The organism is Mycolicibacillus trivialis (genome assembly GCF_002102395.1).
Taxonomy (GTDB): Bacteria; Actinomycetota; Actinomycetes; order Mycobacteriales; family Mycobacteriaceae; genus Mycobacterium; species Mycobacterium triviale.
In genome coordinates this window covers 1-56,783 of record NZ_LQPZ01000030.1, presented here as the reverse complement: position 1 = coordinate 56,783, position 56,783 = coordinate 1, and the positions used below count along the sequence as shown (strand labels likewise).

The following is a 56,783-nucleotide window of genomic DNA, read 5'->3' as shown; positions in this document are numbered from 1 at the left end:
GGTGGTGGCGCGCGGGCTGGGGTCGGTGGCAGCACGGGCGTCGCTGGGCGCCGATGTCAGCGCCGGGCTGCTGGAGGCCGGCGGTTCGGCCCTGCTCGCCAGGTCCTGGGAACGGCTGGCGGTCTGCTGGCGACTGGCCGGGCGGCACGGCCTGCCGGTGGCGGCGTTGATGCGTGCCGCGCAACGCGATATCGGCGAGCGCCGCCAGTTCGCGGGGCGGGTGTCGGCGGCGCTGGCCGGAACGCGCGCCACCGCGGTCATCCTCGCCGGGTTGCCCCTTCTGGGCCTGGGGTTGGGCCAGTCGATGGGCGCCGAACCGCTGCGGGTGCTGACCCACAGCCCGGCCGGGGCGACGCTGCTGCTCATCGGGGTCTCGCTGGGATGTCTCGGTCTGTTGTGGACGGACCGCATCGTCGCCGGGGTCATCGGATGACCGCGGCGTTGCTGCTCGCGGCCGCTATGCTGGTCGTGCCCCGCCGGGCGGCCGTCCGGGCCAGGTGGCCCGCCGCGGTGGGTCCGCGGCGCGACGGGCCGGGCCGGACCGGCCCGGATCCGCTCGCGGTCGCGGCCGGACTCGACGTGCTGGGCGCCTGCCTGACCGCCGGAATGACGGTCGCCGACGCCGCCGCCGCGACGGCGCCGACCGCCCCGGCCGTGCTCGCGGGAGTGCTGCAGCGGGCGGCGGGCCTACTCGCCCTGGGCGCGGCGCCCGAGATCGCCTGGTCGGCGCCGCCGTCGGCGAACACCCAGATCGAGGCGCTGGTTCGCTGCGCGCGCCGGTCCGCGACCTCCGGCACGGCGATGGCCGACGCGGTCGTCGACCTCGCGGCGCAGTTCCGCCGGGAGGCCGCCGACGCGGCCACCGCCGCCGCCGAACGCGCCGGGGTGCTCATCGCGGGTCCGCTCGGGCTCTGCTTCCTACCCGCCTTCGTCTGTCTGGGTGTCATACCGATGGTGATCGGCCTGGCCGGCGATGTCCTGTCACCGGGGCTGCTGTGAACGCCCCGGGGCCCACCCGCCGAGAAGGGAACAACCATGACCGCACTGCGCACCGTGAAAACCCGCCTGATCCTGCTGATGGCAGACGAATCCGGCATGTCCACCGTCGAATACGCGATCGGCACGATCGCGGCGGCGGCCTTCGGCGCCATCCTCTACACGGTGGTCACCGGCGACTCGGTGGTCTCCGCGCTGACCCGCGTCATCGCCAGGGCCCTCAACACCAAGGTCTGACCGATGCGACCGGGTCGAGCACTGTGGAAGCCGCCCTGGCGCTGGTCACCCTGGTGGCCGTCTTGGTGGTCTGCCTGGCCGCGCTCGCGGCGATGGCGGCGCAGGTCCGCTGCGTCGACGCCGCACGCGAAGCCGCACGCCTGGCCGCACGCGGTGACGAGCGTGCCGCAGTGGCGGCCGCGCACCGACTCGCGCCCGCCGGCGCGGTGGTCCGGTTGCGTCGAGAGGGGCGCACCGTCGCGGCCACTGTCACCGCGAGGGCCGACCATCTTCCGGGCCTGGCGATTTCGGCAACCGGGATCGCGGTCGCCGAACCCGGCGTCTGAACGCGGCTCGGCTACCGTCGCCGCTGCGGCGATGGTGGCGGTGCTGCTGACCGTGACCGGCGGCGTGGGCTGTCTCGGCTCGGTGATCGCCGCGCGCCATCGTGCCCAGGCCGCCGCCGACCTGGCTGCGCTTGCCGGTGCCGCCGCACTACCGGCTGGCCCGGCGGCGGCATGCCGGACCGCCGCAGTGCTGATCGACCGGATGCGTGCGACGCCTACCGGGTGCGTGGTCGAGAACCTCGATGTCGTTGTCACGGCGCGTATCCCGGTTGTCTTCGGTGTCGGGAGCCTCGACACCGAGGCCACGGCGCGAGCCGGGCCGGTCCAGCGGCAGCCTGCGACAGCCGGAGGCTAGCGCAGCCCCGCCTCGGCGAGTTCCTCCTCGGTGGGCAGTCGCATCGCGACCAGTCCGGCGAAGACCTCGTCATCCATCTCTACCCGATTGACGGTGATGTGCACCGGAACCCAACCGTCGTCTACGTCCTGCATGCGCAGCACCCGGGCGCTCGGACCGGTGGCGAACTCCGCGCGCATCCCGTCGAAGAGCGCCGTGTCGTCCGGGTGCACCCGTCCGGCACCGATCTCGGGTGAGCGCCAGTTGTAGAAGGGGCACGGCTCGTCCAGCCAGCGCAGCAGCGCCCAGGTATCGAGGTCGATCAGGGCGCGATATACGCCCGGCTGCGCCAGGGCGTCGAGAACCTGCTCGGCCAATCGCTTTGGTGGCAGCGACGCCTCGGTGTTCTCCACGCGCCAGTTCATCCCGCGGGAGATCACATGGTCACGACCGTCCGGGCCGGACTCCAGGGCCGTGCGCGCGACGAAACCGACCCGAATCGGCTCGCCATCGGCATCGGTGAGATCCCAACTGCTGCAAAGAAGTTGACCGGGCTCCGCCTTGATCGCCAGCGCCACGACCTGGGCTTCCGCGGGACGCAACTCGCGGGTCGGCTGTTCGTCGCCGAACGCACGGCTATAGCCCGCTTCGTGGCCGTCGCCCTGGCCGAGGTTGGCGAACGACTCAGGTGTGTCGGTCACGGAATTCGATGTCAGATCCCACATCACCGCCCCGGGCATCATCCGCTCGGGTGGGTCGGTGTCGATCGGTCCGCTCCAGACCTGCACCCCGTGAATTCGTCCGTCGGACATCCGGACCGGTTCGGTGCGGATCACCCGGGCCCGCTTCGGGGTGATGCTCGCCAGCGGCTCACCGGTCCGGACCGATTCGGCGATCGCGGTCGTGATCGCCGCCCGTCGCGGGTTGCGCCGCAGGAAGGCGTCCAACGGCACCAGGTTCTGTGGCTGGGATCCCTCGGCGACCACCAATGGTTCGGCGCCCAGTGTCTCCACGAGCAGCCAGGACTGGGGCATGGCGCAAATTTTACCGGCTCGGCCCGGCTGTCGTCGGTCTGCGGCGGCCGGTCGCCCGGGCCGGCAGCTCAGCCGGCAAGCGCGTCGAGCACCAGCCGCAACACCCGTATCGCGCCGGCCTTGTCCAGCGGATCGTTACCGTTCCCGCATTTGGGGGACTGCACACACGACGGGCAACCGTGCGGGCACTCGCAGGCGCCGATCGCCGCCGCGGTCGCCCCGAGCCAGGTCGCGGCCTGCCGAAAGCCGCGTTCGGCGAAGCCCGCACCGCCGGGATGGCCGTCGTAGACGAACACGGTGGGCAGGCCCGTCTCGGAGTCCAGCGCGGTGGACAGGCCGCCGATGTCACCGCGGTCACAACTGGCCACCAGCGGCAGCAGCCCGATGGCCGCATGTTCGGCGGCGTGCAGCGCGCCGGGGACCGCGAGGTCGTCGACCCCGGCGGCGGCCAACGCTGCCTCGGTCACGGTGTACATCACCGCCACGGTGTCCAGCGTCTGGGCCGGCATGTCCAACTCGACGAAGTCGATCACCTCGCCGGTCAGCCGGCGCCGCAGGTATCCGGTCACCTGGTTGGTCACCCGCACCGGGACCAAGCCCAGGGTCACCGGCCCGTAGTGGGCGCGCTCACCGGCCCCGGTCAGCGTGATGTCGGTGAGGGTCCGCGGGTGCGTCGAATAGCCCGGATCCGCGGCGTGAACGAAGGCGATCGTCTGCTCGTCGCCGCGGTCCAACGTGTCGACCAGATAGCTCTCGCCCTGGTGCAGGTACACCGCGCCCGGGTGCACCGCCAAGGCGGCCTGGCCGGCGCCCACATTGCCCAGCAGTCGCCCGGTGTCGGCCTCGACGATCACCGTCTGGCGGCCGCTGCCGCCGCGGATGCTCACCTGCGGATGCGGGTCGATACCCGGCGCCGGGTAGTAGCGCCCGCCGCGGTGCCGCAGCGCCCCCTCGGCGACCAGGTCGTCGACCACCGGTTGGGCGCCGAGGGCGGTCACCTCGGCCGGTGTCAGCGGGTGCTCGGTGGCCGCGCAGAGCAACTGCGGTCCGAGCACATAGGGGTTGGTGTGGTCGATGACGACCCGCTCGATCGGCTTGTCCAGCAGCGCCGCGGGGTGGTGCACCAGGTAGGTGTCCAGCGGGTCGTCGCGGGCCACCAGCACGATCAGCGCGCCCTGCCCGCGCCGGCCGGAGCGGCCGGCCTGCTGCCAGAACGAGGCGATGGTGCCGGGAAAGCCGGCCAGCACCACCGCGTCCAACCCGGCGATGTCGACCCCGAGTTCCAGCGCGTTGGTCGCCGCCAATCCGCGCAGTTCGCCGTCGGCCAGCGCCCGCTCGAGGGCGCGGCGGTCCTCAGCCAGATAGCCCGCCCGATAGGAGGCCACCCGCGACGCCAACTCCGGCGCGACGTCGGAAAGCCGGGCCCGGGCGCCGAGTGCGGTCAGCTCGGCGCCGCGACGCGACCGTACGAACGTCAACACCGAGGCGCCCTCGGCGACCAGGTCGGCCATCACCCGGGCGGCCTCCGCGCCCGCCGAGCGGCGCACCGGGGCGCCGTTCTCCCCGGCCGGCGTCTGTCCCAGCGCCGGCTCCCACAGGGCGACGGTGCGCGCGCCGTGCGGGGAGCCGTCCTCGGTGACCTCGACCACCGGAGCGCCGATCAGGTCGGTGGCGGTCACCCCGGGTCGGTCGGTGGTGGCGCTGGCCAGCACGACCGTCGGGGCCGGCCGGTTCGGTCCGGCGTAGCGAGCGCAGAGCCGCAACAGCCGCCGCAGCACCATCGCCACGTTCGAGCCGAAAATTCCGCGGTAGTAGTGACATTCGTCGACGACGATGAATCGCAGCCGGCGCAGGAACACCGCCCAGCGGGCGTGGTTGAGCAGCAGCGATACATGCAGCATGTCGGGGTTGGTGAACAGCCACCGGCTGTGCTCGCGGGCGAAGCGGCGCACCTCGGTGGGACTGTCACCGTCGTAGGCCAGCGGGGCGATCTCGGCGAACCCGGGCACCCCCCGCACCGGTGAGTCGGTCGCGGTCAGCGCCCGCGCGGTCTGCAACTGGTCGTGACCGAGCGCTTTGGTCGGGGACAGATACAGCGCCCGGGCCTGCGGCTCGGCGGCCAGCAGGTCGAGGATCGGCAGCTGATAGGCCAGCGACTTGCCCGACGCGGTGCCGGTGCTCACGACGACGTGCCGGCCGTCGTGGGCCAGGTCCGCGGCGCGCCGCTGATGCGACCACGGGGCCCGGATGCCGCGCTCGGTGAAGGTGCGTACCACCGCCGGATGCGCCCAATCCGGCCAGTCGACCGGCTCACCGCGCTGGGCCGGCAGTTCGGCGACGTGGCGCACCGGGTCCTCGTCGGGTGCGGTGCCGGCGACCGCGGCGGCCAGCAGTGCGCTGCCGAAGTTCGCCATCGCAGGCCTTTCCGGAGTCCGCAGGGAGGGTGGGCAGTCCCATTGTCGCCAACTGATCCGACCAACTCTGTCGCTGCGGGCCGGAACGTGGTTGACTTATGGACGGTCGTAGCTTCTGTGTTCGTGTCAAAACTTCGCAGGACTTTCGCTGCGGCTGCGTTCCTGCGAGGTCGGAGGCCGGGTGAAGGTTCCGGCGACACCCCCAGGCAACGTGGTCGTGGCGGACCCAGCGCCCCGAAAAACGGTGCGCTGAGCAACGGTGCACCGCACCGGGGAAATAAGTAGAGAAGGAAAGATCGAGAAATGCCACAGGGAACTGTGAAGTGGTTCAACGCGGAGAAGGGGTTCGGCTTCATCGCCCCCGAGGATGGCTCCGCTGATGTGTTCGTCCACTACACGGAGATCCAGGGATCAGGCTTCCGTACCCTCGAGGAGAACCAGCGGGTCGAGTTCGAGGTCGGTCAGAGCCCCAAAGGGCCGCAGGCCACCGGCGTGCGCTCCATCTGAGCAACCGGCTGACGACGACCCCCCGGGCCCGGCCCGGGGGGTTTCGTTTTGCGACGGACCGCCGCCGCGACAGTGCCCTACTGTCGGTGACGTGAGCCAGCTGTCGTTCTTCTCGGCGGAGTCGGTGCCGCCCGCGGTGACCGACTTCGCCGGGCTGCTGGCGGCCAACGGCCAGATCGTCGTCGTCGGCGACGGCGCCCGCATCTCGGTGGTGGTCGACCGGCCGTGGCGCGCCGCCGCGCTGGCGGAGATGGCGGCAGCGGCCGGCCTGCAGGCCGAGATCGGCCGCACCGAGGAGGACACCCCGCTGCTGCGGACCGCCGTGGACCCCCGATTGCGCGCCACCGCGGCGGCCTGGACCCGCGGCGCGGTCAAGACCGTGCCTGCGGACTGGCAGCCCACCGCCCGCGAACTGCGGGTCTGGACGCTGGCCGCAGGCAGCCCGGACGGCGACCGCTACCTGCTGGGGCTGGATCCGCACGCACCGGACACCCACGCGCCGCTGGCTTCGGCGCTGATGCGGGTGGGCATCGCACCCACCCTGATCGGCACCCGCGGGTGGCGGCCGGCACTGCGGATCAGCGGCCGCAGACGGCTATCGCGGCTGGTAGAGAACGTGGGGGAACACCCTGACGGCGAGGAGGCGTTGTCGCAGTGGCCCAGGGTTTAGCCCGCCGGCGTCGATCGGTGCACGGATCGGCGCGGCGGGGCCGGTTTGCGTCGGCATACTCGGGGGTGCGAAATTGTCACTGGTTTGCAGGCGGTGTTCGACCTGCACTGACCTGGACGGAAGTGGAGTGTAGGGGCGTTGGCTGACGCAGGCGGCGGTGGAAAGACGGGGGTGCGGCGACTAGTCATCGTCGAATCCCCCACCAAGGCGCGCAAGATTGCCGGCTACCTCGGTAGCGACTATGTCGTCGAGTCCTCGCGCGGCCATATCCGGGATCTGCCCCGTACCGCCGCCGACATCCCGGCGAAGTACAAAACCGAGTCGTGGGCGCGGCTGGGCGTCAACGTCGACCACGGGTTCGAGCCGCTCTACATCGTCAGCCCGGACAAGAAGAGCACGGTCCGCGAGCTGAAGGACCTGCTGAAAGGCGTCGACGAGCTCTACCTGGCCACGGATGGTGACCGGGAGGGTGAGGCGATCGCCTGGCACCTCCTGGAGACCCTCAAGCCGCGGATCCCGGTCAAGCGGATGGTGTTCCACGAGATCACCGAGCCGGCGATCCGGGCCGCCGCGGAAAACCCCCGCGACCTCGACAGCGACCTGGTCGACGCGCAGGAGACCCGCCGCATCCTGGACCGGCTCTACGGCTACGAGGTCAGCCCGGTGCTGTGGAAGAAGGTCGCGCCGAAGCTGTCGGCGGGCCGGGTGCAGTCGGTGGCGACCCGCATCATCGTGGCCCGCGAACGCGACCGGATGGCGTTCCGCAGCGCCGCCTACTGGGACGTCGTCGCCGACCTCGACGCCAGCGTCTCCGACCCCGGCGCCACCCCGCCCACGTTCACCGCGCGGCTGGTCAACGTCGACGGGCAGCGGGTGGCCACCGGCCGCGACTTCGACTCGCTGGGTGAGGTGCGCAAGCCCGCCGAGGTGGTCGTGCTCGATGAGGCGGCCGCCGCGTCGCTCGCCGACGGCCTGCGTAACGCGTCGCTGTCGGTGGCCTCGGTGGAGGAGAAGCCCTACACCCGCAGGCCCTACGCGCCGTTCATGACCTCGACGCTGCAGCAGGAGGCCGGCCGCAAGCTGCGGTTCTCCTCGGAGCGGACCATGGGCATCGCCCAGCGGCTCTACGAGAACGGCTACATCACCTATATGCGTACCGACTCGACGACGCTGTCGGCGTCGGCGATCGAGGCGGCCCGCACCCAGGCCCGTCAGCTCTACGGTGACGACTACGTCTCGCCGTCCCCGCGCCAGTACACCCGCAAGGTGAAGAACGCTCAGGAAGCGCACGAGGCCATCCGGCCGGCCGGCGACACCTTCGCGACCCCCGACGCCGTGCGCAATGAGCTCGACGGCGATGAGTTCCGGCTCTACGAGCTGATCTGGCAGCGCACCGTCGCCTCGCAGATGGCCGACGCCCGCGGCACCACGCTCAGCCTGCGCATCGGCGGGACCTCCGGTGACCGTGACGTGGTGTTCGCCGCGAGCGGTCGGACCATCACCTTCGCCGGCTTCCTGAAGGCCTACGTGGAGACGGTCGACGAGCTGGCCGGTGGTGAGGCCGACGACGCCGAGCGGCGGCTGCCCAACCTGACCCAGGGGCAGCAGGTCGCCGCGGTGGAGGCGACCCCGGACGGTCACGCCACCAACCCGCCGGCCCGCTACACCGAGGCCTCGCTGGTCAAGGCGCTCGAGGAGCTGGGGATCGGCCGGCCCTCCACCTACTCCTCGATCATCAAGACCATCCAGGACCGCGGTTACGTGCATAAGAAGGGCAGTGCGCTGGTGCCGTCCTGGGTGGCGTTCGCGGTGATCGGTCTGCTTGAGCAGCACTTCGCTCGGCTGGTCGACTACGACTTCACCGCCGCGATGGAGGACGACCTCGACGAGATCGCCGCCGGGCACGAGCGGCGCACCGACTGGCTGACCAACTTCTACTTCGGCGGGGACCGCGGCGGCGACGGATCGGTCTCCCGAGCCGGCGGCCTCAAGACGCTGGTGGGGGTGAACCTGGAGGAGATCGACGCCCGCCGGATCAACTCCATCGCGCTCTTCGACGACGAGCAGGGCCGCACGATCTACGTCCGGGTCGGCAAGAACGGGCCCTACCTGGAACGCATGGTCACCGGTGACGACGGCGAACCGACCCCGCAGCGGGCCAACCTGCACGTCGCGCTGACCCCCGACGAACTGACCCTGGCACTCGCGGAGAAGCTGTTCGCCACCCCGCAGGAGGGCCGCGTGCTGGGCACCGACCCGGCCACCGGCCACGAGATCGTCGCCAAGGACGGCCGGTACGGCCCGTATGTCTCCGAGGTGCTGCCCAAACCCGACGACGAGGACGGCGCTCCGGCCAAGAAGGGCAAGAAACCGACCGGGCCCAAGCCGCGCACCGGCTCACTGCTGCGCAGCATGTCGCTGGAGACCGTGACGCTCGAGGACGCGCTGAAACTGCTGTCGCTGCCGCGGGTGGTCGGCGTGGACCCCGAATCGGGCGAGGAGATCACCGCGCAGAACGGACGCTACGGTCCCTACCTCAAGCGCGGCACCGACTCGCGGTCGCTGGCGACCGAGGAGCAGCTGTTCACCGTCACCCTCGAGGAGGCGTTGAAGCTGTACGCCGAACCCAAGCGGCGCGGCAGGCAGGCCGCGGCGGCCCCGCCGCTGCGGGAACTGGGCGCTGACCCGGCGTCGGGCAAGCCGATGGTGGTCAAAGACGGCCGGTTCGGGCCCTACGTCACCGACGGGGAGACCAACGCCAGCCTGCGCAAGGGCGACGACGTCGCGACCCTGACCGACGAGCGTGCCGCCGAACTGCTGGCCGACCGTCGTGCCCGGGGGCCGGTCAAGAAGACCCGGAAGGCGCCGGCGAAGAAGACGGCCGCGAAGAAGACGGCCGCGAAGAAGACGGCCGCCAAGAAGGCTCCGGCGAAGAAAACGGCCCGCAAGACCGCCGCGAAGAAGAGCGCCGACTAGCCGCGGCTCAGGCCGATCTCAGTACCGTCTCGAGCGTTATCGCAGCGTGACGCGGTGGTGAGCCACTATAAGTGTTGTTATTCAGTTGGCTCTCAGGTATGCTGAGCGGAACGTTGTGGAACCGTTCCCGACGCTGGCCGAAGGAGGCGCCATGCGACGTGGTGTGTACTTCGGTGTCTCGGCGGCCGTGGCGGTCGCGGGAGCCGGCCTGGTTCTGGCCGCCCCGGTGACCCGCCCACTGCCCAACGTGCAGGCCCCGGCGATCGAACTGTCCTCCGATTCCAGCCCGAAGATCGATCAGCAGTACCTGCAGTGGTGGCAGATCGTCACCGGTGAGACCGGCCCGGCGCCCAGCCTGAGCGAACTGAACGAGCTCGACCTGTCCCACACCTTCTTGCAGCCGAGCGCCCACGACTCGGCCCCGGTGACCCTCGACATCGACGGGTTCGCCGCGTTCCTCACCGACGAGCCGCAGGCCTAGCGCCGGTTCAGGTTTCGGCGCCGTCCGCGACTCCCGCGTCGGCGGCCTCGGCACGCGTCGCGATCGTCATCGGGCGCGCCAGCTGCGTCGAGGTGGTCCGCCCGCGCAACTGCACCACCTCGCCGACATCCCAGCTCAGCGCCTCGGCGTCGGGTGCGTCGCGCACCGCGGTGGCCGCCGCCAGCACATGGCCCTCCTCGAGCTTGGCCAGTTCGGTGAGCCGCGCCGCCTCATTGACCGGGTCGCCGATCACGGTGTATTCGAAGCGGGCCTGCGCGCCGATGTGCCCGGCCAGCGCCACCCCGGCCGACACCCCGATGCCGAACTCGGTGTCACCGAGCACCGTCAGCAGCCGGTCGTGCAGTTCGCGGGCGGCCGCCAGCGCCGCCCCGGCGGCGTCGGGATGCTCGATCGGCGCGCCGAAGACCGCCAGGGCCGCGTCGCCCTGGAACTTGTTGACGAACCCGCCGTGCCGGTCGACGGTGTGCACCACCACCCGGAAGAACTCGTTGAGCAGGCCGACCACCTCGGCCGGCGGGCGGGTGGCCGCCAGGTGCGTCGAGCCGACCATGTCGACGAACAGCACCGCCACCTCGCGCTCCTGCCCGCCCAGTTCGGTGCCGCGCTCCAGCGCCCGGCGCGCCACATCCTCGCCGACGTAGCGGCCGAACAGGTCGCGCAGCCGCTGCCGCTCGGCCAGGTCGCGCACCATGTCGTTGAATCCGGCCTGCAGCAGGCCCAGTTCGCTGGCGTCGTAGATCTGCATGTGCGCGTTGTAGTTACCGCGCTGCACCTCCCCGAGCGCCCACCGCAGCTGACGCAGCGGGTCGGCGATCGACATCGCGACCAGCACCGTCCCGACGAACCCGATCACCAGCGCCGAGACCGCCATCAGCAGGATCGGTGCGGTCATCTGCTCGGGTGGGGCATGCAACAGCGAGAACTGGCTGGCCACCACCGACAGCACGATCGCCAGCAGCGGCACCCCGGTGGACAGCGTCCAGGTCAGGATCTGGCGCAGCAGCACCCCGGGCGCCCCCAGGTTCTCCGGGACCCCGGCGCGCAACGCGGCGACGGCCACCGGACGCAGCACCCGCTCGGACTGCAGATAGCCGATGATCGAGGTGGCGGCCGCGCCCAACCCGATGGCGATCGCCACCACCGGCGCGGCACGGCTGGCCACCGGCCAGCTGGTGACGATGAACACTACTCCGCCGACCGCCCAGTTGGCCCAACTGAGCAGCGAGCGGTAGAACGGCATCCGCAGGGCGCGGGTCCGGGCCAGCTCGGTGATGGCCGGGTCGACGTCGGTGAGCAGGGCGTCGCGGCGCTGCCACCGGAACACCGGCAGCAACATCCGCATGCTCGCCGCCAACTCGAGGACGAACAGCGTGGCCAGCACCACCGCGAGCAGCACCAGGTTGGACCGCGGCATGTCCTGCAGCTGCACCCGGTCCTCGGCGGGTAGCCCGAACCGCAGGAACCCCAGCACGAACAGACCGCCGATGATGTCGGCCTGCAGCATGCTCAACGCGAACAGCGGCCACGGCGTGCGCACCAGCCAACGCAGGAAGGCATCGGCCCGCCCGATCAGCGTCGGTGTGCTGTTCACCAACCCACCGTATCGGCAGGGCAGCGGCGGTAGAACACGCGTGCGTCCCGGCCGCGGTGTCGTGTCGGGTCCGGCCAGTACTGTGGCCAGGATGTCCGGGGTGTTTTCGCGGCTGGTCGGCCAGGACGCGGTGGAAGCCGAGTTGGTGGCCGCGGCGAAGGCCGCCCGCGGCGAGGTGGCGCAGTCCGGGTCGGCGATGACCCACGCCTGGCTGATCACCGGCCCGCCCGGCTCGGGACGATCGGTGGCCGCGCTGTGCTTCGCCGCGGCGCTGCAATGCACCGACCCCGACGCCCCCGGCTGCGGCGGCTGCCGCGCCTGCACCACCACGCTGGCCGGCACCCACGCGGACGTGCGCCGCATCGTCCCGGAGGGACTGTCCATCGGGGTCGACGAGATGCGCTCGATCGTGCAGGTGGCGTCCCGGCGGCCCAGCACCGGGCGCTGGCAGGTGGTGCTGGTCGAGGACGCCGACCGGCTCACCGAGGGCGCAGCCAACGTGCTGCTGAAGGTGGTCGAGGAACCACCGCCGTCAACGGTGTTCCTGCTGTGTGCGCCCTCGACCGATCCCGAGGACATCACGATCACGCTGCGCTCCCGCTGCCGGCACGTCGCGCTGGTCACGCCGTCGACGGCGGCCATCGCCCAGGTGCTCGTCGACACCGACGGCCTGCCCGCCGACGAGGCGAACTGGGCCGCCTCGATCAGCGGTGGGCATGTGGGCCGGGCCCGCCGGCTGGCCACCGATCCCGAGGCCCGCAGCCGCCGCCGGCGTGCGCTCGGTCTGGCCCGCGACGCGGCCACCCCGGCGCGCGCCTATGCCGCGGCGGAGGATCTGGTGGCCGCCGCGGAGGCCGAGGCGGTGGCGCTGACCGCCGACCGGGCCGAAAGCGAGACCGAGGAACTGCGCACCGCGCTCGGGGCGGGCGGCACCGGACGCGGCACCGCCGGGGCGCTGCGCGGGGCTGCCGGGGCGCTCAAAGACCTGGAGCGCCGGCAGAAGTCCCGTCACACCCGCGCCTCCCGGGATGCCCTGGACCGCGCCCTGATCGACCTGGCCACCTACTTCCGGGATGCGCTGCTGGTGGCCTCCGGCGCGGGGGAGAGCCGCGCCAACCATCCCGACATGGCCGAGAAGGTCGCGGCGCTGGCCGCCCACGCCGCCCCCGACCGGCTGCTGCGGTGCATCGAGGCGGTGCTGGACTGCCGCGAGGCCCTGGCCGCCAACGTCAAGCCCAAGTTCGCCGTCGACGCCATGGTGGCCACCATCGGGCAGGCGCTGCGCTGAGGACCTGTAAACTCGACCGCGCCCAGCAGGCAGGCCGCCTTAGCTCAGTCGGCAGAGCGATTCACTCGTAATGAATAGGTCAGGAGTTCGATTCTCCTAGGCGGCTCCATACGCGAAACCCGGCGGTATCGCCCGCGAGTGGCGGTATCGCCCGCGAGTGCAGTGTCATGGCGGAAAAATCGCCGATTTTCCGCCGCTGAACTTCACTCGAGGTGACGTCGGGGCCGCGTGCCTGCTCGTTATTCCGGCGCCAGATACCCGACCGGGCCGGACGCGATACACAGTGACAGCGCCGCGGTGTCGGCGCGCACCGTGATCGCCGTGCCCGCACCGGGTAGCCGCACGTACACCCGGTTGAGGCCGGGGTGCACCGGCACCTTGACCGGCCGGCCCTCGGAAAGCGTCAGGGTCATCGTCCCGTCGGCGTTGGCCAGGTAGTTGATCTCCGCGGTCCAATCCGCGGGCAGCAGTGGGCCGTCGAGGTCGAGGCGGGCAGGCAGATCCGGCTGCACGAAGTAGCCGCAGCCGGCCACCGGGCCGGCAACGATCGTGCGCACCCAGGTGACTCGCGCGTCGATCAATCGCCCGGCGCTGTCCAGCATCCGCAGATCGGTTGTTGCCGAGGCGAACTCGGGCCGCTCCCGCACCAGCGCGAAGATGTTGCTGGCCAGGTTGCTGGGCGCCATGATCCGCTGCAGCACCAGCGGGTCGACCTCCTGGTCCAGCAGCGGCGCATCGGAATCGGCGGCCGCGTCGGCCAGCCCGCGCAGCGCGTTGTGCAGATACGGCTGCGCCGGGTTGTCGCGCCACACCGTCAGGAACGTCGCGGTCGAATACAGGCTGCTGGCCACGAACGCCGCCGCCAACGTCACGCTCACCGCGGTGCGCCGTGCCGAGGCGTCCAGCCACCGCATCCCGGCCCGGTTCGGGGCGCAGAACCCGACCGCGGCCAGCAGCGCCAGCACCACGACCAGGTCGGGCAGATACCGCAGCGCCTGGGCCAGTTCCAGCGCGGTGAACGCCGAGGACCGCATCAGATAGATCGGGATCTGGCAGGCGATCGCGTAGCCGACCGCGGTCGCCCACACCGCGCCGATGCGCCGCTTGCGCAGCAGTGACACCGCCACCGTCGCGCCCAGCGCCAGCCAGCCGAGGACCATCACCGTCGTGCCCGGGGTGGCCCACGGCGACGCCGGCGCCCAGCGCTGCCAGTCCCACGGGCCGCCCACCAAACCGGGCACGACCCCGTGGGTGATCGAGCGGCGCAGCAGATCCCACGTCATGGGCAGGTCGAGACTCCACCGCTGCTGGTTGACCACCGTCAGGTACAGCACCACCCAGCCCGCGGTCACCGCCGCCGACGCCAGCCACAGCGGCCGGCCGCGCCGCCACACGTCGCGCAGCGGCTCGCCCCGCACGTGGGCCAGCAGGCCCACCAGCACCGCCGCGACCACCGGGATCACGCCGGCCTTCTCGAAGAACAACAGCCCGCCCAGGTACGCCAGCGTGCCGGTCACCGCGTAGCGGCGCCGGCCGGTCCGCACCAGCAGGACCGCGTCCCCGCACACCCAACTCAGCGCCGCCAGCATCGGTAGCGAGTTCAGCGCCGCGGCCCACCAGGCGAACCCGGGCACCGCCAGCGGGGTGAACAACGCGAACGTCAGCGGCACCAGCAGCACCGGCCGCCACCCCAGGATGATGTGCAGGGTGCGCAGCAGCGAGAGTGCCGCCAGCGCCGCCAACACCACCAGGCTCAGCGCCGGCCCGGCCCAGTTCAGCGGCGCCAGCCGGGTGATCGTCCCGGACAGCAGGAACGCCGCGGGCATCACGTGCCCGTCGTGGTCGGTGAACAGAAACGACGGCGACAGCAGCGGCTGGGTTCCCGCCCGGCTCACCAGGATCAGGTCGTCCCAGTAGAAGTAGCCGCCGAAGGCCAGCACCGCCCGCACCGCCAGGTGCGCGACGACCAGCACCACCGCGACGACCGCGACGACGGGCGGTCGCGTGCGGCGGGTGATCATGGGTTCCTTTCTTACCGGTCGGTATGGTTGCCCGGTGCGTGCACTGGTCACCGGCGCGGCCGGGTTCATCGGGTCGACCCTGGTCGACCGGCTGCTCGACGACGGCCACCGGGTGGTCGGCCTGGACGACTTCGCCACCGGCCGGGCCACCAACCTCGAGCATCTCACCGAGGCCGCGGAGTTCTTCTTCGTGGAGGCCGACATCGTCACCGCCGACCTGACCGCGATCCTGGCCGAGCACCGCCCCGAAGTGGTGTTCCACCTGGCCGCCCAGATCGACGTGCGCCACTCGGTCGCCGACCCGCAGCACGACGCCGAGGTCAACGTGGTCGGCACCGTGCGACTGGCCGAGGCGGCCCGCCGCGCCGGAGTCCGCAAGATCGTGCACACCTCCTCGGGCGGGTCGATCTACGGCACCCCGCCGAGCTACCCGACCGGCGAGGACGTACCCACCGACCCGGCCTCGCCGTACGCGGCGGGCAAGGTCGCCGGCGAGATCTACCTGAACACCTTCCGGCACCTCTACGGCATGGAGTGCTCCCACATCGCCCCGGCCAACGTCTACGGACCCCGTCAGGACCCGCACGGCGAAGCCGGGGTGGTGGCGATCTTCGCCCAGGCGCTGCTGTCCGGGAGCCCCACCAAGGTCTTCGGCGACGGCAGCAACACCCGCGACTACGTGTTCGTCGACGACGTCGTCGACGCCTTCGTCAAGGCGGCCGGCCCGGCCGGCGGCGGGCAGCGGTTCAACATCGGCACCGGTGTGGAGACCTCCGACCGGGCGCTGCACACCGCGGTCGCGGCCGCCGTCGGCGCCCCCGACGACCCGGAGTTCCACCCGCCGCGCCTCGGCGATCTCACCCGATCCTGCCTGGACATCTCCCGGGCCGCGGCGGTGCTGGACTGGCGCCCGCAGGTCCCGCTGGAGCAGGGTTTGGCGCGCACCGTGGACTTCTTCCGGCACACCACCCGCTGACCGGCGGGACTCAGGCGCGGCGCAACGCCGCCAGGTGCACACCGATGCCCAGCAGCGGACCGCACAGCAGGGCCGCCACCGTGCGGGTCTGCAACTCCCACGGCAGCAGCAGCACGACGGCGGCGACCGCCGTCGCCGTCACCCACCCGAGCGCGTACGCGCGGTGCGCCGCCGCGGCCACCGTCGCCGCGCCGGTCAGGGTCAGCATCGCGATCACCACCGCGGCCACCGTCAGCCAGGCCAGCAGCATCCCGTCGGCGTGATAGTCGGGTCCGAACAGCGTCGTCAGCAGCCACGGCCCGACCAGGCGGGCCGCCACCACGCCGAGCCCACCCGCGGCCGCCACCACCAGGGCCGGCGCCACCAGCGCGGCCAGTCGCCGCGCCCGCTGGTCGACGAAGTGCGCCACCAGGTTGCCCTGCAGCGCGGTCAGCGGCACCAGCAGCGGCGCACGGGTGGCGGTCACCGCCAGAATGAGCACTCCGCCCGCCGCGCCGAGATCACCGGCGGTCGCCTTCAGCAGCACCGGAAAGCCCATCACCAGGACTGCGCTGGCTCCGGCCGCGGTGATCGAATGCGCCGCCCCGCGCAGGAACGATCCGGCGGTGCCCGGGGTGCGCAGCAGCGCGGCGGCCCGCGCCCCCGGCGAGACCAGCAGCACCAGCAGCCAGGCCACCGATCCGGCGACGGTGGCCCACAGGTAGCCGCCCAGCCCCCAGCCGATCACGAACCCGGCGGTGGCCACCGCGACCCGCATCGCCGCGTCGGTGACCATCAGCGCGCCGTAGGCGCTCCAGCGGTCCACCCCGGCCAGCATCCCCAACACGGTCGCGTGCATACAGAACCCCGCCACCCCCGCGGCGAGCAGCAGGATGCTCAACACCCGCTCGTCGGCGAACACCCGGCCGGACCACAGCGGCGCGGTCGCGACCGCGACCAGGGCGGCCGCCGTCCCCAGCCCGGCGGCCACCCGCAGCGGTCGGGTCCACGGCCCGGCCGACTCGGTGGTGCGGCGGGCCGTGCGCACTTCGCGGGTGGATTCCTGAAGCAGGCCGTTGGCGGCGCCGTTGACCAGCCCGAACGCCCCCCAGAACACCGCGAACACGGCGAAGCCGGCCGGATCGAGATCCCGGGCGGCCAGATACAGCACCAGGTAGCCGCAGAGCGCCGACAGCGCGGTCGCGGTCCCCACCCGGGCCACGCTGCCGCGGGCGACCGGCCCGGCACGGCCGGCGCCTCGGGCGGTGATCGGTGGTACCGGCACACCTGTAGAAGCTACTCAAGCGCCGGGTTGCTGCCGAGAACGACCGCCGTGGCGCCGCCGGTTCTGGTACCGTTTCGCGGTTAGAGGGGAGTATTCCTTCGCGGCGGTGTCGTCATCACGTTGACCGGTCTCGGTCGACCGGCACCGCGGGCCGTTTTTTCGGTGGGAGAGACCTCTGGCGGTGTGTGATGGCCGGAGGTCTCGATGCGCGTATTCGCATTCGAAGCGTCACCCGACAGCAGGGTGGCGTGCCGTCGCATGCCGGTTCCACAGCGTCGCTGTGGATGTCCGACCCGTTTCCCTACGCGCAAGGAGTCCCTATGAGTCTCATCGGCGGCGCTGTCCGCAAAGCAACTGACACGATCGGCTGGGCGGCCGGCGCAACCACCGCGGCCGCCGGGGCCGTCGGAGGCGCGGTCGTCAGCGGGGCGGCCGGCGGCGTGACCGGGACAGTCAACGGGGTGCGGCGCGGGGTCCGCTCCGGCAGCCACTCGACGCCGGCGGCCGCGCTGACGTTGGGCGCGCTGGGCGCCAGCGGACTGGTGGCCTGGCCGGTGGTCGCCGCCGTCGGCGGCGGTGCGCTGGTGGTGCAGCAGCTGAACCGCCGGTCGCCGCAGGCCGCGACCGAACCGGCCGACGAGGCCCCGAAGTTGGCCTCGGTGAAGACGGGGACGAAGACGCCGGCGAAGAAGTCATCCCGGCCCACCCCCGGACGGCCGGCCCGCTCCAGGACGACCAGGCGCTGACCGACGGCACCGCCGCTACCGCTCCCGAACCACGTTAGGTCGATTCGACATGAAGAAATTCCTACCGCTGCATGCCGTCCCGCTGGGCATCCGCGCCACCGCCACGGCGATCGAGGCGGCCGTTGGCGCCGCCGGCCAAGCGGCGACCGCCGCCGTCGACACCGCCGGCTCGGTGACCTCGGCCGCCCTCGATCTGGCAGCCCGCCCAGCCCGGGAAGTCGGCAAGGTGCTCGCGGGCCGAACCTCGGTCGCGACGGCGACCCGACGCAGCTGGCAAGGCGACAACCGGATTTGGATCGAGGTGCGCGGCCTCAATGGCCCCACCGGCTCCGAGTTGGGGGCAGCGGTGCTCGACGCCCTGCAGGGGCAGCCCGGGGTCACTGCGGTGCGGCTGAACCGGCCGCTGGCCCGCGCCGTGGTCGATGTCGACGGCACCGGGGCCGACCTGGACCGGCTGTGCACCGCGGTGGCCGACGCGGAGCAGCGTCACCCGGCCGCCGGTGGGGACACCCCGGGCCGGGCCGACGCGCTGCCCGGCGATGGGCTGCTGCTGGCGGTCCGGGGCGCAATGGTCGGCGCCAACGCCGCCGGGCTGGCGATCGCGGTTGCCGGCCGGGCGCTGCGCTGGCCGCGGGGCCCGGTGGCCGTCGACGCGGTCGCATCGCTGGCGAACTACCAGCCGTGGGTCCGTGGTCTTCTGGCCCCGCGGATCGGGTCCGGCGCGACCGACACCGTGCTGTCGCTGACTTCCACCGTCGCCCACGTCGTCACGCTGTCCCCGGCAACGCTGACGGTGGATCTGGTGGTACAGGGACTGCGAGCGGCGGAAAGCCGCGCCGGCGAGCAGGCCTGGATCCGGCATGAGCCGACCCTGGCCCGCCACTCCAGCCAGGACACCGTCTACCGGCCGACCCGGCCGGTTCCCGCGCCGGACGGCCCGCTTGAGCGGCACGGCAGGCGTGTCGCCTGGGTACAGGCCCTGGGAGCCGGTCTGGTCGGGGCCCTGAGCCGCAACGCCGTCACGACGGCGAACGCGGCGGTGGTGGCGGCGCCGAAGGCGATGCGCACCACCAACGAGGCGTTCGCCGCGACCCTGGGGCGCGGCCTGGCGGATCAGCATGAGGTGCTGGCGTTGCAGCCGGCAAGCCTGCGTCGACTGCACCAGGTCGATGCCTTGTTGATCGACCCCCGCGTGCTGTGCCAGACAAAGCTGCGGGTGGTGCAGGTCCGTGGCGCCGCGCCGGCACAGCTGCCCGCCGCGTGGGCCGAGGCGCAGCGGTTGCTCGACGACCCCGACCTGCGTCCGGGCTGGCACCCGGTCGCCGGGGTGCCCCGGACCGGACGCTCCGGCCGTATCGAGGCGCAGGTCCTTCCCGCGTTGCATCCCCTGGCCAACGCTGTGGTGTCCGACGCGCGCGCCATCGAGGAACTCATTCTGGCGTCGGTCGACATCGGCATTCTGGGCCGGCTTCGTACCGCTTTCGATGAGATTCCGATGGTGGGCCGGGCCGACGGGGGCGATGACGCCATCGACGAAGCCGTCGACGACGAAGTTATCGACGACGAAGCCATCGATGCCGCCATCGCCGAGACCCTCGTCGAACTGCAGCGCGCCGGACACACCGTCGCCGTGCTCTCCGCATCCGCCGGGCAGGCGCTGTGTTCGGCGGATCTCGGATTGGGCCTCATAGCGGCCGATTGCGAACCGCCTTGGCAGGCAGACCTTCTGCTGCCGAGCCTGGCCGCCGCCTGGCATGTGTTGCATGCCCTTCCTGCTGCTAAAGAAGCGGCACAGCAAGGCATCTCGATTTCCATCGGAGCCTCATCGATGGGCGCGCTGTTCATGGTGCCCGGCGTGCGTCGGCCCCGTGGCCGCGGCCCCGGGCCGGTCACCCTCGGCGCCGCGGCCGGCCTGATCTCCGGTCACCTGTTGGCCCGCCGCACCCTCGGTGTCCGCCCGCCGACCCCGGCGCCCAGTTACGACTGGCACGCCATGTCGGTGGAGCAGGTGCGCGATGTGCTGATGCCCGACGGCGAGGAGAACGGTGTGGCGGCCGCATTCGTCACCCCGCCCGAACCCGAACCGTCGCACCCGGTGGTGCAATTCGCCCGCGCGGTGCGCACCGAATTGGCCGATCCGCTCACCCCGGTGCTGGCGCTGTGTTCGGCGGCCACCGCGGTGTTGGGGTCGCCGATCGACGCGATGATGGTCGGCACGGTGTTGACCGGCAACGCCATGCTCGCCGCCGGCCAGCGGTTGCGCGCCGAGAGCCGACTGAATCTCCTTCTGGCCCAGCAGGCTCCGCCGGCCCGGCAGGTGGTTGCCAACGGTGATGGGCAGGCCTATCGCGACGTGCCGGCCGATCAGCTGCAGCCCGGCGATGTGATCGAAGTGCGCAGTAACGAAGTGGTGCCGGCGGACGCGCGGGTGATCACCGAGTCCGATCTCGAGGTCGACGAGTCGTCCCTGACCGGGGAATCCCTGTCGGTGAACAAGCAGGTGGCGGCCACTCCGGGCGCCGAGCTGGCCGAGCGGCGCTGCATGCTCTACGCCGGGACCACGGTGGTGACGGGAACGGCGACCGCCATGGTGACCGCCGTTGGGGCGGGTACGCAGGCCCGGCGGGCCACCGAACTGGCCTCCGGCGAGCTGCCCGAAGTGGGCCTGCAGCACCAGCTCAGCCAGCTGATGGCCCGGGCGTTCCCGGTCAGCGCCGGCGGCGGTGTGCTGGTCGGTGCGCTCGGCCTGCTGCGCGGCGGCGGGCTGCGCCAGGCGCTCGGCAACACCATCGCGGTGGCCATCGCCGCGGTTCCGGAGGGGATGCCATTGATGGCCACCCTGGCGCAGCACGCCTCGGCCCGGCGACTGAGCGGGTCCGGTGCCCTGGTGCGGGTGCCGCGCTCGGTCGAGGCGCTCGGGCGGCTCAACGTGGTCTGCTTCGACAAGACCGGAACCCTCAGCGAGAACCGGTTGCGGGTCACCGCAGTTCAGCCACTGCCCGGTCACGCCTCCGACGACGTCTTGGTAGCCGCGATGCAGGCCGCGCCCGCGCCGGAGGAGGCGCAGCATGCGCACGCCACCGATCAGGCCATCATCGAGGGCGCAGCCGGCGTCGAGGATGCACCACCGTGGCGCGAACCCGACGTGCACCTGCCGTTCCGCTCCGGACGGGCCTTCTCGGCGTCGGTCTGCGGTGCGCACCTGACCGTCAAGGGTGCTCCCGAAGTGGTCTTGGCGGCCTGTTCGGGGCTCCCGGAAGACATCGACGACACCGTGACCGGGATGGCCACTCAAGGCCTGCGGGTGATCGCCGTCGCTCAACGCGAGCTCAGCGCCCGGCAGGTGGCGACGCTGCAGGACGACCCGGACGCCATCGCCGATGTCAGCGGCGCCGGGTTGAGCCTGATCGGGTTCCTCGGGCTGGCGGACACCCCGCGGCCGCAGTCGCCGCGGCTGCTGGCCGACCTGGCCGACCGGGGCGTCAGTGTCCGGATGATCACCGGTGACCACCCGGTCACCGCGACCGCGATCGCCGGCGAGCTGGGCGTGCGGGTCAGCGCCGACCAGGTGATCACCGGATCGGAATGGAACGCGTTGTCGCGCAAGGAACAAGAGCGGGCGGCCGTCGACCGGATCGTGTTCGCCCGGATGTCGCCGGAGAACAAGGTGCAGATCGTGCAAACCTTGGAGCGGACCGGCAAGGTATGCGCCATGGTCGGCGACGGCGCCAACGACGCCGCAGCCATCCGCGCCGCCACCGTCGGGATCGGTGTGGTGGCCCGGGGCAGCGACGCCGCGCACGCCACGGCCGATCTCGTGTTGACCGACGGCCGGATCGAGGCGCTGGTGGCCGCCGTCGACGAGGGCCGACGGCTGTGGCGCGGAGTGCAGACCGCGGTCTCCGGGCTGCTCGGCGGCAACGCGGGTGAGGTGATCTTCTCCATCATCGGCACCGCACTGACCGGCAACTCGCCGCTGAACACCCGCCAGCTACTGCTGATGAACACCCTGACCGACGCACTGCCCGCCACCGCGGTCGCCGTGAGCACGCCGGCCGGGCCCGTGCAGCGCGTCGCGTTCGGTATGGACGAACGGGCACTGTGGCGCGCGGTGGCGTTCCGGGGCGCGGTCACGGCCGCCGCCGGCACCACCGCCTGGGCGATGGCCGCGCCGACCGGAACGCCGCAACGGGCATCGACGGTGGCCTTGATCAGCCTGGTCACCACCGAGCTGGGCCAAACCGTGGTGGACTCGCAGGCTCCGCTGGTCCTGCTCACCGCCGCCGGCTCATTCGCCGCGTTCGCGCTCATGGTCAGCACGCCGGGCGTCAGCCAGTTGCTCGGCTGCACGCCGGTCGGCCCGCTCGGCTGGGCGCAGGCGCTGAGTACCGCCGGGGCGGCGACCGCCGCCGTCGCGGTCGCCGGCGGGGTGTCCGCCGCACGGCAGCGCGCCGCGGCGCAGGCCACGGAGGAGCAGCCGACCGCGGAAGCCCAGCCGGATGCCGGGTCCGCGCGGCCGGGGCCGGGACGGCGTACCGGGACACCGCGCCACGGGCCGGGGCCGGCCCGGTCGTCGGCCGGCGCGGCGCGGGAGTTGGTCGGCCCGCGGAATTGACCACCGCCCGGATGGCTCGGCGGTGCGGCGGATCGCACGCGACCGGCAGGCGCCCGCGCCGTTACCTGCGGGCGAACACTGGGGAAACCGGCGCCCGGAGCGGGACCGGAACCGCGCCGACCTGCCACACTGGGCACTGAAGGGAAGGGTTCGGTCCGCCACGGTGGCGGACCACGGGGCGGACAACCTCGTACCCCTCCCGCTGACCGGAGGCCCGGCCGTTGCAGGTATCGACGCTGGAGTGGATCGTCACGTTGACGGTGGCGGCCACCATTTTGCTGTTCGACGTGGCGATCATCGCCCGCCGGCCCCACGAGCCTTCGACGCGGGAATGCGCGATCGCGCTCACCGGCTACCTGCTGCTCGCGGTGGCGTTCGGCCTGTGGGTGTGGTTCGGCCACGACAGAACGTACGGGATGCAGTTCTTCGCGGGGTGGATCACCGAGTACAGCCTGTCGGTCGACAACCTGTTCGTCTTCGTGCTCATCATCGCCAGCTTCAAGGTGCCCAAACGATACGAACAGGAGGCGCTGTTCGTCGGCATCGTGTTGGCGCTGCTGCTCCGCGGCGTGTTCATCGCGCTGGGCGCCGTCGCGATCCAGCAGTTCTCCTGGATCTTCTACATCTTCGGCGCGTTCCTGCTCTACACCGGGATCACGATGGCCCGCCGCCCGCCCTCCGACGAGGACGCCGAGAACAAGGTGGTGCGATTCGCCCGGACCCACTTCAAGGCCACCGACGACTGGAGCGGTCTGAAGTTGTACGTCAAGCAGGGCGGCAAGCGGGTCATCACACCGATGTTCCTGGTTGTTCTGGCGCTGGGCACCACCGACGTGATCTTCGCGTTGGACTCGATCCCGGCCGTCTACGGTCTCACCCGGGAGCCGTATCTGGTCTTCACGGCGAACGCCCTGGCGTTGATGGGCTTACGTCAGCTGTACTTCCTGCTCGGCAAGCTGCTGCAGCGGCTGGTGTACCTGCGCCAAGGGCTGACCTTCATCCTGTGCTTCATCGCGGTGAAGATGCTGCTGCAGGCGTTGCACTCCAACGACGTGCCGTTCCTCAACGGCGGCCGCCCGATCGCGTTGGCGATACCGGAGATCCGCACCTGGGTGAGCCTGGCGGTGATCGCGGCGACGATCATCATCACCACCGTCGCCAGCTTGTACAAGAGCCGGGTGGTCGACGGCGAGTCGGCGCGCAGCCCGGCTGTGCGCTGAGCGCGCCCCGCCGTCTCGACGCCGAGTGAAGCTGCAGGGCGATCCGGGCAACGGATTTCCGCCCTGACACTTCACGCGCGCGCCGGCTCCCCGCACGATGCGGCGGTGTGCCGCGGCGGGGTGCCGGTCAGTGCCCGGCCTTCTCGAATCGCTCGAAGGAACGCTGCACCTCGGCTTCGGCCTCAGCGCGGCCCACCCAGTCGGCGCCCTTGACGAACTTGCCCGGCTCCAGGTCCTTGTAGTGCATGAAGAAGTGCTTGATCGCGTCGAGCTCGTCGGCCGGCACATCGGCGAGGTCGTTGATGTGGTCCCAGCGGTGGTCCCCGGCCGGCACGCACAGCACCTTGTCGTCACCGCCGGCCTCGTCGGTCATCTGGAACATCGCCACCGGGCGCACCTCGATGAGCACCCCGGGGAACACCGACTGCGGCAGCAACACCAGCACGTCGAGGGGGTCGCCGTCCTCACCGAGGGTGTTGTCGATGAACCCGTAGTCGGCCGGGTAGGCCATCGGCGTGTACAGGTAGCGGTCCAGCCGCACCCGCCCGGTCTCGTGGTCGATCTCGTACTTGTTGCGCTGCCCCTTCGGGATCTCGATGGTCACGTCGAATTGCACGGTGCTGGCTCCTTGCCTGCGCTGAGTCCGGGTTGAGTCCGGCTGAGTTTAAGGCTCGCCGTCCGCGGTTGGCGACCGCACCCGGGCCGGCGCGGGCCGCTCGGGCAGAATTGCACCAGACAGTCAGGAGAGTTATGCGTCCCACGCACTGGCGCCGGTCGACCCACGTGGCGATCGGGGTGACCGTCCTGCTGGTCGTCGTCGCGCTGCTCACGTGGATGGTCGTGCTCACCGAGAGCGGCCGCGGCCCCGGCGCGCAGGCCGCACCGCCGCCGGCGGCCGTCGCGGGGCCCGGGGTGGTCCCGGTTTCCGACAGCGCGCCCGCGCCCACCGCCGCGGGGCTCGCGGCCGCCCTGACCGCCGCGCTGGCCGACCCCGACCTGGGCTTCCTGGGCGGCCGGGTCACCGACGCGGCGACCGCCACCGAACTGTGGGCCCAGCACGACGACATCCCGATGCTGCCCGCCTCCACCAACAAGGTCCTCACCGCCGCGGCGGCGCTGCTCAGCCTGGACCGCGAGGCCCGGCTGACCACCCGGGTGGTCGCCGACGACCGCGATCCCGGCGCGGTGGTGCTGATCGGCGGTGGTGACCCGGTGCTGTCGGCGGCCGGGCCCGGCCAGGACACCTGGTACGCCGGGGCCGCCCGGATCAGTGACCTCGCCGACCAGGTCCGCGTCAGCGGCGTGACCCCGACCCGGGTGCGCGTCGACGTCGGCGCCTTCAGCGGACCCACCATGGCCCCCGGCTGGGACCCGCTGGACATCGACGGCGGGGACATCGCCCCGATCGAGGCGGTGATGGTCGACGCCGGCCGCATCCAGCCCACCACGGTGGAATCCAAACGCTCCACCACCCCGGCGCTCGACGCCGGCCGGGCACTGGCCGCCGCGCTCGGCCTGGACCCCGCCGCGGTCACCGTCGGCGCCGCACCCGCCGGGGCCCGCCAGCTCGGCGCGGTCGAATCCGCGCCACTGATTCTGCGGCTGCGGCAGATGATGGCCGCCTCCGACAACGTGATGGCCGAGTGCATCGCCCGCGAGGTCGCCGCCGCCGCCAACCACCCGCAGTCCTTCACCGGCGGTGTCGAGGCGGTGCTGGCCGTGCTGCACACCGCGGGCATCGACACCGCCGGGTCGGTCCTGGTCGACTCCAGCGGGCTGTCCCTGGACGACCGGTTGACCGTCCGCACCCTCGACGGGGTGGTGCAGCGCGCCGCCGGACCCGGCGAGCCACGGCTGCGGCCGCTGCTGGACCTGCTCCCGGTCGCCGGCGGCAGCGGCACCCTCTCCGACCGGTTCCTCGACCCCGACGCCGACCGCAACGCGGCAGGGTGGCTGCGCGCCAAGACCGGGTCGCTGACCGCGACCAACGCCCTGGCCGGGGTGGTCACCGACCGCCGCGGCCGGGTGCTGACCTTCGCCCTGATCTCCAACGACGCCGGGCCCACCGGACGCACGGCGATCGACGCGGTCGCGGCGACGCTGCGGTCCTGCGGGTGCGGGTCGTGACCGGCACCCCCGAGCTCACCGTCGGCCGCGCCGTCGACTGGCGCTTCGCCACCACGGTCGGCGCCCGGCTGGCCCGCCCGGCGCCGCCGTCGACCGACTACACCCGCCGCCAGGCCGTTGAGGAACTGCACACCGCCGCCCAGACGGCGCTGCCGCTGGTGGCGGAGGTGACCGGGCTGTCGGTGCGCAGTGCGGTGACCCCGGCGACCCGGGTCGTGGACCGGCCCGGCTGGATCGCCGCGGCCGCCGAGTCGATGCGGGTGATGACCGGCGGCACCGACAAGCCGCGCGGCTTCATCAGCAGCCGCCTCGCCGGCGCGCAGACCGGCGCGGTGCTGGCGTTCATCTCCTCGAGCATCCTCGGCCAGTACGACCCGTTCGCCGACGACGGCGCAGGCGCGCTGCTGCTGGTCTCACCGAACGTCATCGCCGTCGAACGCCAGCTGCGGGTGGAACCCGCCGACTTCCGGCTCTGGGTCTGCCTGCACGAGGTCACCCACCGGGTGCAGTTCACCGCCAACCCGTGGCTGCCCGACCACATGGCCGGCGCACTGGCGGTGTTGACCAGCGACGCCGGCGACGACTTCACCGACGTGGTGGGCCGGCTCGCCGAGTTCGCCCGCAGCCGCCGCGACCCGGACCCCGCCACCACCGGCATCCTGGGCATGGTCCGCGCGCTGCAGTCCGCCCCGCAGCGCGAGGCCCTCGACCAGCTGCTGGTGCTGGGCACCCTGCTCGAAGGCCACGCCGACCACGTGATGGACGGGGTCGGCCCGGACGCGGTGCCGTCGGTGGCCACCATCCGCCGCCGCTTCGACGACCGGCGCAAACGCAAGCAGCCGCCGCTGCAACGGCTGCTGCGCGCCCTGCTGGGCATCGACGCCAAACTCAGCCAGTACACCCGCGGCAAAGCGTTCGTCGACCACGTCGTGCAGCGGGTGGGCATGGACCGGTTCAACACGGTGTGGTCGGGTCCGCAGACCCTGCCGCTGCCCGCCGAGATCGAGAACCCCGAGCAGTGGATCGCCCGGGTGCTCTAGACCGGCTGCGCGCCGCGGTCACCGGCTTCCGCGCCGCCCACCTGCCCGACGCCGACCGGTGGTGTGTGGCGCTGTCCGGCGGACCGGACTCGCTGGCGCTGACCGCCGCGGCGGCCGGGCTGGCGGACACGGTGGCGCTGATCGTCGACCACGGACTGCAGGACGGCTCGGCGGCGGTGGCCGAGGCGGCTCGCGCCCACGCGGTCGACCTGGGCTGCGTCGACGCCCGCATCCTGCGGGTGACGGTGGCCGGGGCGGGCGGACCGGAGGCCGCGGCCCGCACGGCGCGCTACGCCGCGCTGCGCGACGCGCACGCCGGGCGGCCGGTGCTGCTCGGCCACACCCTCGACGACCAGGCCGAGACCGTGCTGCTCGGGCTGGGCCGCGGTTCGGGGCCGCGCTCGATCGCCGGCATGCGCCCCTACGTCGCGCCGTGGGGCCGCCCGCTGCTGGGGGTGCGCCGCCGGCTCACCGCGGCGGCCTGCACCGAACTGGGCCTGACCCCCTGGCACGACCCGCACAACAGCGACCACCGCTTCACCCGGGTGCGGCTGCGCCGCGAGGTGCTGCCCCTGCTCGAGGAGGTGCTCGGCGGCGGGGTCGCCGAGGCACTGGCCCGCACCGCCGCGGCCGTCGGCGAGGACACCGACTACCTCGACGGCCTGGCCGAGGCCCGGCTTCGCGACACCGCCGATCCGCGGGCCCTCGATTCGGCGGGCCTGGGCGCGCTGCCCGCGCCGATCCGGCGGCGGGTGCTGCGGGCCTGGCTGCTGGCCGGCGGCGCCACCGGCCTCACCGACGAGCAGATCCGCCGGGTCGACGCGCTGGTCACCGCCTGGCGCGGCCAGGGCGCGGTGGCCGTCCCGTCCGCACTGCCGCGGCAGCGGCTGGTCGCCGCGCGCACCGGTGGGCGGCTGGTGTTGCGCACCGAGCCGGTCGCCGCGCGACCCGACCTTGGTCGTTGACCCGGCGGCATGGCACGCTGTGGGCGTGACAGGGCCGCTGTACCCGGGCGACATCAAATCGGTGCTGCTGAGCGAGGACCAGATCCAGGAGCGCACCGCCGAGTTGGGGGCCCAGATCGGTCGCGACTACGCCGAGCTCGCCGCGGCCGACGGCCGCGACCTGCTGCTGGTGACGGTGCTCAAGGGCGCGGTCATGTTCGTCACCGACCTGGCCCGGGCGATCCCGCTGCCCACCCAGTTCGAGTTCATGGCGGTCTCCTCCTACGGCTCGTCCACCTCCTCGTCGGGGGTGGTGCGCATCCTCAAAGACCTCGACCGCGACATCAGCGACCGCGACGTGCTGATCGTGGAGGACGTCGTGGACTCCGGGCTGACGCTGTCGTGGCTGCTGCGCAACCTGGCGGCGCGCCAGCCCCGATCGCTGCGGGTGTGCACCCTGCTGCGCAAGCTCGACGCGATGCGCACCGGGGTGCAGATCGGCTACGTCGGCTTCGACATCCCCAACGAATTCGTCGTCGGGTACGGCCTGGACTACCTGGAGCGCTACCGCGACCTGCCCTACATCGGCACCCTGGACCCGCGGATCTACCAGGGCCAGTAGCCGAGGCCGGCTACTTCAGCTCCCAGACCGCGGTCACCGAGAAGCTCACGGTCTGCTCGCCGGGCTCCAGCGGCACATCGGCCATCGCGCGCTGCGCCGGCATCGGGCGCTGCGCGTCGTCGCCGCCGGACTCCGAGATCGACAGCACCTTGCCCAGCCGCAGCCCGGCCAGCTCGGCGTACTGGTCGGCGCGGTCCTTCGCGTCGTTGAAGGCCCGCTCCCGGGCGTCGCGCACCAGGTCGGAGTCGTTGTCGATGGAGTAGCTGACCGAGTCGATGCGGGTGGCGTCGCCGCCGGTGCTGACGATCAGCGACAGCGCCTCGGAGGCGGAGTCGAGTTCGCGGATCGTGACCCGGATCGAGTTGGTGGCGCGGTAGCCGGTGATCACCGACGCCCCGGCCGGGTCGTTGGCGTACTGCGGCTGCAGGCTGACCCGGGCCGTGGCGATGTCGCGCTCGTCGACCCCGGCGTCGGTGAGCGCGGTGATCAGCTCGTGTTGGCGCTCGCTGGTCTGGTTCATCACCGTCGAGGCGTCCGCGGCGGTGAACTCGATGCCCACCTCGGCGGTCAGGGTGTCCGGGCTGCCCTGCACCTCCCCGCTGCCGACGACGGTGACCTCGCGCGGGGAGCCGTCGGCGGGGCTGTCGGCGTCGCATCCGGCGAGCCCGCCGATGGTCACCGCGGCCACCGCCGGGGCGATCATCCAGCGGAGCGATCTGCGGGGGTGTGCTGCGATCGGCATGCCTGGCACCTTACGTGCCCGCCGGGTGGACCGCCCGCCGCGCCACCCCGGCAGCGGCGGCGTTCAGCGCAGCTCGGCGAGGAACTCCAGCAGCGCGGCGTTGACCTGGTCGGGACGCTCCTGCTGCAGCCAGTGCCCGGCGTCCTCGATGAGCAGTTCCCGGTACGGCCCGGCCGCGACCTCCCGGGCCCGGTCCCGGCGGGTGAAGCCGAGCACCGGGTCGGCCGCGCCGGCCAGGAACAGCGCGGGGACATCGGTGCTCGCGTCGGCCAGCTGCGGGGTGGTCGACCAGTTACGGTCGAAGTTGCGGTACCAGTTCAGCCCGCCGGTGAACCCGGTGCGGCCGAATTCGGCGACGTAGTAGGCGAATTCGTCAGCGGTGATCCAGTCCGGCAGGGCATCCGGCTCGGGTATCCGGTCCAGGAAACCGGCCGGGCCGGGATCGAGCATGACGGCCGCGGCGGCCGCGTCGCCGGGGGCGGTCAGCCCGCCGAACATCGACCGCATGGTGCGCTCGGGGTCGGCGTCGAGTTCGGCGTCGGCCACCCCGGGCTGCTGGAAGTACAGGATGTAGAAGAAGCGGTCCCCGAAGAGCCGCCGCCACGCCGCGGTCGGCGCCTCCTGCGGGCGCGGGGTGGGCGGCACACTCAGCCCGGCCACCGCGGCCACCCGGTGGGGGTGCAGCAGCGCGGCGTTCCACACCACCGGCGCGCCCCAGTCGTGGCCGATCCAGACCGCGCGCTCGGCGCCGACCGCGTCGAGCACGCCGACCAGGTCGGCGGTGAGGGCGTGGATGTCGTAGGCCTCGATCTCGGCGGGCGCCGACGAGCCGCCGTAGCCGCGCTGGTCGGGGGCGAGCACGTGGTAACCGGCGGCGGCCAGCGCCGGGATCTGATGCCGCCAGGAGTAGGCCAACTCGGGGAAACCGTGCGCGAGCAGCACCACCGGCGCACCGGGTTCGCCGGCCTCCAGCACCCGCAGTCGCACCCCGTTGGTGTCGATGAAGCGTTCGGTCGCCGTGTCCACGCTGCCAGCCATGTCCCCACCCAAGCACAGCCGGCCGTCCGGCTTCGCGACGATCGGTGCAGACCGTCGCGGTAGCCTTGAGGACTGCAGCTGCCTGTACTGGAAGGATCGGGCCGACCACGGTCGGAATTTGATGAACCGCAAAAACGTGATCCGTACCGTCACCGTGATCGCCGTGGTGGTGCTGGTGGGTTGGTCGTTGTTCTACCTCAGCGACGACACCCGCAAGTTCAAGCCGGTGGACACCTCGGTGGCCGTCGCCCAGATCGCCGACGACAACGTCGAAAGCGCCCAGATCGACGACCGTGAACAACAGCTACGGCTGACCCTCAAGGCGGGCAACGACGCCACCGAGGGCGCCGACCAGGTCATCACCAAATACCCGTCCGGCTACGCGGTCACCCTCTATGACTCCCTGATCGCCAAGAAGGCGGACGTCAACACCACCGTCAACCAGGGCAGCATCCTGGGCACGCTGCTGATCTACATGCTGCCGCTGCTGCTGCTGGTGGCGTTGTTCGTGATGTTCTCCCGCATGCAGGGCGGGGCCCGGATGGGCTTCGGGTTCGGCAAGTCCCGCGCCAAACAGCTCTCCAAGGACATGCCGAAGACCACCTTCGCCGACGTCGCCGGGGTCGACGAAGCGGTCGAGGAGCTCTACGAGATCAAGGACTTCCTGCAGAACCCGAGCCGGTACCAGGCCCTGGGCGCCAAGATCCCCAAGGGCGTGCTGCTGTTCGGCCCGCCGGGGACCGGTAAGACGCTGCTGGCCCGGGCGGTGGCCGGCGAAGCCGAGGTGCCGTTCTTCACCATCTCCGGCTCGGACTTCGTCGAGATGTTCGTCGGGGTGGGCGCCTCGCGGGTGCGCGACCTGTTCGAGCAGGCCAAGCAGAACAGCCCGTGCATCATCTTCGTCGACGAGATCGACGCGGTCGGCAGGCAGCGCGGCGCCGGCCTCGGTGGCGGCCACGACGAACGCGAACAGACCCTCAACCAGCTGCTGGTGGAGATGGACGGGTTCGGCGACCGGGCCGGGGTCATCCTGATCGCGGCGACCAACCGCCCCGACATCCTCGACCCGGCGCTGCTGCGTCCGGGCCGCTTCGACCGGCAGATCCCGGTCTCCAACCCCGACATCGCCGGGCGGCGCGCGGTGCTGCGGGTGCACTCCCAGGGCAAGCCGATGGCCCCCGACGTCGACCTGGAGAGCCTGGCCAAACGCACCGTCGGGATGTCCGGCGCCGACCTGGAGAACGTCATCAACGAGGCGGCGCTGTTGACCGCCCGGGAGAACGGCACCGTGATCACCGGCCCGGCGCTGGAGGAGGCGGTGGACCGGGTGATCGGCGGGCCGCGCCGCAAGAGCCGCATCATCAGCGAGCACGAGAAGAAGATCACCGCCTACCACGAGGGCGGACACACCCTGGCCGCGTGGGCGATGCCCGACATCGACCCCATCTACAAGGTCACGATCCTGGCGCGCGGGCGCACCGGCGGGCATGCGGTCGCGGTGCCGGAGGAGGACAAGAGCCTCCGCACCCGGTCGGAGATGATCTCGCAGCTGGTGTTCGCGATGGGCGGCCGCGCCGCCGAGGAGCTGGTCTTCCACGAGCCGACCACCGGCGCGGTCTCCGACATCGAGCAGGCCACCAAGATCGCCCGGGCGATGGTCACCGAGTACGGCATGAGCGCCAAGCTGGGCGCGGTGCGCTACGGCACCGACCACGGCGACCCGTTCCTGGGCCGCACCATGGGCAGCGCCCCGGACTACTCCCACGAGGTGGCCCGGGAGATCGACGAGGAGGTCCGCAAGCTCATCGAGGCCGCCCACACCGAGGCCTGGGCGATCCTCACCGAGCACCGCGACGTCCTGGACACCCTCGCCGGTGAGCTGCTGGAGAAGGAGACCCTGCACCGCGCCGAACTGGAGGAACTGTTCGCCCGGGTCGAGAAGCGGCCGCGGATGACCCTGTTCGACGACTTCGGGGGCCGCACCCCGTCGGACAAGCCGCCGATCAAGACCCCCGGGGAGTTGGCGATCGAGCGCGGTGAGGAATGGCCCCAGCCGGTCGCCGAGCCGGCCTTCAAAGCCGCCATCGCCGAGGCCAGCGCCGAGGCCGAACGGGCCCGCCGCGAGGCCAACGGCACCCCGGAGCACCCACCGCACCCACCGCACCCACCGCACAATGGCGGCTCCCAGCAACCCCAGCCGACCCAGCCCGATTACGGCGCGCCGGCCGGCTGGTACGCGCCGGGCTGGCCGCCGCCACCGCAGCATCCGAGTTACCCGCAGCAGCCCGGCCCGCCCGGACCGTGGTACCCGCCGCACCCCGGTCCGCGCCACGGGCAGGACCCGAACCAGGGCTACCCGCCCCGCCAGCCCTACCCGGTCCCCGGGCAGGGCGAACCGGGCAGCCAGCCGGGGCAACACGGTGAGGAGAGCCGGCAGACCCCGCCGGCGCGCGGCTAACCCATGGAGGTTCGATGACTCGGTTCGACACCGGGATCGATGCGCAGTTCGACGCCCGACCGGCGCCGTCGGAGCGACCGGTCTTCGACCAGGCCCGCGCCGAGGCCGCGGTCCGGGAGTTGCTCCTCGCGATCGGCGAGGACCCGGAACGCTGCGGGCTGCGCGACACCCCGGCGCGGGTCGCGCGGGCCTACCAGGAGATGTTCGCCGGGCTCTACACCGACCCCGACGACGTCCTCAACACGACCTTCGACGAGCAGCACGACGAACTGGTGATGGTCAAAGACATCCCGATGTACTCGATGTGCGAACACCATCTGGTGTCGTTCCGCGGATCGGCGCACGTCGGCTACATCCCGGGTGAGGACGGCAGGGTGACCGGCCTGTCGAAGATCGCCCGGGTCGTCGACCTGTACGCCCGGCGCCCCCAGGTGCAGGAACGGCTGACCGCTCAGATCGCCGACGCGATGATGAACCGCCTCAAGCCGCGGGGCGTGATCGTGGTCGTCGAGGCCGAGCACATGTGCATGTCGATGCGCGGGGTCCGCAAACCCGGTGCGGTCACCACCACTTCGGCGGTGCGCGGCCAGTTCAAGACCGACACGGCGCTGCGCGCGGAAGCGTTGAATCTGATCCTGCACAAGTGAGATCCACCGATGTGCAGGTCATGGGGGTGGTCAACGTCACCACCGACTCGTTCTCCGACGGCGGGCGCTACCTGGAGACCGGCCGCGCCGTCGAACACGGGTTGGCGCTGGCCGCCGCGGGCGCGGCGATCATCGACGTCGGCGGGGAGTCCACCCGGCCGGGCGCCCAGGGCGTCGACACCGCGGTGGAGGTCGCCCGGGTGGTGCCGGTCGTCTCGGCGCTGGCCGCGCACGGCCTCACGGTCAGCATCGACACCATGCACGCCGCGGTCGCCGCGGCCGCCCTCGACGCCGGGGCGAGCATGGTCAACGACGTCTCCGGTGGCCGCGCCGACCCGGACATGGCGCCCCTGCTCGCCGAGAGCGGGGTGCGGTGCGTGCTGATGCACTGGCGGCCGGTCGCCGCGCAGCACCCGCACCGGGTGCCCCGCTACCGCGACGTGGTGGCCGACGTGCGGGCCGAATTGCTTACCGCGGTGGACACCGTGGTGGCCGCCGGTGTCGCCCCGGACAAGGTCGTCATCGATCCGGGCCTGGGCTTCGCCAAGACCGGCCTGCACAACTGGACGCTGCTGCACGCGCTGCCGGAACTGGTCGCCACCGGGGTGCCGGTGCTGGTCGGGGCGTCGCGCAAACGATTCCTCGGTGCGCTGCTGGCCGGCCCGGACGGGGCCGTGCGGCCGCCCGACGGCCGGGAGACGGCGACCGCGGTGATCTCGGCGCTGGCCGCACTGCACGGGGCGTGGGGGGTGCGTGTCCACGATGTGCGGGCCTCGGTGGACGCCCTGAAGGTGGTCGACGCGTGGGCTCTCGGTGGGGAGCGCGATGACTGACCGGATCGAGTTGCGCGGGCTGACCGTTCGCGGCCACCACGGGGTGTTCGACCACGAACGCGCCGACGGGCAGGACTTCGTCGTGGACATCACGGTGTGGCTGGACCTGACCGCCGCCGCGGCCGGCGACGACCTCGCCGAGACCTACGACTACGGGCTGCTGGCCGACCGGGCCGCCGCCGTCGTCGCCGGACCGGCCCGCAACCTCATCGAGACGGTGGCCGCCGAGATCGCCGACGAGGTGATCGGCGATCCGCGGGTCGAGGCGGTCGAGGTCACCGTGCACAAGCCGCAGGCGCCCATCCAGCAGGACTTCGCCGACGTCGCGGTGGTCATCCGCCGCTCCCGGCGCGGCGGGCGTGGCCGGGTGGTGCCGGCATGACGCGGGTGGTGCTGTCGATCGGCAGCAACCTGGGGGACCGGCTGGCCCGGCTCCAATCGGTGCTCGACGGGCTGGGGCCGGCGGTGCGCGCCGTCTCCGGCGTGTACGAAACCGACCCGTGGGGCGGGCTGGAGCAGGGCCGGTTCCTCAACGCCGCGCTGATCGCCGAGGACCCGGACTACGACGGTCAGGGCTGGCTGCGCCGGGCGCACGAACTTGAGGACGCCGCCGACCGGGTGCGGGGGGAGCGCTGGGGGCCGCGCACGCTGGATGTCGACCTGGTGACGTGCCACCAGACCTCCCCGGCCGGGGACACCCTGGTGGTGTCCCGCGACGACGGGCTGACCCTGCCGCACCCGCTGGCGCATCTGCGCGCGTTCGTGCTGATCCCGTGGCTGGAGGTGGAGCCCGACGCGGAACTGCCGGTGGCCGGGCAGTCGCGGCCGGTGAGCACGCTGGTGACCGAGCTGGACCCCGCCGACCGGGTCGCGGTGCGGCTGACCGGGTTGACGTTGCGCGCCACCGGTGGGACGGACCGGTGATGGGGCCCACCCGCAAACGTGAACTGATCGCTGCCGTCGTCGGCACCGGCCTGCTCTGCTACCTGCTGGTCGGGCCGTTGTATCGGCTGTTTCCGCCGATCACGGTGTGGACCGGGCTGTCGCTGCTGGTGGTCGCCGCGGTGGAGGCCGGCTGGGGTTTTCAGTTGCGCGCCAAGATCAACGCCGCCGAGATCGGTGTCGGCCCGGGCCGGTTGCACCCGCTGGCCGCTGCGCGCAGCCTGGTCGTCGCCAAGGCTTCGGCGTGGGTGGGCGCGGTGGTGCTCGGCTGGTGGCTCGCGGTGCTGGCCTACCTGCTGCCGCGGCGCTCCTGGCTGCACGCCGCGGAGCAGGACACCGCGGGCACGGTGGTGGCGGCGGTGAGCGCGCTGGCCCTGGTGGTCGCCGCGCTGTGGCTGCAGCATTGCTGCAAATCGCCGGGCATCGGCCCGGAGGGCGACGAGGACACCGAGAAACAGGCCTGTTGAGAATCGCCGCAGCGCGCCGACACGCGGACTGACCTCGGGCCGGTACAGTCAGGCCATGACCGTTCTGCCCGGCGGCGCTCGGGTCCGGCGCGGCGTCCGCAGGCCGGGCTGGACGCTGCTGACCACGTTGCTGGTGCTCGCTTTGGTGGCGAGTTCGGCGCTGGTGTTCACCGACCGGATCGAATTGCTCAAGCTGGCGGTCGTTCTGGCGCTGTGGGCCGCGGTGGTCGGTGCGTTCGTTTCGGTGATCTACCGTCGCCAAAGCGATGTCGCCGAGGCCCGGGCCCGGGATATGAAACTGGTCTATGACCTCCAACTCGACCGGGAGATCGCTGCCCGGCGCGAGTACGAACTGAACGTGGAGTCGCAGCTGCGCCGCGAGCTGGCCTCGGAGTTGCGGGCCGAGGCCGCCGACGAGATCGCCATGCTGCGTAGCGAACTGGTGGCTCTGCGCGCCAACCTCGAGATGCTCTTCGACGCCGAATTCGAGCACCGTCCGGCCCTGGAGACCGAGCGCAGCACCGTACGGGCCTACAGTGATCGCGCCCACGAAGCCGGCGCCGGCCCGGATTGGGCTGCGGCGGCGCGGGTTTCGACCGTCATGCCCGACGAGGCGGCCAGCCCGACCACCGAGAACCCGATCATCGACGTGCCCGAGGTCCCGGTGCCGCCGGCCGCCGAAGCGCCGCCGGAAACCCCCGAGCCGGCCGCCGAATGGCCGCAACACGATGGGCGCCACGAGGGACGCCACGACGGACGCCAGGACGGGCGCCAGGACGGGCGGGAAGGCCCGCGCCGCGACGCCGCGAGCCACCGCCAGCCCGGCTACGACCCGCGGTCCTACGGCGCCCGGCCCGCACCGGAGGAGCAGCGCGGATCGCATCGCCGCCGCGCCGCCGAACCGGACCCGGCCCCGCCGCGCCAGGAACCGCCGGCCTGGCCGCCACGACCCGAGCCCGCCCCGGCCGCGGCGAGTTGGCAGACCGGCCCGGTCCCGCCGGTTCCGCCCGCACCGGCGCGATCGGCGCCCGCCGCCGACACCGGCTGGCAGCCGCTCGGCGGTGAGGGGCAGTGGCTCCCGCCCGGCAGTCCGGGAAGCCACTGGGCGCCGGCTGACGAGCAACCCGAGCCGCGTCGGGGCCGCCACTACCGCGGCGGCGACACGCCCGCGGCCCCCGCCGAGCCCACCCCGCACGCACAGCCACCGGGCGGGTTCGAACCGGCCGAACCGGAGCCGGCCTGGCCGGAGCCCGACCGCCACCAGCCGCGCCACGCCCCGCCCGCGGCCGGCTACACGCCGCCGATGCCGACCCGCCCGGAACCCGCCGCCCGGCACCGCCGCCGCGCCGCGGAACCCGAGGAACCGCCGCGGTCGTTCGAGCCGGCGCCGGAGCCGGCCCCGGCGTCCGAACCCGAGGAGTCCGGCGGACGACGCAGCAGCGGCCAGTCGGTGGCCGATCTGCTGGCCCGGTTCGAGGTCAGCCCCAGCGCCGGCGGCCGCAGGCGCCGTCGGGAGGACTGACCGGCGGGGGCGTGCTGCGCGGCCCGGCCGCTTCCGGCTAAAATCTGTCCCGACCGTCCGGTACCCGCCACGCGGGACTGGAACGAACCAACAGGACTTGTGAGGTCGTCTGCATGGCGCAGTTCGACGGCTTGCGTCCCGCTCGACTCAAGGTGGGCGTCATCGCGGCCGGCCGGGTGGGCACCGCCCTGGGTGTGGCGCTGGAGCGCGCCGAGCACGTGGTGGTGGCCTGCAGCGCCATCTCCGCGGCCTCCCGCAGGCGCGCCGAGCGGCGGCTGCCCGACACCCCGGTGACGGCGGTGCCGCAGGTGGCCGGGGCCGCCGAACTGCTGCTGCTGGCGGTACCCGACACCGAACTGCCCGGCCTGGTCGCCGGGCTGGCCGCCACCGCCGCGGTGCGCCCCGGCACCATCGTGGCGCACACCTCCGGTGCGCACGGGGTGGACGTGCTGGCCCCGCTGACCGGGCGGGACTGCGTGCCGCTGGCCATCCACCCGGCGATGACGTTCACCGGCTCCGACGAGGACATCGCCCGACTCCCGGACGCCTGCTTCGGGATCACCGCGGCCGACGAGGTCGGGTATGCGATCGCCCAGTCGCTGGTCCTGGAGATCGGCGGCGAACCGGTGCGGGTCCGCGAGCAGTCCCGCACGCTGTATCACGCTGCCCTCTCCCACGCCGCCAACCACCTGGTCACCGTGGTCGCCGACGCCGTGGAGATGCTCCGCGCGGCGCTGCGCGGCCAGGAACTGCTCGGCCAGCAGTGGGTCGAGGACGAGCCCGGCGGCATCGCCGAACGGGTCGTCGGCCCGCTGGCCCGGGCCGCCCTGGAGAACACCCTGCACCGCGGCCGCGCCGCCCTGACCGGCCCGGTCGCCCGCGGCGACGCCGCCGCGGTCGCCGCCCACCTCGACGCGCTCGCCGCCCTGGACGCCGGCCTGGCCGAGGCCTACCGCACCAACTCGCTGCGCACCGCCCGGCGGGCCGATGCCGCCGCCGACGTCCTGGAGGTGCTGACCCGATGAGGCCGGGCAGCCCGAAGTTCACCGCCGGTGAACTCAACCGCTACAGCGAGCCCCGCGATGTCGCGGCGGTCTGCCGGGCCCTGCGCGGCACCGGCCGCCGGATCGTGCTGGTCCCGACCATGGGCGCACTGCACGACGGGCACCTGACCCTGGTTCGCGCGGCCCGGCGGGTGCCCGGCGCGGCGGTGGTGGTCTCGATCTTCGTCAACCCCCTGCAGTTCGGCGCCGGTGAGGACCTGGCCACCTACCCGCGCACGCTGGAGGACGACCTGGCGCTGCTGCGCGAGGAACGCGTCGACATCGCGTTCACCCCGACCGAAGCCGAGATGTACCCGCACGGCCGACGCACCGTGGTGCGGCCGGGCCCGCTGGGCGCCGAACTCGAGGGCGCCGCCCGCCCCGACCACTTCGCGGGCATGCTCACCGTCGTGCTCAAGCTGCTGCAGATCGTCGGCCCGGACCGGGCGTTCTTCGGCGAGAAGGACTACCAGCAGCTGGTGCTGGTGCGCCAGATGGTCGAAGACCTCGACATCGACACCGAGATCGCCGGCGTGCCGATCGTGCGCGACCCCGACGGCCTGGCCTTGTCATCGCGCAACCGCTACCTCGACGACGGGCAGCGTGAGCAGGCGACCGCGTTGTCGGCCGCGCTGCTGGCCGCGGCGCGCGCCGCCGGAGGCGGACCCGATCAGGCCGTGGCCGCCGCCCGCGCCGTGCTGGACCCGATCCCGGCGATCGAGGTGGACTACCTGGAGGTTCGCGACCCGGATCTGGGGCCGGCCCCGCCGTTCGGCCCGGGACGAATCCTGGTGGCGGCCAAGGTCGGCGACACCCGACTGCTGGACAACGCCGCCGTCGACATCGCCGCCGGACCCTACACCTGACCGACCGAACCCGCCGCCGAACACGTTGGAGGAACTCATGCTACGGACGATGATGAAGTCGAAGATCCACCGGGCCACCGTCACCCAGGCGGACCTGCACTACGTCGGCTCGGTGACCATCGACGCCGACCTGATGGAGGCCGCCGACCTCCTCGAAGGCGAACAGGTCACGATCGTCGACATCGACAACGGGGCGCGCCTGGTCACCTACGCCATCACCGGCGAGCGCGGTAGCGGAGTCATCGGGATCAACGGTGCCGCAGCACATCTGGTGCACCCCGACGACCTGGTCATCCTGATCGCCTACGCGACCATGAGCGACGAGGAGGCGCGCCGGTTCCGCCCCCGCGTGGTGTTCGTCGACGCCGCCAACAAGCAGGTCGACCTCGGCGACGACCCGGCGTTCGTGCCGGACTTCGACATCCCCGAGACCGCCGAGCTGCTCTCCCCGCGCGCGAGCGCACGGTAGCCGTGCTCCTCGCCATCGATGTCCGCAACACCCACACCGTGGTGGGGCTGCTCGCCGGGCCCGGCGAGCACGCCAAGGTGGTGCAGCGGTGGCGGATCCGCACCGAAACGGAGATCACCGCCGACGAACTGGCGCTGACCATCGACGGCCTGATCGGTGACGACGGGGAGCGGCTCACCGGCGCCGCGGCGCTGTCCACCGTCCCTTCGGTGCTGCACGAGGTCCGCATCATGCTCGACCAGTACTGGCCGGCCGTGCCGCAGGTGCTCATCGAGCCGGGAGTGCGCACCGGAATCCCGCTGCTGGTGGACAACCCCAAGGAAGTCGGCGCCGACCGCATCGTCAACTGCCTGGCCGCCTACCGCAAGTTCGGCACCGCGGCCATCGTCGTCGACTTCAGCTCCGCCATCTGCGTCGACGCGGTCTCGGCCAAGGGGGAGTTCCTCGGCGGCGCGATAGCGCCCGGCATCCAAGTGTCCTCCGACGCCTCGGCGGCTCGTTCGGCCGGGCTGCGCCGCATCGAGCTGACCCGGCCGCGCTCGATCATCGGCAAGAACACCGTGGAATGCATGCAGGCCGGCGCGATCTTCGGCTTCGCCGGATTGGTCGACGGGCTGGTGCAGCGCATCCGCACAGAGGTCGACGGGTTCGCCGGCGATGCGGTCGCCGTGGTCGCCACCGGGCACACCGCCCCGCTGCTGCTGCCCGAACTGCACACCGTCGACCACTGCGACCCGCACCTGACGCTGCACGGACTGCAGCTGGTCTTCGAACGCAACCGGGACGGCTCCCGCGGGCGGCTCAAGACCGCGCGCTGACCCGGCCGCGGCGGGCCGCCGGTCGGGGGCGGCTCGGCGAGGGTGAGCAGCCCAGTAAGCTCGCGGGTCGTGACCTCCGACGAATCCGCCCTACCCGAGCAGTTCCGGATCCGCCGGGCCAAGCGGGAACGCCTGTTGGCCGAGGGCCGTGAGCCCTACCCGGTCAACGTCGAGCGCACCCACACCCTGGCCGAGATCCGCGCCGCGCACCCCGACCTGCCCGCCGACGCCGCCACCGGTCAGATCGTCGGGGTGTCCGGGCGGGTGGTGTTCGCCCGCAACTCCGGCAAGCTGTGCTTCGCCACGCTCCAGGAGGGGGACGGCACCCAGTTGCAGGTGATGATCAGCCTCGCCGGGGTCGGCCAGGAGCTGCTCGACCTGTGGAAGAGCGACGTCGACCTCGGTGACATCGTCTACGTCCACGGCGAGGTGATCAGCTCCCGGCGCGGCGAGTTGTCGGTGCTCGGCGACACCTGGGAGATGGCCGCCAAGGCGTTGCGGCCGCTGCCGGTCGCGCACAAGGAGATGAGCGACGAGGCGCGGGTGCGGCAGCGCTACGTCGACCTGATCGTGCGCCCGGAGGCGCGGACCGTGGCCCGCCAGCGCATCGCGGTGGTCCGCGCGCTGCGCAACGCGCTGGAGCGGCGCGGGTTCCTCGAGGTCGAGACCCCGATGCTGCAGGTGCTGGCCGGCGGCGCGGCGGCCCGCCCGTTCGTCACCCGCTCCAACGCGCTGGACACCGACCTGTATCTGCGGATCGCGCCGGAACTGTTCCTGAAACGCTGCGTGGTCGGTGGATTCGACAAAGTATTCGAGTTGAACCGGGTATTCCGGAATGAAGGAATTGACTCCACTCATTCACCGGAATTTTCCATGCTGGAAACCTATCAGGCGTATGGCACCTACGACGACTCCGAGATCGTCACCCGCCAGCTAATTCAAGAGGTCGCCGACGAAGCGATCGGAACCCGGCAGGTCCCGCTGCCCGACGGCAGCACCTACGACGTCGACGGGGAGTGGGCGTCGATTGAAATGTATCCCTCGCTGTCCGAGGCGCTCGGTGAGCAGATCACCCCGGAAACGCCGGTGCCGGTGCTGCGCCGCATCGCCGACAAACTGGGTGTGGAAGTGCCCGAGGACCGCGGTTACGGGCACGGCAAACTCGTCGAGGAACTGTGGGAACACACCGTCGGCAACGCCCTCTATGCCCCCACGTTCGTACGGGATTTCCCGGTCGAGACCACCCCGCTGACCCGACAGCACCGCAGCATCCCGGGCGTCACCGAGAAATGGGATCTCTATCTGCGCGGATTCGAGCTGGCCACCGGATATTCGGAGCTGATCGACCCGGTGGTCCAGCGCGAGCGGTTCGTCGCGCAGGCCCGCGCCGCCGCGGCCGGTGACGACGAGGCGATGGCGCTCGACGAGGATTTCCTGACCGCCATCGAATACGCGATGCCGCCGTGCACCGGCACCGGAATGGGAGTGGACCGGCTCCTGATGGCATTGACGGGATTGTCAATTAGGGAGACGGTCCTGTTCCCCATTGTTCGTCGTCACGACGGCTGATCCTTCGCGGAATAACCGCAGTCATAATCGCCGCACCGAATGGTTTACCCTGTTATGGCGCGGTGCTGAACCGTGCGGTAATCGCGTATCGCAGTGCAAACGGAAGGTGAGTGGTCGGGAAATGGCGAAAAAGGTTACGGTGACGCTGGTAGACGATTTGGACGGCACTGCGAAGGCGGATGAAACCGTCGAATTCGGCCTCGACGGGGTGACCTACGAGATCGACCTGTCGACCAAGAACGCGGAGAAATTGCGTGGCGACCTCAAACGCTGGGTCGAGGCCGGCCGTCGGGTCGGTGGCCGCAAGCGCGGCCGCAGCAGCACCGGTCGCCGCGGCGCGATCGACCGGGAGCAGAGCGCCGCGATCCGGGAGTGGGCGCGCCGCAACGGCCACAACGTCTCCACCCGCGGCCGGATCCCGGCCGACGTGATCGAGGCGTTCCACGCCGCCACCTGAGCCGGCCGGCGCGTTCGCTGCCGGCGAACCGATTGTCGAAACGTTTCCGCTGATCCCGGCGTTGCCCACGTATGGCCGGAGAACGGCCGGGTGAATCGGTACCCGGATCGCTGCCGGGGAGCCACCGTGCGGTGGGAAGGCAGGCGTGCCGCCACTACAGTGGACGGCAGGCGCGAACCGCCGATCATCGTGCCGATGTGTAGGGAGAAGGTAACCACCGATGTTCGAGAGATTTACCGACCGGGCACGTCGGGTTGTGGTCTTGGCGCAGGAAGAGGCCAGGATGCTCAACCACAACTACATCGGCACCGAGCACATCCTGCTCGGCCTCATTCACGAGGGTGAAGGGGTCGCCGCCAAGTCACTGGAGTCGCTGGGGATCTCCCTGGAGGGGGTGCGCAGCCAGGTCGAGGAGATCATCGGCCAAGGCCAGCAGGCGCCCTCCGGGCACATCCCGTTCACGCCGCGGGCCAAGAAGGTCCTGGAACTGTCGCTGCGTGAAGCGCTGCAACTCGGCCACAACTACATCGGCACCGAGCACATTCTGCTCGGCTTGATCCGGGAGGGCGAGGGCGTCGCCGCTCAGGTGCTGGTCAAGCTCGGCGCGGAACTAACCCGGGTGCGTCAGCAGGTCATCCAGCTGCTCTCCGGATACCAGGGCAAGGAGACCGCCGAGGCCGGCACCGGCGGGCGCGGCGGCGAGTCCGGCAGCCCGTCGACGTCGCTGGTGCTCGACCAGTTCGGGCGCAACCTGACCGCCGCGGCGGCCGACGGCAAGCTCGATCCGGTCATCGGCCGCGAGAAGGAGATCGAGCGGGTGATGCAGGTGCTCTCCCGGCGAACCAAGAACAACCCGGTGCTGATCGGTGAGCCCGGCGTCGGCAAGACCGCGGTCGTCGAGGGGCTGGCGCAGGCCATCGTCAACGGCGAGGTGCCCGAGACGCTCAAGGACAAACAGCTCTACACCCTCGACCTGGGTTCGCTGGTCGCGGGCAGCCGCTACCGCGGTGACTTCGAGGAACGGCTGAAGAAGGTCCTCAAGGAGATCAACACCCGCGGCGACATCATCCTGTTCATCGACGAGCTGCACACGCTGGTCGGGGCCGGCGCCGCCGAGGGCGCGATCGACGCCGCGTCGATCCTCAAGCCCAAGCTGGCCCGCGGTGAGCTGCAGACCATCGGCGCCACCACCCTCGACGAGTACCGCAAGTACATCGAGAAGGACGCCGCCCTGGAGCGCCGCTTCCAGCCGGTGCAGGTCGGCGAGCCGTCGGTGGAGCACACCATCGAGATCCTCAAGGGCCTGCGGGACCGCTACGAGGCGCACCACCGGGTGTCGATCACCGACCCGGCGCTGGTGGCCGCGGCCACCCTGGCCGACCGCTACATCAACGACCGGTTCCTGCCGGACAAGGCCATCGACCTGATCGATGAGGCCGGCGCCCGGATGCGGATCCGCCGGATGACCGCGCCACCGGACCTGCGGGAGTTCGACGAGAAGATCGCCGACGCCCGCCGGGAGAAGGAATCGGCGATCGACGCGCAGGACTTCGAGAAGGCCGCGAGCCTGCGCGACCAGGAGAAGCAACTGGTCGCCCAGCGCACCGAGCGGGAGAAGCAGTGGCGCTCCGGCGACCTCGACGTGGTCGCCGAGGTCGACGATGAGCAGATCGCCGAGGTGCTGGGCAACTGGACCGGTATCCCGGTGTTCAAGCTCACCGAGGCCGAGACCACCCGGCTGCTGCGCATGGAGGATGAGCTGCACAAGCGGATCATCGGCCAGGACGACGCGGTCAACGCGGTCTCCAAGGCGATCCGGCGCACCCGGGCCGGGCTGAAGGACCCGAAGCGGCCGTCGGGGTCGTTCATCTTCGCCGGGCCCTCCGGGGTCGGCAAGACCGAGCTGTCCAAGGCGCTCGCGGAGTTCCTGTTCGGTGACGACGACGCGCTGATCCAGATCGACATGGGCGAGTTCCACGACCGGTTCACCGCCTCGCGGCTGTTCGGCGCCCCGCCGGGGTACGTCGGCTACGAGGAGGGCGGCCAGCTCACCGAGAAGGTGCGGCGCAAGCCGTTCTCGGTGGTGCTGTTCGACGAGATCGAGAAGGCCCACCAGGAGATCTACAACTCGCTGTTGCAGGTGCTCGAGGACGGCCGGCTCACCGACGGGCAGGGCCGCACGGTCGACTTCAAGAACACCGTGTTGATCTTCACCTCCAACCTGGGGACCTCCGACATCTCCAAGGCGGTCGGTCTGGGCTTCACCCAGGGCGGCGGGGAGAACAACTACGAGCGGATGAAGCTCAAGGTCAACGACGAGCTCAAGAAGCACTTCCGGCCGGAGTTCCTCAACCGCATCGACGACATCATCGTCTTCCACCAGTTGACCCGCGAGGAGATCATCCAGATGGTCGACTTGCTGATCGCCCGGGTGGGCGAGCAGCTGAAGGCCAAGGACATGGCGATGGAGCTCACCGACAAGGCCCGCTCGCTGCTGGCCAAGCGGGGCTTCGACCCGGTGCTGGGGGCGCGGCCGCTGCGGCGCACCATTCAGCGCGAGATCGAGGACCAGTTGAGCGAGAAAATCCTGTTCGAGGAGCTGCGGCCGGGCCAGCTGGTCACCGTCGACGTGGACAACTGGGACGGCGAGAGCTCCGGCGAAGAGGCGGTGTTCACCTTCACCGGCGGTCCGAAACCGGTCGGCTCGGCCGAATTGGCCGACGCGGCCGCCGGCTCGACCCCGTCGGAGTAGAACCGCTCGGCGGACGTCGGGGCGGTCGGCCCGGAGCCGGCCGCCTTGTCCGTCGAGCCTCAGCCCTCGGTGGGCAGCATCGCGAAGACCTGCTTGGCGATCTGTAGCACCCAGCCGGCGACCCGCGGACCGTGGTCGTGCGGCCAGTTCAGCTGGAAACTGACCACCCACGGCTGCCCGCCGCGATCGACCGCATACCAGCTGAATGTCAGGTCGCCGGGCAGCCCGCCGGCCTTGGCGCCGATGTAGGGCCAGTCGTTGCGGTTCAGGTCGATGCCGGCCACCGCGGCGAGGATGTCGGTGACCGGGGCGGCCGCACCGACCGCCTGCCGCTGCAGCGCCGCATGCACTCGGCAGATGTCCTCCGCGCTGCCGTACCACTCCGCGCCGTAGCTCGAGGCCGGGGTGTGGGCGCGGACGGGGTCGGGCCGGTACGGCCGCGACTTGGCGTCGGCCAGCAGCTGCGCCCGATCGGCGGGGGTGCCGTGCTGCCACTGTTCCCGCAGGTCCGGGGTGCCCCAGCCGACCGAGAACAACTCGTACATGGTCGGGAACGGGGTCATGCTGGCCGGGTCGTGGTGGCCGGTGGCCACCAGCGCCCGCTCCACCGCGGTGGTGCCGACCTTCTCGATCAGCAGGTCGGTGGCCATGTTGTCGCTGGTGGCGATCATCTTCTCGGCCGCGGTGCGCACCGAGACCTGCGCCCCGGGCGGCAACTCCTCCAGCCCGGAGGAGCCGACGGCCTTGGCGCGGGCGGTCACCGTCAGCGGGTCCTGCCAGGACAGGGTGCCGGCCTGCACCGCGTCGGCGACCGCGTAGAGGACGTACAGCTTGAAGATCGACGCCAGCGGCAGCGACTCGCCGGTGTTGGCGCCGGCCACCGGTTCGCAGCGCCCGTCGACCACCCGGGCCGCCTGGTAGGAGAACCGCGCCCCGGTGCGCGCCAGGGTCTCCTCGACGTCGCGCCAGGACGTCACGACGGGTTTGTGGGTGGTGACCTCGAACCGGCTCACCCGCCCGGCGTCGTCGAGGCGCAGGTCGACGTCCTGGCGGGCGCCGTAGGAGGCGGTCAGCCGCAGGGTGGCCGAGTTGGCGTGCACGTCGGCCTCATTGAGGGTGTAGGGCCGGTCCCACCACAGCGAGTCCATCTTCTCGACGACCTCGTCGACCTTGTCCGGGGCGGCCAGGGTGCTCACCGACACCGGCCCGATCGGCCATTCCGAGTTGAGCATGTCCAGGGTCTGCTGGGCGCGCAGGCCCGGCGGGGTCTGGGTGTTGATCCGGGTCCCGGGGTCGCGGGTGTCGGTGGCCGGCGACGCCGACGGGCTGCACCCGCCGACCAGTGCGACGCTCATCCCGACCGCGGTGACCAGCGCCAGCCGCCGGCGGATCCGGTCAGCTGCGGGCGGCGTCGGGGGCAACGTCCAGGACAACCTCGAACTCCAACAACGATGCGCCGCTGGCCACCGGGGCGCGGGACCCGGCGTGGGCCTCGGCGCCGCGGCCGTCCACCCAGGCCTGGAACGCCTCGTCGGATTCCCACTGGGTCACCACGAAGTAGCGGTCCTCGCCCTTGGTCGGGCGCAGCAGCTGAAACCCGAGGAAGCCGGGTGACTTCTCCACCGTGTGTGCCCGGTTGGCGAACCGCTTCTCCAGTTCGGGGCCGGCGCCCGGCGGGACGTCGATAGCGTTGATCTTCACCACTGGCATGCGGCAAGGCTACCGTGCCTGCCAGGCCGGTCGAACCGGCACGCAACTTCGGTCGGGAGGGGATCGGGATGGCTGTCGAGCCGACGCCCGGCGGCGGATCGCTCCACCGCCGCGGCGGTCGCGGTGCGCCGCTGGTGCTGGTCCACGGGCTGATGGGCCGCGGCAGCACCTGGGGGCGGCAGCTGCCGTGGCTGACCGAGTGCGGGGCGGTGTACACCTACGACGCGCCGTGGCATCGGGGCCGTGACGTCGCCGACCCGTATCCGATCAGCACCGAGCGGTTCGTCGCCGACCTGGGCGACGCGGTCGCCGCGCTCGGGGAGCCGGTCACCCTGATCGGGCATTCGATGGGTGCGTTGCACTCCTGGTGCCTGGCCGCCGGCCGCCCGGAACTGGTCACCGCGGTGGTGGTCGAGGACATGGCACCGGATTTCCGGGGCCGCACCACCGGGCCGTGGGAGCCGTGGCTGCACGCCCTGCCGGCCGAATTCGACACCGCCGAGCAGGTGTTCGCCGAATTCGGCCCGGTCGCCGGCCGGTACTTCCTGGAGGCGTTCGACCGGACCGCGACCGGGTGGCGGCTGCACGGACACACCGCCCGCTGGATTGAGATCGCCGCCGAGTGGGGCACCCGCGATTACTGGGCGCAATGGCGGGCGGTGCGTGCCCCGACCCTGCTGATCGAGGCGGGCAACTCGGTCACCCCGGCCGGCCAGATGCGCCGCATGGCCGAAACGGGCGCGCGCAGCAGCTATCTGGCGGCTCCGCAGGCCGGCCATCTCATCCACGACGAGGCGCCGGACCTCTACCGCCGGGCAGTCGCGGATTTCCTGCACGGCCGGGGCTGAGCCCGCCGGAACGCTCAGCCTTCCCCGGGCAGCGCGTACCACCCGGTGCGGGTGCGCTCCACCAGGCCGTCGGCGAGCAGCGAGGCCAGCGCCCGGTCTCGTTGGGCCGCATCGACGGTCCAGGCGGCGTCCAACGCCGTGCCGGGCACCGCGGAGTCGGCGGCACGCAACACGTCGAGCAGCCGGCCGCGCACCTGCCGGTCGGTCCCGGCGTAGCGCTGCACCCGCCGCGGTGGGGCCGTGGACGGCGGGTAGCCGGCGTCCCGCCACGCGCAGGAACTCAGCGGGCACTGCCCGCAGTCCGGGCTGCGCGCGGTGCACACCAGCGCGCCCAGCTCCATCAGCGCCGCCGAGAACCGTGGTGCCACAGCGTCATCGGGCAGCAGCACGCTCACGTCGGCGTGGTCGCGGGTGGCCGCCGGGGCGCCGGCCTCGGCCCGGCCGTGCACCGCGCGGGCCACCACCCGCCGCACGTTGGTGTCGACCACCGGCACCGGCTGCCGGTAGGCGAAGCAGGCCACCGCCCGCGCGGTGTAGGCGCCCACCCCGGGCAGTTCGAGCAGGGTCTCCACGTCCGCGGGGACCGTGTCGCCGTGGTCGCGGGCGACCACGACGGCGCATTCGTGCAGCCGTTTGGCCCGCCGCGGGTAGCCCAGCTTGCCCCAGGCGCGCAGCACCTCGGCGGGGCCGGCCGCCGCGGTCGCCGACGCGGTCGGCCAGCGCGCCACCCAGGCGGTCCACACCGGCAGGACCCGCGCGACCGGGGTCTGCTGCAACATGATCTCGCTGACCAGGATCTGCCACGCGTTGACCGACGGGTCGCGCCACGGCAGATCGCGCCCGGCGCGGTCGTACCAGTCCAGCAACTCCGTCGAACGGATACTCATGACGGTCGGCGGTGTGCGGCGGTGCAGAATACCGGGTATGCCGAATACGAATCCGATATCCGCATGGAGGTCACTGAGGGAGGGTAACCAGCGGTTCGTCGCCGGTGCCCCGGCCCATCCCAGCCAGAGCATCGAGCGGCGCACCAGCCTGGCCGACGGGCAGGCCCCCACCGCGGTGGTGTTCGGCTGCGGGGACAGCCGGGTGGCCGCGGAGATCATCTTCGACCAGGGCCTCGGCGACATGTTCGTGGTGCGCACCGCCGGCCACGTCATCGACACCTCGGTGCTCGGCTCGATCGAGTTCGCGGTGCTGGTACTCGACGTGCCGCTGATCGTGGTGCTCGGCCACGACAGCTGCGGCGCGGTCAAGGCGGGCAAGGCGGCACTCGACGACGGCGCGATCCCCGGCGGCTACCTGCGCGACGTGGTGGAGCCGGTGACCACCTCGATCCTGCTGGGCCGGCGCGAGGGGCTGACCACCATCGACGAGTTCGAGACCCGCCACGTCAACGAGACCGTCGTGCAGTTGCGGGAACGCTCCTCGGTGATCGCCGAACGGGTCGCGGCGGGCACCCTGGCGATCGTCGGTGCCACCTACCACCTGGCCGACGGCGAGGTGGAACTGCGCGACCACCTCGGCGACATCGGCGAGTGACGCCGACGCCCGATTCGCGCGGATAGTCGCGGAAGGTCACAACGCGGTCGCGACACGCCGAGATCGATCGGACGTGTTGTGCTGACCTGGGCTTACCGTGATGATGTGTTGGATTTGGAACCGCAGGGCCCGCTCCCACCCAAAATCTATTGGCGACGCCGGGGGCTGGCGCTCGGGGTAGCCGCGGTGGTGATCGCGATCGTGATCGCGATCATCGTGGCGGTCACCCGCGACGGTTCCGCCGAGGAGAACACCGACACCACCGCGACCGGGCAGCAGGCCGGCCCGGAACAGCCGGAGGGCAAGACTCCGGTGGTGCCGCCCGCCGAGGAGAGCCCGCCGCCCACCCCGACGCCCACCGAGGCGGTGACGCCGCCGCCGGTGCTCAACGAGGGCGACGACTGCCCCGATTCGGTGCTGGCGGTCAAGGGCCTGACCAACCAGCCCCGCTACACGGTGGGCGAGCAGCCCAAATTCACCATGGTGGTGACCAACATCGGGCTGGTCACCTGCAAGCGTGACGTCGGCGCCGCGGTGCTCGCCGCCTACGTCTACTCCCTGGACAACCAGCGGTTGTGGTCCAACCTGGACTGCGCGCCGTCCAACGAGACCCTGGTCAAGGACTTCAAACCCGGTGAGCAGGTGGTCACCACGGTGACCTGGACCGGCACCGGGTCGGCGCCGCAGTGCCCGTTGCCGCGCAAGCCGATCGGCCCGGGCACCTACAACCTGGTGGTCCAGCTGGGCAATCTGCGGTCCGCTTCGGTGCCGTTCATCCTCGCCGATGCCGCCCAGCCCGGGGAGGCGCCACCGCCCGAGCAACAGCCGGGGGAGCAGCAGCCCGACGAGCAGCAGCCGCAGGCGCCCACCGGTCCGCCGCCGGGCCCGGTCGAAGAGGTGCCGCACGGCCCGGGTAACTGACGGTCGCCTCAGCTCAACCGGTCGGTGATCGTCGACTCGGCGAGCTGCGAAAGTCCTTCGCGGACATGGCGCGACCACATCGTGCCGATGCCCTCCACCGACTGCAGGTCCCCGGCACTGGCCGCCAGCAGCCCCTGCAGTGACCCGAACGCGCGGACCAGCAGGTCGGCGTGGGCGAACTGCAGCCGCGGGATGCCGGCCAGCGCCCGGTAGCCGCGCGGGCTGACCGCCGAGTCCTGGGCTTCGTCGGTGGAGGGGTAGCCGAACACCTTGGCCAGCATGGTGAAGTCCAGCAGTTCACTGTCGGAGAGCGTGTCGAGCTCATCGAGCACCGCGGCGACCTGCGTCTTGGTCAGCGGCTCGGGGTTGGCGTGGTAGTCGCGGACGAACAGTTCCCGCGCCGAGTCGTTGCCGCCCAGCAGCTCTTCCAGCTGCAGCCGCAGCTGGCGGCCGTCGGTGCCCAGCTCGACCGCGTCGTCGTCGATCTCCAGCCCGATCCGGCGGACCAGTTCGAGGCGCTGCACCACGGTCATGGCGTCGCGCAGCGTCGCGAAGTCCTCGATCTCGGCGCGGGAGAGCTGCCTGCTGACCTCGTTGAGCCGGGCCCGGAACCGTTCGAGGGTGGCGATGGCCTGGTTGGCCCGCGACAGGATGGTCGCCGAGTCGGCCAGCACGTGCCGTTCGCCGTTGACGTAGACCGTGACGATGTTCATCGAGTGGCTGACCGAGACGACCGGGACGCCGGTCTGGATGGCGGTGCGCTCCGCCGAGCGGTGCCGGGTGCCGGACTCGTCGGTCGGGATGGACGGGTCGGGCACCAGCTGCACGTTGGCGCGCAGGATGCGGGCGCCGTCGGTGGACAGCACCACCGCGCCGTCCATCTTCGACAGTTCCCGCAGCCGGGTCGGCGCGTAGCGGACGTCGAGGGAGAACCCGCCGTCGCAGACCGCTTCCACACTCTCGTCGTGGCCGAGCACGATGATCGCGCCGGTGCGGCCGCGCAGGATGCGTTCCAGGCCGTCGCGCAGGCCGGTGCCGGGGGCCAGTCGGGCGACGGTGTCACGCAGGGTGGGCGGGGTGTCGGGTCTCACGCTCACCCATTCTGCTCTGCGCCGGGATCCGGTGGTGGCGCATCGAGCAGACGCAGCGCCGGGCGGCGCGGCCGTGGGCGCACCGCGATGTCGGCCAGGTGCTGCAGGGCGTCGACGATGGTGGCCGACTCGATAACCCGAAGCCCCGGCGGTGCGGCGCCGGTGCCGGGCGGCACCAGGGCGGTGGTGAAACCCAGCCGGGCGGCCTCGGCCAGCCGGCGCTCCATCCCCACCACCGGTCGCAGGTCACCGGCCAGGCCCACCTCGCCGATGCTGACGGTGCCTGCCGGCAACGGCAGGTCGGCAAGCGCGGAGGCCAACGCCATCGCGACCGCCAGATCCGCCGACGCGTCGGTGAGCCGCATGCCGCCGACCGTGGACAGGTAGATGTCCCGCCTGCTGACCGGCAGCCCGGCGTGCTTTTCGAGTACCGCGGTGATCATCGCGGTGCGGGCGTGGTCGATGCCGCTGACCGCGCGGCGCGGCGGGCCGCCGGCCGGGGTGGTCAGCAGCGCCTGCACCTCGCCGACCAGCGGCCGTTTGCCGTCCAGCGTGACCGTGATCGCGGTGCCGGGGACCGGTTCACCGCGCCGGTCCAAGAACAGCCCGGACGGGTCGGCGACCCCCTCGATCCCGTTGTCGCGCAACAGGAAGCAGCCGACCTCATCGGCACCGCCGAAGCGGTTCTTGACCCCGCGCACCATCCGCAGCGCGGAATCCCGATCGCCCTCGAAGTGCAGCACCACGTCGACCAGGTGCTCCAGCGAGCGGGGCCCGGCGATGGCGCCGTCCTTGGTGACGTGGCCGACCAGCACCAGCGCCACCCCGGAAGCCTTGACGGCGGCGGTCAGCGCGGTGGTGACCGCGCGCACCTGGGTGACCCCGCCGCTGACCCCGTCGGTGTCGGCGGCGGTGACGGTCTGGACCGAGTCGACGATCATCAGGGACGGCGCCACCGCGTCGAGGTGGCCGAGCACGGTGTGCAGGTCGTTCTCGGCGGAGAGGTAGACCTCCGGGTGGGCGCAGCCGGTGCGTTCCGCGCGCATCCGGACCTGCCCGGCGGTCTCCTCACCGGAGATGTACAGCGCGCGTCGGCCACCCGCCGCCCAGCGGTGCGCGACCTGAAGCAGCAGCGTGGATTTCCCGACGCCGGGATCCCCGGCCAGCAACGTCACCGATCCGGGGACGACCCCGCCGCCGAGCACCCGGTCCAGTTCATCGACCCCGGTGGGATGGTGGCGGGTGTGGGCCGGTTCGATCGTGCTGATCGACACCGCCGGGCGCATCGGGGTGACCGGCCGCGGTCCGGCCGCCGCGGCGAGCGGCGCGACCTCGTCGACGGTGCCCCAGGTCCCGCATTCGGGGCAGCGCCCCACCCACTTGGCGGTGAGGTGCCCACACTCCGAGCAGCGGTACTGCGAACGTGCCTTGGCCACCCGGCGACCGTATCGGTCGGGTCCGACAGTCGCCGCGGTCAGTCCGCCGGGACCGGCTGCGGTGCGAGGCCGGCCGAGATGGGCACCGCGACGGTGGTGGAGCCGGCCTTCTCGAAGGTGAAGGTGAAGTCGTAGTCGATGCCGTTGGTGATCGGCTCGCTCAACTCCACGGTGGCCTCGGCGGTGTTGACGTTCTCCTGCTTGGGGCTGGCGGTCTGACCCACCGGGGTGCCGACCAACAGCCGCCCGCCGACCGGGATTTCCGGCTTGGTCGGGTTGAGCGTCACGTCGCCGATGTCGGTGGTGATCGACACCAGGTGCTCGTTGGTCTCCAGCGACTCGTTGGCGATGGCCAACACCAGCTTCACCGTGCGGCCGGCCTGCAGGTAATCGGTGCTCTGCACGGCCTGGATGTAGATGTCGCGCAACGCCACCTGTTGCAGCGTGGCCTCGGCGCCGTTGACGGCCGGAAGCTGGTCGGCGGACTGGGAGTGCTGGCCGGTGCCGCACCCGGTCAGCACGGTGCCGAGCATCAGGGCGCCGGCGGCGAACCCGGCGGAAACGACCGACAGGCGGTTGCGGATCGGTTTCACTCAAAGCCTCCTGCTCGGCGGTTGGGACATGCAGTTGTGGGATCGGCCCGTCGTGGGGTCGGCGATGCCGCACCGGTGCGCATCCGGCTGTGCACCTTGGCTATGCACAGTAATGGGTCGGGTCCGCGCCGTGGTAGCGGAGGGGCCATCCGGGTGGGCGGGCGGGTGCGGTGGACCGGCTCGCGGTGACCCACGCCACCTCGGCGACCGCCCCGGATCAGCGTCTCTGTTGCATGTATTCAGCGGTCTGTCAACCCCCGGTTCGGCCCGACTGTGCCCCTGACCTGCACCGTTGGGAAAGGTGCGTCGGGGCCGCGTGCTAGCATGGAGGAGCGAAAGGGGCTCAATTCAGATGATTTTTAAGGTCGGAGACACGGTTGTCTATCCCCACCACGGTGCTGCGCTGATCGAAGCGATTGAAACCCGGACCATCAAGGGCGAGCAGAAGGAATACCTCGTCCTGAAGGTGGCGCAGGGCGATCTCACCGTACGGGTGCCCGCCGAGAACGCCGAGTACGTGGGTGTGCGGGACGTCGTGGGGCAGGAGGGTCTCGACAAGGTCTTCCAGGTGCTGCGTGCGCCACACACCGAGGAGCCGACGAACTGGTCGCGTCGCTACAAGGCGAACCTGGAGAAGCTCGCCTCCGGCGACGTCAACAAGGTCGCCGAGGTGGTTCGGGACCTGTGGCGCCGGGACCAGGAGCGTGGCCTGTCCGCGGGGGAGAAGCGGATGCTGGCCAAGGCCCGCCAGATCCTGGTCGGCGAACTCGCGCTGGCCGAGAACACCGACGACGACAAGGCCAACACCATCCTCGACGAGGTGCTCGCTGCCGCCTCGTGACAATCCGGTGACCGTGGCGGTGGTGCCTGCCGCCGGAGCCGGAAAGCGTCTCAAAGCCGGGGTGCCCAAGGCATTCTTCCAGCTGGCGGGCCGCACGCTGGTGGAGCGGGCGGTCACCGGTATGCAGGAATCCGGGGTGATCGACCGGGTGGTGATCGCCGTCCCGGCGGACCGCACCGACCAGGCGAAACTGATCCTGGGCGGCGAGGACGTCGAGGTGGTGGCCGGGGGTGCCAGCCGCACCGAGTCGGTACGTCTGGCGTTGGCCGCCGTCGGCGACCCGCGGTTCGTGCTGGTTCACGACGCGGCGCGGCCGCTGACCCCGCCGGCGCTGATCGTGCGGGTCGTCGAAGCGCTGCACGCCGGCCATTCCGCGGTGGTGCCCGCGCTGCCGGTCACCGACACCATCAAGGCCGTCGACGCCAACGGCGCGGTGTTGGGCACCCCGGAGCGGGCCGGGTTGCGGGCCGTGCAGACCCCGCAGGGCTTCGCCACCGATCTGCTGCTGCGCGCCTATGAACGCGCCGGTGACGCCGCGTTCACCGACGACTCGGCGATGGTGGAGAACATCGGCGGGCAGGTCCAGACCGTCGACGGCGATCCGCTGGCCTTCAAGATCACCAACCCGCTGGACCTGACGCTGGCCCAGGCGCTGGTGGACCGGTGAGCGCCCTGCCCCGGGTGGGGCTGGGCACCGACGTGCACCCGATCGAGGCCGGCCGGCCGTGCCGGCTGCTCGGGCTGCACTTCGACGACGCCGACGGCTGCGCCGGGCACTCCGACGGCGACGTGGCCGCCCACGCCATCTGCGACGCGCTGCTGTCGGCGGCCGGCCGCGGCGACGTCGGGACGGTCTTCGGCGTCGGCGATCCGCGCTGGGCGGGGGTGACCGGCGCGCAGATGCTCGGCCACGTGCGGGACCTGCTCACCGCCGACGGGTTCGGGATCGGCAACGTCGCGGTCCAGGTGATCACCAACCGGCCCAGGATCGGCCCGCGCCGGGAGGAGGCGCAGCGGCTGCTCACCGGCCTGCTGGGCGCCCCGGTGTCGGTCTCCGGCACCACCACCGACGGGCTGGGCCTCACCGGCCGCGGCGAGGGGATGGCCGCGATCGCCACCGCCCTGGTGGTAGGGCCCGCATAGCCGTCGGAACGCCCGGTAAGCTGGCACGTCGTGACCGATCCCGCCCGCCTGCGGCTCCATGACACGGCGACCGGCGCCGTGCGCGACTTCGTCCCGCTGCGGCCCGGCCACGCCTCGATCTACCTGTGCGGCGCCACCGTTCAGGGCATGCCGCACATCGGTCATGTGCGCAGCGGCGTCGCCTTCGACATCCTGCGCCGCTGGCTGACCGCCCGCGGTTACGACGTCGCGTTCATCCGTAACGTCACCGACATCGACGACAAGATCCTGACCAAGGCCGCCGCGGCCGGCCGGCCCTGGTGGGAGTGGGCCGCCACCCACGAACGGGCCTTCAGCGCCGCCTACGACGCGCTCGGGGTGCTGCCGCCGTCGGCCGAGCCGCGCGCCACCGGGCACATCACCGAGATGGTCGAACTGATCACCCGGCTCATCGACACCGGCCACGCCTACACCGACCTGCGCGAAGGCGGCGGCGACGTCTACTTCGACGTGCTCAGCTTCCCCGACTACGGGCAACTGTCCGGCCACAAGATCGACGACGTCCACCAGGGCGAGGGCGTGGCGACCGGCAAACGCGACCAGCGCGACTTCACGCTGTGGAAGTCGGCCAAGCCCGGCGAGCCGTCCTGGCCCACCCCATGGGGCCGCGGCAGGCCCGGCTGGCACCTGGAGTGCTCGGCGATGGCCCGCGCCTACCTCGGCCCCGAGTTTGACATCCACTGCGGCGGCATGGATCTGGTCTTCCCGCACCACGAGAACGAGATCGCCCAGAGCCGCGCCGCCGGCGACGGCTTCGCCCGGTACTGGCTGCACAACGGCTGGGTGACCATGGGCGGGGAGAAGATGAGCAAGTCGCTGGGCAACGTGCTGTCGATGCCCGCGGTGCTGGCCCGGGTCCGGCCCGCCGAACTGCGCTACTACCTGGGCAGCGCCCACTACCGGTCGATGCTGGAGTTCTCCGAGACCGCCCTGCAGGACGCGGTGCGCGCCTACTGCGGCGTCGAGGACTTCCTGCACCGGGTGCGCCACCGCGCCGGCAGCGTCGAGGTCGGCGAGTGGACACCGCGGTTCGCCGCCGCGCTCGACGACGACCTGGCGGTCCCGATCGCGCTGGCCGAGGTGCACCACGTCCGGGCCGAGGGCAACCGGGCGCTCGACGCCGGCGACACCGCCGCCGCCCGCACCCACGCCGGCAGCATCCGGGCCATGATGGGCATCCTCGGCTGCGACCCGCTCGACGAGCGCTGGGAGTCGCGCGACGAGACCTCCGCGGCGCTGGCCGCCGTCGACGTGCTGGCCCGCGCGGAACTCGCCCGCCGGGAAGAGGCCCGCGGCGACCGGGACTGGGCGCTGGCCGACGAGATCCGCGACCGGCTCAAGGAGGCGGGCATCGAGGTCACCGACACCGGGGACGGGCCGGCCTGGTCGCTGAGCGAACGGGGCGCGCACTGATGGCGGGCAACTCGCGGCGCCGCGGCGCGGTCCGCAAGGCCGGCACCAAGAAGGGGCCCACCGTCGGCTCCGGCGGGGTGCGCAGGCGCGGACTGGAGGGCCGCGGGCCCACCCCGCCCGCGGCCCTCCAGTC

At 71.9% G+C, this 56,783-nt stretch carries 53 protein-coding genes, 1 tRNA gene and 1 pseudogene (1 of these 55 running past the window's edge); 41 read left to right on the top strand and 14 right to left on the bottom strand.

Annotated elements, in window-relative coordinates; genetic code table 11:
* The 5 genes in view from AWC30_RS12010 to AWC30_RS18095 are tightly spaced (at most 36 nt apart) and all read left to right on the top strand, a layout consistent with a single transcriptional unit that may run on beyond the window.
* Positions 1-433 carry the 3' portion of a type II secretion system F family protein gene (locus tag AWC30_RS12010; protein WP_085110458.1) on the top strand. Its footprint begins 356 nt before the window's first position, so the window shows 433 of its 789 coding nt (coding positions 357-789); its start codon lies beyond the left edge, outside the window; its stop codon occupies positions 431-433.
* Positions 430-999: a type II secretion system F family protein gene (locus AWC30_RS12005; RefSeq protein WP_109562035.1), complete on the top strand. Its 570-nt coding sequence runs from the start codon at positions 430-432 to the stop codon at positions 997-999. The genes AWC30_RS12010 and AWC30_RS12005 overlap by 4 nt, the downstream gene beginning before the upstream one ends.
* Before the next feature lie 36 nt (positions 1,000-1,035).
* The gene (locus tag AWC30_RS12000) at positions 1,036-1,233 is read left to right on the top strand and encodes a DUF4244 domain-containing protein (protein WP_085110457.1); all 198 of its coding nucleotides are present in this window, start codon (positions 1,036-1,038) and stop codon (positions 1,231-1,233) included.
* A 23-nt stretch (positions 1,234-1,256) separates the two neighbouring features.
* Positions 1,257-1,559: a TadE family type IV pilus minor pilin gene (locus AWC30_RS18100; RefSeq protein ID WP_234808062.1), complete on the top strand. Its 303-nt coding sequence runs from the start codon at positions 1,257-1,259 to the stop codon at positions 1,557-1,559.
* A gap of 31 nt (positions 1,560-1,590) precedes the next feature.
* Positions 1,591-1,914 carry an Rv3654c family TadE-like protein gene (locus tag AWC30_RS18095; protein WP_234808061.1) on the top strand — a complete coding sequence of 108 codons (324 nt, stop codon included), beginning with the start codon at positions 1,591-1,593 and terminating at the stop codon, positions 1,912-1,914.
* Here AWC30_RS18095 and AWC30_RS11990 read toward each other — a convergent pair.
* The gene (locus AWC30_RS11990) at positions 1,911-2,927 is read right to left on the bottom strand and encodes a PAS domain-containing protein (RefSeq protein ID WP_085110455.1); all 1,017 of its coding nucleotides are present in this window, start codon (positions 2,925-2,927) and stop codon (positions 1,911-1,913) included. The two genes, AWC30_RS18095 and AWC30_RS11990, sit on opposite strands and share 4 nt — an antisense overlap.
* Before the next feature lie 68 nt (positions 2,928-2,995).
* Positions 2,996-5,341, bottom strand: a complete 2,346-nt coding sequence (locus tag AWC30_RS11985; RefSeq protein ID WP_085110454.1) for a DNA 3'-5' helicase SftH — start codon at positions 5,339-5,341, stop codon at positions 2,996-2,998.
* 303 nt (positions 5,342-5,644) lie between these two features.
* On the opposite strand from AWC30_RS11985, the gene AWC30_RS11980 reads away from it, so the two are divergent.
* From AWC30_RS11980 to AWC30_RS11965, 4 genes are all read left to right on the top strand, one after another.
* Positions 5,645-5,848: a cold-shock protein gene (locus AWC30_RS11980; RefSeq protein WP_003925183.1), complete on the top strand. Its 204-nt coding sequence runs from the start codon at positions 5,645-5,647 to the stop codon at positions 5,846-5,848.
* 91 nt (positions 5,849-5,939) lie between these two features.
* Entirely contained in the window at positions 5,940-6,518 is a 579-nt protein-coding gene (locus AWC30_RS11975) for a hypothetical protein (protein WP_085110453.1), read from the top strand.
* Between the two features lie 138 nt (positions 6,519-6,656).
* Positions 6,657-9,494: a type I DNA topoisomerase gene (gene topA, locus AWC30_RS11970; protein WP_085110452.1), complete on the top strand. Its 2,838-nt coding sequence runs from the start codon at positions 6,657-6,659 to the stop codon at positions 9,492-9,494.
* Between the two features lie 151 nt (positions 9,495-9,645).
* Entirely contained in the window at positions 9,646-9,975 is a 330-nt protein-coding gene (locus tag AWC30_RS11965; RefSeq protein WP_133053692.1) for a hypothetical protein, read from the top strand.
* Between the two features lie 7 nt (positions 9,976-9,982).
* Here the strand turns inward: AWC30_RS11965 and AWC30_RS11960 are convergent, their stop codons facing one another.
* Positions 9,983-11,611: an adenylate/guanylate cyclase domain-containing protein gene (locus AWC30_RS11960; protein ID WP_275994183.1), complete on the bottom strand. Its 1,629-nt coding sequence runs from the start codon at positions 11,609-11,611 to the stop codon at positions 9,983-9,985.
* Between the two features lie 67 nt (positions 11,612-11,678).
* Here AWC30_RS11960 and AWC30_RS11955 point away from each other — a divergent pair, with 67 nt between their 5' ends.
* Both AWC30_RS11955 and AWC30_RS11950 read left to right on the top strand, forming a co-directional pair.
* Positions 11,679-12,875, top strand: coding sequence for a DNA polymerase III subunit delta' (locus AWC30_RS11955; protein ID WP_085110450.1), 1,197 nt, complete (start codon positions 11,679-11,681; stop codon positions 12,873-12,875).
* 33 nt (positions 12,876-12,908) lie between these two features.
* Positions 12,909-12,984 (top strand) — tRNA-Thr (locus tag AWC30_RS11950).
* A 130-nt stretch (positions 12,985-13,114) separates the two neighbouring features.
* On the opposite strand, the gene AWC30_RS11945 is transcribed toward AWC30_RS11950, so the two are convergent.
* Positions 13,115-14,965, bottom strand: coding sequence for a hypothetical protein (locus AWC30_RS11945; RefSeq protein WP_085110487.1), 1,851 nt, complete (start codon positions 14,963-14,965; stop codon positions 13,115-13,117).
* On the opposite strand from AWC30_RS11945, the gene AWC30_RS11940 reads away from it, so the two are divergent.
* Positions 14,931-15,872 (top strand): NAD-dependent epimerase/dehydratase family protein, encoded by a 942-nt coding sequence (locus AWC30_RS11940; protein WP_085110449.1) that lies wholly within the window; start codon positions 14,931-14,933, stop codon positions 15,870-15,872. The genes AWC30_RS11945 and AWC30_RS11940 overlap by 35 nt on opposite strands.
* A 10-nt stretch (positions 15,873-15,882) precedes the next feature.
* Here the strand turns inward: AWC30_RS11940 and AWC30_RS11935 are convergent, their stop codons facing one another.
* Positions 15,883-17,136 carry a hypothetical protein gene (locus AWC30_RS11935; protein WP_234808060.1) on the bottom strand — a complete coding sequence of 418 codons (1,254 nt, stop codon included), beginning with the start codon at positions 17,134-17,136 and terminating at the stop codon, positions 15,883-15,885.
* A gap of 320 nt (positions 17,137-17,456) precedes the next feature.
* Between AWC30_RS11935 and AWC30_RS11930 the strand changes: the two genes are divergently transcribed.
* From AWC30_RS11930 to AWC30_RS11920, 3 genes are all read left to right on the top strand, one after another.
* Complete coding sequence (locus AWC30_RS11930) at positions 17,457-17,882, top strand: hypothetical protein (protein ID WP_085110448.1); 426 nt, start codon at positions 17,457-17,459, stop codon at positions 17,880-17,882.
* 49 nt (positions 17,883-17,931) lie between these two features.
* Positions 17,932-22,497 carry a cation-translocating P-type ATPase gene (locus AWC30_RS11925; RefSeq protein WP_085110447.1) on the top strand — a complete coding sequence of 1,522 codons (4,566 nt, stop codon included), beginning with the start codon at positions 17,932-17,934 and terminating at the stop codon, positions 22,495-22,497.
* Between the two features lie 221 nt (positions 22,498-22,718).
* Positions 22,719-23,717, top strand: a complete 999-nt coding sequence (locus AWC30_RS11920) for a TerC family protein (protein ID WP_085110446.1) — start codon at positions 22,719-22,721, stop codon at positions 23,715-23,717.
* 127 nt (positions 23,718-23,844) lie between these two features.
* Here the strand turns inward: AWC30_RS11920 and AWC30_RS11915 are convergent, their stop codons facing one another.
* Positions 23,845-24,333, bottom strand: coding sequence for an inorganic diphosphatase (locus AWC30_RS11915; protein ID WP_085110445.1), 489 nt, complete (start codon positions 24,331-24,333; stop codon positions 23,845-23,847).
* 134 nt (positions 24,334-24,467) lie between these two features.
* On the opposite strand from AWC30_RS11915, the gene dacB reads away from it, so the two are divergent.
* From dacB to hpt, 4 genes are read left to right on the top strand one after another with little or no spacing between them, the layout of a single operon-like run.
* Positions 24,468-25,844 (top strand): D-alanyl-D-alanine carboxypeptidase/D-alanyl-D-alanine endopeptidase, encoded by a 1,377-nt coding sequence (dacB, locus tag AWC30_RS11910; RefSeq protein ID WP_085110444.1) that lies wholly within the window; start codon positions 24,468-24,470, stop codon positions 25,842-25,844.
* Positions 25,841-26,884: an Rv3626c family coenzyme F420 biosynthesis-associated protein gene (locus AWC30_RS11905; protein ID WP_085110485.1), complete on the top strand. Its 1,044-nt coding sequence runs from the start codon at positions 25,841-25,843 to the stop codon at positions 26,882-26,884. Before dacB ends, AWC30_RS11905 begins: the two co-directional genes overlap by 4 nt.
* Positions 26,863-27,849, top strand: a complete 987-nt coding sequence (gene tilS, locus AWC30_RS11900) for a tRNA lysidine(34) synthetase TilS (RefSeq protein ID WP_085110443.1) — start codon at positions 26,863-26,865, stop codon at positions 27,847-27,849. The genes AWC30_RS11905 and tilS overlap by 22 nt, the downstream gene beginning before the upstream one ends.
* Positions 27,839-28,450, top strand: a complete 612-nt coding sequence (gene hpt / locus AWC30_RS11895; RefSeq protein ID WP_085110442.1) for a hypoxanthine phosphoribosyltransferase — start codon at positions 27,839-27,841, stop codon at positions 28,448-28,450. Before tilS ends, hpt begins: the two co-directional genes overlap by 11 nt.
* Before the next feature lie 10 nt (positions 28,451-28,460).
* Here hpt and AWC30_RS11890 read toward each other — a convergent pair whose 3' ends face one another.
* Both AWC30_RS11890 and AWC30_RS11885 read right to left on the bottom strand, forming a co-directional pair.
* Positions 28,461-29,192 (bottom strand): SIMPL domain-containing protein, encoded by a 732-nt coding sequence (locus AWC30_RS11890; RefSeq protein ID WP_085110441.1) that lies wholly within the window; start codon positions 29,190-29,192, stop codon positions 28,461-28,463.
* Between the two features lie 63 nt (positions 29,193-29,255).
* On the bottom strand, positions 29,256-30,218 hold the full coding sequence (locus AWC30_RS11885; protein ID WP_109562041.1) for an alpha/beta fold hydrolase: 963 nt from the start codon (positions 30,216-30,218) through the stop codon (positions 29,256-29,258).
* A gap of 133 nt (positions 30,219-30,351) precedes the next feature.
* Here AWC30_RS11885 and ftsH point away from each other — a divergent pair, with 133 nt between their 5' ends.
* From ftsH to clpC1, 14 genes are all read left to right on the top strand, one after another.
* Positions 30,352-32,688 carry an ATP-dependent zinc metalloprotease FtsH gene (gene ftsH / locus AWC30_RS11880; RefSeq protein WP_085110439.1) on the top strand — a complete coding sequence of 779 codons (2,337 nt, stop codon included), beginning with the start codon at positions 30,352-30,354 and terminating at the stop codon, positions 32,686-32,688.
* Positions 32,689-32,702: 14 nt separating this feature from the next.
* The gene (folE, locus tag AWC30_RS11875; protein ID WP_085110438.1) at positions 32,703-33,335 is read left to right on the top strand and encodes a GTP cyclohydrolase I FolE; all 633 of its coding nucleotides are present in this window, start codon (positions 32,703-32,705) and stop codon (positions 33,333-33,335) included.
* Positions 33,332-34,168, top strand: a complete 837-nt coding sequence (folP, locus tag AWC30_RS11870; RefSeq protein ID WP_085110437.1) for a dihydropteroate synthase — start codon at positions 33,332-33,334, stop codon at positions 34,166-34,168. The genes folE and folP overlap by 4 nt, the downstream gene beginning before the upstream one ends.
* A complete protein-coding gene (gene folB / locus AWC30_RS11865) occupies positions 34,161-34,550 on the top strand; it encodes a dihydroneopterin aldolase (RefSeq protein WP_085110436.1) in 390 nt (129 codons plus the stop codon). The genes folP and folB overlap by 8 nt, the downstream gene beginning before the upstream one ends.
* Positions 34,547-35,092 carry a 2-amino-4-hydroxy-6-hydroxymethyldihydropteridine diphosphokinase gene (folK, locus tag AWC30_RS11860; protein WP_085110435.1) on the top strand — a complete coding sequence of 182 codons (546 nt, stop codon included), beginning with the start codon at positions 34,547-34,549 and terminating at the stop codon, positions 35,090-35,092. The genes folB and folK overlap by 4 nt, the downstream gene beginning before the upstream one ends.
* Positions 35,092-35,577: a DUF3180 domain-containing protein gene (locus AWC30_RS11855; RefSeq protein WP_085110434.1), complete on the top strand. Its 486-nt coding sequence runs from the start codon at positions 35,092-35,094 to the stop codon at positions 35,575-35,577. The genes folK and AWC30_RS11855 overlap by 1 nt, the downstream gene beginning before the upstream one ends.
* Positions 35,578-35,632: 55 nt before the next feature.
* The gene (locus AWC30_RS11850) at positions 35,633-37,099 is read left to right on the top strand and encodes a DUF6779 domain-containing protein (RefSeq protein ID WP_085110433.1); all 1,467 of its coding nucleotides are present in this window, start codon (positions 35,633-35,635) and stop codon (positions 37,097-37,099) included.
* Between the two features lie 113 nt (positions 37,100-37,212).
* The gene (locus AWC30_RS11845) at positions 37,213-38,124 is read left to right on the top strand and encodes a Rossmann-like and DUF2520 domain-containing protein (RefSeq protein ID WP_085110432.1); all 912 of its coding nucleotides are present in this window, start codon (positions 37,213-37,215) and stop codon (positions 38,122-38,124) included.
* The gene (panC, locus tag AWC30_RS11840; protein WP_085110431.1) at positions 38,121-39,008 is read left to right on the top strand and encodes a pantoate--beta-alanine ligase; all 888 of its coding nucleotides are present in this window, start codon (positions 38,121-38,123) and stop codon (positions 39,006-39,008) included. The genes AWC30_RS11845 and panC overlap by 4 nt, the downstream gene beginning before the upstream one ends.
* 37 nt (positions 39,009-39,045) lie before the next feature.
* Positions 39,046-39,477, top strand: a complete 432-nt coding sequence (panD, locus tag AWC30_RS11835) for an aspartate 1-decarboxylase (RefSeq protein ID WP_085110430.1) — start codon at positions 39,046-39,048, stop codon at positions 39,475-39,477.
* A 2-nt stretch (positions 39,478-39,479) separates the two neighbouring features.
* Positions 39,480-40,295, top strand: coding sequence for a type III pantothenate kinase (locus AWC30_RS11830; RefSeq protein WP_085110429.1), 816 nt, complete (start codon positions 39,480-39,482; stop codon positions 40,293-40,295).
* A 69-nt stretch (positions 40,296-40,364) separates the two neighbouring features.
* Complete coding sequence (gene lysS / locus AWC30_RS11825; protein ID WP_085110428.1) at positions 40,365-41,864, top strand: lysine--tRNA ligase; 1,500 nt, start codon at positions 40,365-40,367, stop codon at positions 41,862-41,864.
* Positions 41,865-41,985: 121 nt separating this feature from the next.
* Positions 41,986-42,321, top strand: a complete 336-nt coding sequence (gene lsr2 / locus AWC30_RS11820) for a histone-like nucleoid-structuring protein Lsr2 (RefSeq protein ID WP_085110427.1) — start codon at positions 41,986-41,988, stop codon at positions 42,319-42,321.
* A 220-nt stretch (positions 42,322-42,541) separates the two neighbouring features.
* Complete coding sequence (gene clpC1 / locus AWC30_RS11815; RefSeq protein ID WP_085110426.1) at positions 42,542-45,073, top strand: ATP-dependent protease ATP-binding subunit ClpC; 2,532 nt, start codon at positions 42,542-42,544, stop codon at positions 45,071-45,073.
* 59 nt (positions 45,074-45,132) lie between these two features.
* On the opposite strand, the gene AWC30_RS11810 is transcribed toward clpC1, so the two are convergent.
* Positions 45,133-46,494 (bottom strand): serine hydrolase, encoded by a 1,362-nt coding sequence (locus AWC30_RS11810; RefSeq protein ID WP_372507176.1) that lies wholly within the window; start codon positions 46,492-46,494, stop codon positions 45,133-45,135.
* The gene (mhuD, locus tag AWC30_RS11805; protein WP_085110425.1) at positions 46,469-46,783 is read right to left on the bottom strand and encodes a mycobilin-forming heme oxygenase MhuD; all 315 of its coding nucleotides are present in this window, start codon (positions 46,781-46,783) and stop codon (positions 46,469-46,471) included. Before mhuD ends, AWC30_RS11810 begins: the two co-directional genes overlap by 26 nt.
* Positions 46,784-46,851: 68 nt before the next feature.
* On the opposite strand from mhuD, the gene AWC30_RS11800 reads away from it, so the two are divergent.
* Positions 46,852-47,631, top strand: a complete 780-nt coding sequence (locus tag AWC30_RS11800; RefSeq protein WP_085110424.1) for an alpha/beta fold hydrolase — start codon at positions 46,852-46,854, stop codon at positions 47,629-47,631.
* 14 nt (positions 47,632-47,645) lie between these two features.
* Here the strand turns inward: AWC30_RS11800 and AWC30_RS11795 are convergent, their stop codons facing one another.
* A complete protein-coding gene (locus AWC30_RS11795; RefSeq protein WP_085110423.1) occupies positions 47,646-48,518 on the bottom strand; it encodes an iron-sulfur binding domain-containing protein in 873 nt (290 codons plus the stop codon).
* Between the two features lie 37 nt (positions 48,519-48,555).
* Between AWC30_RS11795 and AWC30_RS11790 the strand changes: the two genes are divergently transcribed.
* Entirely contained in the window at positions 48,556-49,173 is a 618-nt protein-coding gene (locus AWC30_RS11790) for a carbonic anhydrase (protein WP_085110422.1), read from the top strand.
* Between the two features lie 105 nt (positions 49,174-49,278).
* Positions 49,279-50,094 (top strand): hypothetical protein, encoded by an 816-nt coding sequence (locus AWC30_RS11785; protein ID WP_085110483.1) that lies wholly within the window; start codon positions 49,279-49,281, stop codon positions 50,092-50,094.
* An 8-nt stretch (positions 50,095-50,102) separates the two neighbouring features.
* Here the strand turns inward: AWC30_RS11785 and disA are convergent, their stop codons facing one another.
* Genes disA through AWC30_RS11770 form a run of 3 tightly spaced genes read right to left on the bottom strand, consistent with a single transcriptional unit; the run spans position 50,103 to position 53,154 of the window.
* A complete protein-coding gene (gene disA / locus AWC30_RS11780) occupies positions 50,103-51,185 on the bottom strand; it encodes a DNA integrity scanning diadenylate cyclase DisA (RefSeq protein WP_085110421.1) in 1,083 nt (360 codons plus the stop codon).
* A 2-nt stretch (positions 51,186-51,187) separates the two neighbouring features.
* Entirely contained in the window at positions 51,188-52,621 is a 1,434-nt protein-coding gene (gene radA / locus AWC30_RS11775) for a DNA repair protein RadA (protein WP_085110420.1), read from the bottom strand.
* A 38-nt stretch (positions 52,622-52,659) separates the two neighbouring features.
* Positions 52,660-53,154 carry a copper chaperone PCu(A)C domain-containing protein gene (locus tag AWC30_RS11770; protein WP_109562039.1) on the bottom strand — a complete coding sequence of 165 codons (495 nt, stop codon included), beginning with the start codon at positions 53,152-53,154 and terminating at the stop codon, positions 52,660-52,662.
* Between the two features lie 412 nt (positions 53,155-53,566).
* On the opposite strand from AWC30_RS11770, the gene carD reads away from it, so the two are divergent.
* The 5 genes and pseudogenes from carD to AWC30_RS17425 form a co-directional block, all read left to right on the top strand.
* Complete coding sequence (gene carD / locus AWC30_RS11765; RefSeq protein ID WP_085110418.1) at positions 53,567-54,055, top strand: RNA polymerase-binding transcription factor CarD; 489 nt, start codon at positions 53,567-53,569, stop codon at positions 54,053-54,055.
* Positions 54,056-54,062: 7 nt separating this feature from the next.
* Positions 54,063-54,722 (top strand): 2-C-methyl-D-erythritol 4-phosphate cytidylyltransferase, encoded by a 660-nt coding sequence (gene ispD / locus AWC30_RS11760; protein ID WP_234808059.1) that lies wholly within the window; start codon positions 54,063-54,065, stop codon positions 54,720-54,722.
* On the top strand, positions 54,719-55,198 hold the full coding sequence (gene ispF / locus AWC30_RS11755; protein WP_085110417.1) for a 2-C-methyl-D-erythritol 2,4-cyclodiphosphate synthase: 480 nt from the start codon (positions 54,719-54,721) through the stop codon (positions 55,196-55,198). Before ispD ends, ispF begins: the two co-directional genes overlap by 4 nt.
* Before the next feature lie 30 nt (positions 55,199-55,228).
* Positions 55,229-56,650: a cysteine--tRNA ligase gene (gene cysS / locus AWC30_RS11750; RefSeq protein WP_085110416.1), complete on the top strand. Its 1,422-nt coding sequence runs from the start codon at positions 55,229-55,231 to the stop codon at positions 56,648-56,650.
* Positions 56,650-56,783, top strand: a pseudogene (locus AWC30_RS17425) (23S rRNA (guanosine(2251)-2'-O)-methyltransferase RlmB); the annotation flags it as partial. The gene cysS and the pseudogene AWC30_RS17425, both read left to right, overlap by 1 nt.

What these genes read in the sequence shown, in the direction of transcription:
- mhuD (WP_085110425.1), bottom strand. Translation starts at nt 46,783, where the DNA reads ATGCCAGTGGTGAAGATCAACGCTATCGACGTCCCGCCGGGCGCCGGC.
- panC (WP_085110431.1), top strand. Translation starts at nt 38,121, where the DNA reads ATGAGGCCGGGCAGCCCGAAGTTCACCGCCGGTGAACTCAACCGCTAC.
- folK (WP_085110435.1), top strand. Translation starts at nt 34,547, where the DNA reads ATGACGCGGGTGGTGCTGTCGATCGGCAGCAACCTGGGGGACCGGCTG.
- AWC30_RS11955 (WP_085110450.1), top strand. Translation starts at nt 11,679, where the DNA reads ATGTCCGGGGTGTTTTCGCGGCTGGTCGGCCAGGACGCGGTGGAAGCC.
- AWC30_RS11795 (WP_085110423.1), bottom strand. Translation starts at nt 48,518, where the DNA reads ATGAGTATCCGTTCGACGGAGTTGCTGGACTGGTACGACCGCGCCGGG.
- AWC30_RS11925 (WP_085110447.1), top strand. Translation starts at nt 17,932, where the DNA reads ATGAAGAAATTCCTACCGCTGCATGCCGTCCCGCTGGGCATCCGCGCC.
- AWC30_RS11790 (WP_085110422.1), top strand. Translation starts at nt 48,556, where the DNA reads ATGCCGAATACGAATCCGATATCCGCATGGAGGTCACTGAGGGAGGGT.
- lsr2 (WP_085110427.1), top strand. Translation starts at nt 41,986, where the DNA reads ATGGCGAAAAAGGTTACGGTGACGCTGGTAGACGATTTGGACGGCACT.
- AWC30_RS11990 (WP_085110455.1), bottom strand. Translation starts at nt 2,927, where the DNA reads ATGCCCCAGTCCTGGCTGCTCGTGGAGACACTGGGCGCCGAACCATTG.
- carD (WP_085110418.1), top strand. Translation starts at nt 53,567, where the DNA reads ATGATTTTTAAGGTCGGAGACACGGTTGTCTATCCCCACCACGGTGCT.
- clpC1 (WP_085110426.1), top strand. Translation starts at nt 42,542, where the DNA reads ATGTTCGAGAGATTTACCGACCGGGCACGTCGGGTTGTGGTCTTGGCG.
- AWC30_RS18095 (WP_234808061.1), top strand. Translation starts at nt 1,591, where the DNA reads ATGGTGGCGGTGCTGCTGACCGTGACCGGCGGCGTGGGCTGTCTCGGC.
- AWC30_RS11855 (WP_085110434.1), top strand. Translation starts at nt 35,092, where the DNA reads ATGGGGCCCACCCGCAAACGTGAACTGATCGCTGCCGTCGTCGGCACC.
- AWC30_RS11770 (WP_109562039.1), bottom strand. Translation starts at nt 53,154, where the DNA reads ATGCTCGGCACCGTGCTGACCGGGTGCGGCACCGGCCAGCACTCCCAG.
- AWC30_RS11985 (WP_085110454.1), bottom strand. Translation starts at nt 5,341, where the DNA reads ATGGCGAACTTCGGCAGCGCACTGCTGGCCGCCGCGGTCGCCGGCACC.
- AWC30_RS11945 (WP_085110487.1), bottom strand. Translation starts at nt 14,965, where the DNA reads ATGAACCCGGCCGCGCCGGTGACCAGTGCACGCACCGGGCAACCATAC.
- AWC30_RS12005 (WP_109562035.1), top strand. Translation starts at nt 430, where the DNA reads ATGACCGCGGCGTTGCTGCTCGCGGCCGCTATGCTGGTCGTGCCCCGC.
- dacB (WP_085110444.1), top strand. Translation starts at nt 24,468, where the DNA reads ATGCGTCCCACGCACTGGCGCCGGTCGACCCACGTGGCGATCGGGGTG.
- ftsH (WP_085110439.1), top strand. Translation starts at nt 30,352, where the DNA reads ATGAACCGCAAAAACGTGATCCGTACCGTCACCGTGATCGCCGTGGTG.
- AWC30_RS11890 (WP_085110441.1), bottom strand. Translation starts at nt 29,192, where the DNA reads ATGCCGATCGCAGCACACCCCCGCAGATCGCTCCGCTGGATGATCGCC.
- AWC30_RS11980 (WP_003925183.1), top strand. Translation starts at nt 5,645, where the DNA reads ATGCCACAGGGAACTGTGAAGTGGTTCAACGCGGAGAAGGGGTTCGGC.
- panD (WP_085110430.1), top strand. Translation starts at nt 39,046, where the DNA reads ATGCTACGGACGATGATGAAGTCGAAGATCCACCGGGCCACCGTCACC.
- AWC30_RS11800 (WP_085110424.1), top strand. Translation starts at nt 46,852, where the DNA reads ATGGCTGTCGAGCCGACGCCCGGCGGCGGATCGCTCCACCGCCGCGGC.
- AWC30_RS11965 (WP_133053692.1), top strand. Translation starts at nt 9,646, where the DNA reads ATGCGACGTGGTGTGTACTTCGGTGTCTCGGCGGCCGTGGCGGTCGCG.
- AWC30_RS11930 (WP_085110448.1), top strand. Translation starts at nt 17,457, where the DNA reads ATGAGTCTCATCGGCGGCGCTGTCCGCAAAGCAACTGACACGATCGGC.
- folE (WP_085110438.1), top strand. Translation starts at nt 32,703, where the DNA reads ATGACTCGGTTCGACACCGGGATCGATGCGCAGTTCGACGCCCGACCG.
- AWC30_RS12000 (WP_085110457.1), top strand. Translation starts at nt 1,036, where the DNA reads ATGACCGCACTGCGCACCGTGAAAACCCGCCTGATCCTGCTGATGGCA.
- AWC30_RS11845 (WP_085110432.1), top strand. Translation starts at nt 37,213, where the DNA reads ATGGCGCAGTTCGACGGCTTGCGTCCCGCTCGACTCAAGGTGGGCGTC.
- AWC30_RS11850 (WP_085110433.1), top strand. Translation starts at nt 35,633, where the DNA reads ATGACCGTTCTGCCCGGCGGCGCTCGGGTCCGGCGCGGCGTCCGCAGG.
- folB (WP_085110436.1), top strand. Translation starts at nt 34,161, where the DNA reads ATGACTGACCGGATCGAGTTGCGCGGGCTGACCGTTCGCGGCCACCAC.